Source organism: Nocardiopsis valliformis DSM 45023 (assembly GCF_000340985.1).
Classification (GTDB): Bacteria; Actinomycetota; Actinomycetes; order Streptosporangiales; family Streptosporangiaceae; genus Nocardiopsis; species Nocardiopsis exhalans.
The window spans coordinates 1-57,671 of sequence record NZ_ANAZ01000024.1; the positions used below are offsets into that span (position 1 = coordinate 1).

A 57,671-nucleotide genomic window follows, 5' to 3' on the forward strand; every position below is an offset into this window, starting at 1 on the left:
CAAAGCACTCAGAAGTGGACATAACCCCGAAAACCACGAAACCCGAGAGCGCCGAACTTGCCTCTGGTAGCAAGATCACCGGGGATGAGGGGGTTTCGGAAGCAGCGGACAGCCCTCAGTGCGGGTTACGGACACCCTGGCTTCCCCATAGCCCGCACCACAGCGCTGAACCCCATCCTCGCCACCGCTATTGCGTCGGCGCGAGTGACCGGCCGCGACACGTGGCCCTGTCCGCGCAGAGGTGGGGAGCCTGTTGCCCTCGCTGCCGCTTTTCCGTCCGGGCGAGTGACCGGCCGCGACACGGCTAGGCGTTGGGCTCCGACCAGTGGAGGGCTCCGGCCGAAGGCCGCGCAGTTGGCCGTTGCTGTTGCTGTTGCCGTTGGGCCCTTTGGGCCTGTCGGGCCCCCCTTCGGGGGCCGTCTGCCACCCCGACCACACCTCCCCCGTTTCCCGACAGCCGCCAACCGCCGTCGCAGCGAAGCGGGTCAAGGTGGAGCGCCCCGATCCGGCGAAGCCGCGACGGCGACGACCTTGACGCGCGCAGCGGAGACGGCCACCATCAAGCGGCGGGAAACGGGGGAACCCCACACAACACCAGGGGGCAGCCGAACCGGAGCCCAGGGAGCAGCCCAGCCGGGGACACGCGAACCGGTTCACGCCGGTCCGCTGGTCCGCTGGTCCGCTGGTCCGCTGGTCCGCTGGTCTACCAGGCCGCCGATCCGCTGGTCCGCTGGTCCGTGCCGAAGGGGAGAGCGGGAGCCCCGCTGTTGTTGGCTGCTGTGGTTTGTTTTTGGGCATGCCGAAGCGGGCGGAACATGAAGATCCCCCTAATCGAGAAGAACACGCCAACCAGGGGCAGCGCGACCTTGGCTGGGGCGGCCTGTGGATAACTCCTCACACCCTCGCTCTGCAGCGAATGACCAGCCGCAACGTACTCGCCCCAGCCCCGCCCCCGACCCCGGGCCCGCTCGCGGAAGCGAGATGGGTCAGGTCTTGCGGAGGCGGACACGGCTGACCCGGTGGTCGTCGCCCTTGAAGAGGACCAGGGTGGCGCGGCCGCGGGTGGGGCGGATGTTCTCCACCAGGTTGACCTCGTTGATGGTGCGCCAGGTGTTGGCGGCGAACTCCAGGGCGTCGTTCTCCTCGATGGTGGTCGCCATGTGGTGGAAGTAGGAGCGGGGGTCGGAGAAGGCGGTGCGGCGGAGTTCGCGGAAGCGGTCGAGGTACCAGCTGCGGATGTTCTCGACCTTGGCGTCCACGTAGATGGAGTAGTCGAAGAAGTCGGCGACGGCCAGGCGACCGGCGGTGGCGGGCTGGAGGACGTTGATGCCCTCGACGATGAGGATGTCCGGGCGATGCACGGTCTGGCGTTCGCCGGGAACGACGTCGTAGTGCAGGTGGGAGTAGACGGGGATGTCCAGGCGGTCCGCCCCGGCCTTCATCTCGGAGACGAAGCGGACGAGCGCGCGGCGGTCGTAGCTCTCCGGGAATCCCTTGCGGCGCATGAGGCCGCGGGACTGGAGCACCGCGTTCGGGTAGAGGAAGTTGTCCGTACTGACCAGCTCGACGTCCGGGTGGTTGGGCCACTGGGCGAGCAGGGAGCGCAGTAGACGGGCCGTGGTGGACTTACCCACGGCGACGCTGCCCGCCACACCGATGATGAACGGCGAGGGCCGGTCGGACTCGCCGAGGAAGGCGCGCACCGCGGCGTGCCGCTGCTGGGTGGCGCCCACGTGCAGGTTGAGCAGCCGGGACAGGGGCAGGTAGATGTCGCGCACCTCCTCAAGGGAGGTGGGGTCGTTGGTACCCCGCAGGTCGCTGAGGTCGGCCTCGGTCAAGGACAGGGGCGTGGAGGACCGGAGGGCGGCCCAGGCCGCGCGGTCCAGTTCCACGTACGGCGAGGAGAAGCCGTTCTTCGTCGCGTGAGACACGGTTGACCACACTAGACGAGCCACTCCCCCACTCCGGGCAGCTGGTCCCCCCTTGTCCGACCTGGGACTGGAACGTGCCCGAAACCACACGTTCACCCCGCCGACGTGAAAGGTTTTTTGGCCAGGTTCGGACGGCCGGAACCAGTTCCACTCAGAGACCGGTCCACCCCTCCCACCTGCGTGGTCTACCTCCAATACACCAAATGGTCTATACCGTTACCTGCGAAAACGACCAGTGGTATGCACCACTGGTTGGTCGATTCCGGACATCTTTTCGCTTACGCTGGCGGCCATGTGCGGAATCGTTGGCTACGTCGGGCCGCAACCGGCGCTTGAGGTTGTCGTGGACGGCCTCGCAAGGTTGGAGTACCGCGGATATGACTCCGCGGGTGTCGCGGTGCTGGGTGAGGGAACCCTGCGCTCCGAGAAACGAGCGGGCAAGCTCGCCAACCTGCGCCAGGCCCTGGAAGAGCGCCCCATCGAGGGTGACGGTGCGGGGATCGGCCACACTCGTTGGGCCACGCACGGTGCGCCCAACGACGTGAACGCCCACCCCCACGTCGACAACGACAACCGGGTGGCGATCGTCCACAACGGCATCATCGAGAACTTCGCCTCCCTCCGTCTGGAGCTGGAGGAGCAGGGCTGCAAGTTCCTGTCCGAGACCGACACCGAGGTCGCCTCCCACCTGCTCAACAAGGAGCTGGAGCGGCGCGGCGACGGTGACCTCCCCGGGGCCATGCGCTCCGTGTGCAAGCGTCTTGAGGGTGCCTTCACGCTGGTCGCCATCTCCAACGACGACCCCGAGCTGGTCGTCGCGGCCCGCCGCAACTCCCCGCTGGTCGTCGGCCGCGGCGAGGGCGAGAACTTCCTGGCCAGCGACGTGGCGGCGTTCATCGCCCACACCCGCGAAGCGGTCGAGCTGGGCCAGGACCAGGTCGTGGAGCTGCGCGCCGACTCCGTGGTCGTCACCGACTACGACGGCAACCCCGTGGACGTGCACGAGTACCACGTCGACTGGGACGCCTCCGCTGCGGAGAAGGACGGCTTCGACTACTTCATGCTCAAGGAGATCGTCGAGCAGCCCAAGGCTGTCGCCGACACCCTCCTGGGCCGAGTCTCCGTGGACGGCCAGCTCACCCTGGACGAGATGCGGCTGACCCCCGCCGAGCTGCGGTCGGTTGAGAAGATCGTGATCATCGCGTGCGGCACGTCCTACCACGCGGGCCTGATCGCCAAGTACGCGATCGAGCACTGGTGCCGGATCCCCTGCGAGGTGGAGGTCGCCAGCGAGTTCCGCTACCGCGACCCGATCCTGGACCAGCAGACCCTGGTCATCGCCATCTCCCAGTCCGGCGAGAGCATGGACACCCTGATGGCGGTCCGCTACGCCCGCGAGCAGCGCGCCCGTGTGCTGGCGATCTGCAACGTCAACGGGTCCACCATCCCGCGTGAGTCCGACGGCGTGCTGTACACGCACGCCGGCCCGGAGGTCGGGGTGGCCGCCACCAAGACCTTCCTCACCCAGCTGGCCGCCTGCTACCTGATCGGCCTGTACCTGGCCCAGGTGCGCGGGATGAAGTTCGGCGACGAGATCAACGCCGTGATCGCGCAGCTGGCCACCATGCCCGAGCAGATCGAGAAGGTCCTGGACACGGTGGAGCCGGTCCGGGAGCTGGCCCGCTCGCTGGCCGACGCCGACACCGTGCTGTTCCTCGGCCGCCACGTGGGTTACCCGGTGGCGATGGAGGGTGCGCTCAAGCTCAAGGAGCTGGCGTACATGCACGCCGAGGCGTTCGCCGCCGGTGAGCTCAAGCACGGCCCGATCGCGCTGATCGAGGACGGTCTGCCGGTGGTCGTCGTGGTGCCCTCGCCCAAGGGCCGCAGCGTGCTGCACGACAAGATCGTGTCGAACATCCAGGAGGTGCGCGCCCGCGGCGCCCGCACCATCGTGATCGCCGAGGAGGGCGACGAGTCGGTGCGCCCGTACTCGGACGTGCTCATCGAGATCCCGGCGGTGCCGACCCTGCTGCAGCCGATCGTCTCGACGATCCCCATGCAGGTGTTCGCGTGCGAGCTGGCCCTGGCCAAGGGCAATGACGTCGACCAACCCCGCAACCTCGCCAAGAGCGTGACCGTGGAGTAGGTCGGGACACGTTCCCTCGGTGAGCGGGGCGTGCTGTGCGGGAGTCGAACCCCGGACCGCACGCCCCGTTCGCGTTCACGGAGCGCGCGGCCCTCGGTGGTGTCTGGTCCCAGTCGGCTCAGTGCATCGCGTGGGCGGTGTGGCTGGCGCGGGCCGTCTCGGCGTCGGCGTGGGTGGGTAGTAACCCGTGCAGGTCGAGGACGTCCAGGATCCGGCACAGCTGCCGAGGCGGGCTCGCGATCAGGAGGTGGTGCTGGGCTCCGGCGGCGACCCGGAGCGCGCCCACCAGGGCGTTGACCCCCGAAGCGTCGATGAAGTCCACCGCGCTCAGGTCGACGACCGTACAGTTCTCGACCACGGCCGAAGCCAGGCTGGCGTACACGCCCTCGGCGGTGGCGATGTCGATCTCGCCCTTCAGGTACACGACGGACACACCGTCGCACCGGAAGCGCTCCTGGTCCGGATCCAGTACGGCCACGCCTTACTCCCGTGTTCGGGGCCGGTGGTTTCTTACCGCCGTCGGTCAAATACCGACATGCATTGACAGCCTACTCGGCTTGCCAGGCGGGACCACTCTCCCGAAGCACTGGTGCTGTCCGTTCTCTGCGGGGCACGGGCCGCCGTCAGAACAGATCAGAACCGCACATCGCCCAGACGACCTTTCCCTCCTCCTCCAGGGGGTTCCAGCCCCATTCACGGCTGAAAGCCGAGATCAGCCCGAGCCCACGTCCGGACTCAGCGAAATGGTGTGCGTCGACCTGCACCGGGCCGTGCGGGCTGGGGTCGGCGACCATGCACACCACGGCGTCGTGCTCGGGCAGCGACCTGAGCTGGAGGGCAACCCGGGTCAACGCGGGGAGGTCGTCGGCGACCGCGTGCCGGCAGGCGTTCCCGACCAGTTCGGAGATGATCAGCCGCAGGTTCTCCGCCATGTCCGGCATGCCCCAGGCGGACAGGCTCGCGACACCAAACTCACGCGCCGACCGGACCGAGTCCGGCACCGCCCCGTAGGCGGCAGCCGCAGCGCCGGGGGTGCGCGCGCTCTCGCCGATCCCGAGCCGACCGAGCGACGGGTCCCACCACCCGCACCGTGTCCTTTCCGGGGCCCGCACACGGGAAGGGCGGTCCCAGGATGCCCCGGTGTCCAGCTCCGAGGGCATCAGCTCTGCGTTCATCACGGTCCTCACGGGTGATGTCGGTTCGCGCGTCCGGCGTCCGCCGCGCCCTGCCCCACGCACGTGTTCCTTACATACGCAAGCCACAGATGCACGTGCAGATCGACTTTCGCGCAACACTATAGGACGCTGTGTACCTTTCGGTAGGCCCCATGACGAAGAATTCGGACCCGATCTCCGGAGTTTGCCGACATGTCACTCGCGAGGGACCGAAAATCCGCGATCCGCCCTCTGCCGCGGAACAGCGACATCGGTATACTGAGCGGTCGCTCGCGCCAAAACCACTCCCAGGGAGGCGAAGTGGCAGCCGACCCAATGCCGAACCACCAGGTCACACAGGATTTTCTGGCCAATTCCAGTGGTGGTCCCACCGTGCTGCGCATTCTGCTCGGCACCCAGCTGCGGCGCCTGCGCCAGGAGAAGGGCATTTCCCGGGAGGACGCCGGATACGCGATCCGCGCCTCCCACGCCAAGATCAGCCGAATGGAGCTCGGCCAGGTCAGTTTCAAACACCGCGACGTGGACGACCTGCTGAAACTGTACGGCGTGGAGGAGCCTGAGCAGCGTGAGGCGCTGGTCGGGATGATCTCCAGCGCCAACGCCCAGGGGTGGTGGCACAAGTACGGTGACGTGTTGCCGCAGTGGTTCGGCGTCTACGTGGGCCTGGAGGAGGCCGCGGCGGTGATCCGGACCTTCGAGGTGCAGTTCGTACCCGGCCTGCTCCAGACCGAGGGGTACGCCCGCTCGGTCATCCAGCTCTCCCGCACCGCGACCTCCGAGGAGGACGTGACCAGTCGTGTGAACATGCGCATGCATCGGCAACGGCGTTTCACCCGGCCCGAGAGTGAGCCGCCGCGCCTGTGGGCGGTCATCGACGAGGCGGTCCTGCACCGCCCCTACGGGGACGCCGAAGTGATGCGTGAGCAGATCGAGCACCTTCTGGAGATGTCGCGCCGGCCCAACATCACGATCCAGATCGCGACGTTCGCCATGGGCGGCCACCCGGCCGCGGGCGGCCCCTTCAGCATCCTGCGGTTCCCCACGCCCCAGCTGCCCGACGTGGTCTACCTGGAGCAGCTGAACAGCGCGCTGTACTTCGACAAGTACGACGACACGAGCCGCTACGCGCAGACGATGGACCACCTCGCCACCCAGGCGCCACTGCCGAGCGCCACCACGGAGATCCTCGAGCGCTTCCGCAAGCACTACGGCGGCTGAGCAACCCTCCGGCCCGCCCCGCCCCACTCCGTCCCCCACACGATCCCCCCGGTTCGGTCAGGCCCGGACCACGCCCCCACCGCATACCCTGAGCGGCCCCGCGAACGCCCTGCGTACCCGCCGGGTCATTCTCATGTCCGCCTTCGGCCACGAGTGGGCAACAATCCTGGAACACCGAACCATCGAGGGATCCGGCACGTTAGGCGTGACATGCGGTTCCACCATCGCCCCGGCCACAGGTGACGTAGAGGCACTTACCGATGCAATCACGTATGCACGTGCATGCACTACGCTTTGGGCTCGCACGGGGACGAACGGACTGCCCCCGAAAGCCCGTCCGTCCTGGGACAGGGCGGACGGCGGTCAGGGTGGTCCGACCCTACGAGCACGGCGTGCCGGAGCCGCTGTGGACACCCCGCTCACGAGTCCCCGATGTTCCAGGAGGTTGAGGATGCACCCGATCTACAACGGCGTCCCCGCGGACCGGTTGAAGGTCGTATGGACCAAGAGCAGTTGGAGTAACCCGGACGGGAACTGCGTGGAGGTGGCGGAGCTCCCCGGCGGCGACATCGCCGTCCGCAATTCCCGGGACCCCGAGGGCCCCGCACTGGTCTACACGCCCGCGGAGATCAGGGCGTTCGTCCGCGGCGCCAAGACCGGCGAATTCGACGCACTCATCGACTGACCCGGCTCCCCGGATCCGACACCCCGGGATCCGGAACACGGACCCCACACCCCAGACCCTCCCCGAAATCCCCCACCCTGGGCACCTCTTCCCCCACCGGCAGACCAGCCCAGGAAACGTGTCCGCGCCGTCAGCCGCGCGGTCGACCCCGTCCCGCGGCGGCTGTGTTTCCGTCCACGACGCGGACACGAACGGAGCCCGGCACCTCCCAGGTGCCGGGCTCCGTGTGTTACCGCCGCACAGCCTCATTACCGCCTGCGTAGCCTGACTGTTCGGCTACCCCGCCAGCGCGCTAGAGGCGAGTGGGGTCGACCAGGCCGTTGGTGCCGATCGGGGCCTGCTCCCACGGGAAGTGAGTGGCGCCGAAGGCGGGCTTGAGGTCGAACAACCAGGCGGCCTTCTCGTCGTACTTGGCGAAGAAGGGCTTGCCGACCAGCTCCGGGTCGCGCGCTTGGATGAAGTGCAGAACGAAGACCTTCTCTCCCAAGATCTCCGTCACACCGTCCACGCACACCTTGCCCGGTGTCGCCGACATCGACGGGCCGCGCACGGTCCGGGCCAGGCCCGAGACCTTCGTGTAGGCACCGCGGAAGATGTCGTACGCCTCGGCCAGCGGCACCGCGAAGTAGTCCTGCGGGCCGGTGTCACGCTCGACGAACATGTAGTAGGGCACCATGCCGTGGCGCAGGTGCGTCCGCCACATGTCCTCCCACGTGGCCGAGTCGTCGTTGATCGTGCGGATCAGCGGGGCCTGGGTGCGGATGACCGCCCCCGTGGCGCGGATCCGGCGCACGGCCTCCTGCACGAGCTCGGGCTTCATCTCGTTCGGGTGCGAGAAGTGGGCCATGAACGCGAGGTTCTTGCCCGAAGCCACAACCTTCTCGAACAGGCGGAGCGTGTCGTCCGCGTCCGGGTCGGTGGTGAAGCGCTGCGGCCAGTAGGCCAGCGCCTTGGTCCCGATCCGGATCGCCTCGAGGTGCTCGATCTCCAGCAGCGGCTCGATGTAGCGGGAGATGACCCCCTCACCCATGATCATCGGGTCGCCACCGGTGAACAGGACACTGGTGACCTCGGGGTGCGAGCGCACGTACTCGACCATCTGGTCGATCTCACCGGACGCGAACTTCAGGTCGGCGTCGCCGACGAACTGCGCCCAGCGGAAACAGTAGGTGCAGTACGCGTGACACGTCTGCCCCTGCTTCGGGAAGAAGAGCACCGTCTCCTTGTACTTGTGCTGGATCCCCGGGATGGGCTCCTCGTTGCCCGAGGTGGGCACGTTGAGGTCCATCTGGCCGGCCGGGTGCGGGTTGAGCTTGGCCCGGACCTGGTTGGCGGCCTCGTTAAGCTCCTTGCGCCCGGCGCCCGAGCTGATCAGGTCGGCGATCCTGGCGACGTCGTCCTGCGGCAGCATGTCGGCCTGCGGGAAGACGAGGCGGTAGATCGGATCGTCCGGAGCGGCATCCCAGTCGATCAGCTCGTCGATGACGTAGCTGTTGACGCGGAACGGAAGCACATTGGCGACCGCCTTGACCGCGAGCTGCTCGTCGGCGGCGAGACCGGCTCGCGCTGTGAGCTCGTCGAGGTGTTTCGTCGTGTAGGCACGAAACCGACGTCCGGCGGACGGGGACTGTGCCACGTCTGGCGTAACGCTCACGCCTCTCCTCTCCTGCGGTTGAACAGGGGCCCTCCCTGGTGAAGGAGGGCAGCCCTGAACCGGTGGTTCCGGCATACGGGTACCGGGGAGACCACCGTGGGATGAAATTCGGTTATCAGCTGTGCTCGGAGTGTTGCCAGTGACCGAGCCAGCGAGCGGGTATACCCCGACTAGGGGATTTGTACCCACTCTGCGCAATATCCAGCCCTGACCTGGACATACTGGAAGTATCCTCGCATGGGTGCGCGAAGGTGCCGTCCGCAGGCGGAGCGAGGACGACCCGATAGCGTGTCACCACACCACCCGCACAGCCCCTGAGGGCGTGCTCACCCCTGCCGCGAAGCCGTGCTGGCACCCGTGGCACCGACCCGTGTCGAGCTGCGCGAACGGCACACACTACCCGCCCGCCGAACACCAACCGACCGTGTGAGGAAGCTGTGACTGGCACATCCGACGCGGACTCCCCGGTCCCGCGTACGTCACCGCCGATCATCGCGGTGGACGCCATGGGCGGAGACAACGCGCCCCGCGAGATCGTGCGCGGCGCCGTCATGGCCGTGCGCGAACTGGGCCTGCGGGTCCTGCTCGTAGGACGGCGGACCGAGATCGCCGCCATGCTCGCCGAGGAAGGCGCCCTGCGCGACATCCCGGTGGTGCACGCCGAGGACGACATCGCGATGCACGAGGGGGCGCTGGCCAGCTGGCGGCGGCCCCGCTCCAGCGCCGCGGTGGCCTGCCGGCTGATCCGCCGGGGCGACGCCCACGCCCTGGTGTCGGCGGGCTCCACCGGCGGGATCGTGGCCACCTCCACGGTGCGGCTGCGCACCCAGCCGGGTGTACTGCGCCCGGCTCTGGCGGTGACCCTTCCCACCGGACCGGTACCGACGATCATGGTGGACGCGGGGGCCAATGCCGACGCCAAGCCGGAGATGCTGGTCCAGTTCGCGCACCTGGGCTGCGCCTACTCGCAGACCGCCTTCGGGGTCGAACGGCCGCGCGTGGGCGTGCTCAACATCGGTTCGGAGCCGGGCAAGGGCAACAAGCTCATCCGCAGGGCCAGCGAGATGCTGGCCGCCCTGGCGGAGGGCTCGGAGACCATGGACTTCCGCGGCAACATCGAGGGCCACGACCTGTTCCGGGGGAAGGTCGACGTGGTGGTCACCGACGGCCACAGCGGCAACGTGGCACTCAAGACCATCGAGGGGACCGCGGCCTTCACCCTGAACGCCGTGAAGGAGGCGCTCACCTCCTCCACCATGGCCAAGGCGGGGACGATGCTCCAGCGCGGCGCCCTGCGCAAGCTCCAGGAGCGCTTCGACAGTGAGACCTACGGTGGCGCGGCCCTGCTGGGCCTCAACGGCACAGTCGTCATCGCCCACGGCGACAGCCATCCCGAGGGCATCGCGCACGCCTGCCGACTCGCCCACGACCTGTCCGGCGGCCGGATAGGCGAACAGATCCGCCGCCGGGTTCCGCACCGCTCCCCCCACTGGCTGCACCGGCGCACCGAAGACCGCTGACCCGGACTCCGATCTCGCTGGGTCGTCGACACGCACGAAACCGGCCGGCGGAGTCCGAACAGCTCTGGCCCGCCCCTCGTCCTACGAGGCGGGACGGGCCAGAGCGCGGATGCTACGAGGTCACTTCAGAGCACCAGACGCGCAATCAGTCGGGCACTGGCGAACCTCATCGCGTTCGTTGTCAACGAAGCGCGTAACCGCCGTATCCGTTGTCGCCATTGCCGTTCCCGTTATCCCCGTTGTCTCCGTTCCCGTTGCCGTTGTCGCCGTTGTCTCCGTTGCCGTTGTCCCCGTTGCCGTTGTCTCCGTTGCCGTTGTCCCCGTTCCCGTTCCCGTTGTCGCCGTTGCCGTTGTCCCCGTTCCCGTTCCCGTTGTCGCCGTTGCCGTTGTCCCCGTTCCCGTTGTCGCCGTTCCCGTTGTCCCCGTTCCCGTTCCCGTTGTCCCCGTTCCCGTTGTCGCCGTTCCCGTTCCCGTTGTCTCCGTTCCCGTTGTCCCCGTTCCCGTTCCCGTTGTCGCCGTTGCCGTTGTCCCCGTTGTCGCCGTTGCCGTTGTCACAGTCAGCGCGCTGGATGGTGTTGTTGTCGAGGGTGACTTCGCCTTCCCGAGCGAGAAGCCTTCCGTCCACTGTGGTCCCCGACTGCGCGGCGATCGACGTCAGGGCGAGAACGTTGCCCACGAACGTCGAGTTGGTGCCCAGCGTCGCGGAGCTCCCGACCTGCCAGAAGACGTTGCATGCCTGAGCCCCATTGATCAGCGAGACCCTGCTACCCGACGCGGTGATGAACGCGGATCCGACCTGGAAGATGAAGACGGCGTCGGGGTCGCCCTGAGCGTCGAGGGTGACGGTCCCGGTCAGCTCAAGCTGGGATGCGTGCCGGTAGACACCTTCGATATACGTCTGCCCGCCGATGTCGTCTGGCAGAGCGGTCGCCGGGGTCCGCCCCGCGGCGTCGTTGTAAGCGGTGGTCAGGTCGTTCTGCGCCTGGAGCGCCACGGCGCCCCCTTCATGGATCTCGCCGTTGACCTGATCCTGGGTGAGGCCTGTGATCGCGGTTCCCGGACTCACGCCCACATCTCCGGAGATCTGGGTGGATCCGGTGTTGGTGACGGTCTGGCCCGCCAGGACCGCGAACGAGTCAGCGCTGCCGAGACCAACAGGGGCCACCTGGGCTCGCGCGCTGTCCGGAGTGAGGGCGAGCACGCTCAGAACGAGCAGGAAAGCGAGTCCGGCCGCTGCCCAGTGGATCGGCAGGGATCGGTTGAGAGTTCGAGTGAGAACAGGCGCCATAGATAACCACGTACTCCTGATTCGGATACCGAAAAACAAGGATCGCGTGCTAATGCGGACACGATTCCCAATCGTGCCCTGGAAGAGGATCTACACAACCCTCCGAACGAATTTTCGAAGAGCGTGCCACTGCCCTCTTAGCCACGCACGCTACCCACAAGAACTCATAATTTCCACACCAAAAACGCTCGCAGGACAGCGACAGAAAAAAATTCTCTTCAAGAAATCCCGAAACAGGACCCAATCGCCCGATATAAAATAGTTACACACACCCCGGGGTGACCACTGACCCAAGTCCCGAACGCCACAAATCGGATCACCAAGGGTGCCGAAAACCAGCCTTCGGCGCCAGCTGAAGCAGAGGCCGGGATCGAGATATCTGAATTCCAGGAAATCGACTTCGAATCGCAAGGTGCGGCGAAAGAAGCCATCCCCGGCTACCCTTTCGGCCTTTAGAGACTCCCTCACCAACCGTCCAGGGCGTTCCAGGATCCTCGGCTGCCAGAGCGCAGCGGACCACCCGGCGTGCGTGCACAGGCTCCAACCGGGTCAGCGCCCGAAACGCCGCACGTAGCGCTCCTGCTCAGGGGTCTCCACCGCGTGCGGAGAGTAGTGCTCGCGCACGTAGGCCACGGCCTTCTCCGCCGGGACTCCGTCCAGCACCGCCAGGCAGGACAGCGCGGTCCCGGTGCGTCCGCGCCCGCCCAGGCAGGCCAGTTCCACCCGTTCCCGACCCGCCCGTTCCAGGGCCTCCCGGAAGCGGGACAGAGCCTCCGCGTCATCGGAGGGCAGCCCGAAGTCCTCCCAGGACACCCAGTGGTTGGTCCAGGTGAAGGTCGGCGGCGCGTGGTCCAGCAGGTACAGCCCGAACTCCGGGCGCGGGCCCTCCGGCAGCGGATAGCCCAGGCCCCGGCCGCGGACCAGCCGCCCCGAGGGCAGGCGCAGCACACCCGGAGCCTCCGGGTCCCACAGACCGCCCCGCGGCTCCGCCCACGACTCACTCTTCGGGTCATTCGGTTCACTCGTCCGGTGGTTCATGCGGGGAGCGTATCCAGCCCCCCACGCTCCACAGGGCCCGTGTGGCCTGTTTGACAACTGGCGGGAAGGGCATGCCCGGTCGGTAGGCTTAGGGGTATGGCCGACCCGCAGGAAGTACTCTCGCGACGGGTCCAGTCCGCCCTCGGCGCCGCTTTCGGCCCCGAGTTCGCCGACACCGACCCCGTCATCCGCCCGTCCCAGTTCGCTGACTACCAGGCGAACGCCGCACTCGCGCTCGCCAAGCGCCTGGGCCGAAAGCCCCGCGAGGTCTCCGCGGCGATCATGGAGCACCTCGACGTGTCCGACGTCTGCCGCGACGTCGAGGTCAGCGGGCCGGGCTTCATCAACCTCACGCTCCGCGAGGACTGGATCGCCGAGCAGACCCGTCAGCTCCTCGACGACCCCCGCGTAGGTGTGCCGCTCCAGGAGCGCCTGAACATCCCGCTCGACTACTCCGCGCCCAACGTGGCCAAGGAGATGCACGTCGGGCACCTGCGCACCACCGTGGTCGGCGATTCCCTGGCGCGGACCCTGGAGTTCCTGGGCCACAACGTCATCCGGCAGAACCACATCGGTGACTGGGGCACCCCCTTCGGCATGCTCATCGAGCACCTGCTGGAGGTCGGTGAGGAGTCCCCCGACGCCGACCTGCTCACCACCGACCCCAACGCCTTCTACCAGGCGGCCCGGACCAAGTTCGACTCCTCCGATGAGGGCGAGGACGAGTTCGCCGCCCGCGCGCGCCGCCGAGTGGTCGCCCTCCAGGGCGGCGACGAGGAGACCCTGCGCCTGTGGCGCAAGCTGGTGGGCCTGTCGAAGGTCTACTTCAACAAGGTCTACACCAAGCTCGGCGTCACCCTCACCGATGACGACCTCGCCGGGGAGAGCAGCTACAACGCGGTGCTCGCCGACGTCTGCGACGAGCTCGAGGCCAAGGGCATCGCCGAGGTCAGCGACGGCGCGCTGTGCGTGTTCCTCGAGGGCTTCACCGGCCGCGAGGACAAGCCGGTGCCGCTGATCATCCGCAAGAGTGACGGCGGTTACGGCTACGCCACCACGGACCTGGCGACCGTGCGCTACCGGGTGGACGACCTCAAGGCCGACCGCGTCCTGTACGTGGTCGGCGCCCCGCAAGCCATGCACTTCAAGATGGTGTGGGCCACCGCCCGCAAGGCCGGCTGGCTGCAGGACAGCGTCGAGACCACGCACGTGCAGATCGGCAACGTGTTGGGCCCGGACGGCAAGATCCTGCGTACCCGCAGCGGCCAGCCGGTCCGGCTCATGCAACTGCTGGACGAGGCGATCGAGCGGGCCGCGGCCGTGGTCGCGCAGAACCGCCCCGACCTCGACGCCGAGCAGCAGGCCGAGATCGCCTACAAGGTCGGCATCGGCGCGGTGAAGTACGCGGACCTGTCGGTCTCGCACGACACCGAGTACGTGTTCGACTTCGACCGCATGCTGGCGCTGACCGGCAACACGGGCCCGTACCTGCAGTACGCGCAGGCCCGGATCCGCTCCATCTTCCGCAAGGGCGGGGTGGACCCGCAGGCGATCGACGGGCAGATCACCGTGGCCGAGGGCGCCGAGCGCGACCTCGCGCTCAAGCTGCTGGGCTTCGGCGCGGTGGTGGAGCAGGTCGGCGACCACCTCCAGCCGCACCGCCTGTCCACGTACCTGTTCGAGCTGGCGCAGAACCTCACGGCGTTCTACGAGCACTGCCCGGTGCTGACCGCCGGGACCGAGGCCGAACGCGAGTCGCGGCTGGCGCTGGTCTCCGTGGCACTGCGCGTGCTGGTCCAAGGACTGGAGCTGCTCGGCGTGGAGTCACCCGAGTACATGTAGCCGTAGGTAGCGGTATCCAGAGCACACGAAGGAGGGTCGGAGCCCAGCGCCCTGGCCCTCCTTTCGTATGCGCGACTCGTGTGCGCGGAGGGCGGCCGGAACCCCGCTCCCCCGATGGCCGGAACCGGCCGTGGGCGGGGTCACCGAAGCACCTCGAACAGCCCACATAAATAAGCCGATTCGCCTTGCCAGGGGCGGTTTGAGCACCTTCGCGAAAAGCCCGAGTCGAATGTCTCGCCGCAGGTCAGGCCGGAACCCGGGGTTCCGGTGGGGCATCAGACCTAAAGTGTGTGGACGTTTGCCGCATACGGGACATAAAGGGAGTTTTCGCCTATGACATCCACCCACGCGGAGTTCGGCCCGGGCCCCGGTACCTGGCACCTCGACCCGTTGCACTCCAGCCTGATCTTCGTCGCCCACTACCTGCGGTTCGGCCGGGTTCAGGGCACCTTCGGCCAGGCCGAGGGGCAGGTCCGGGTGGCCGAAGACCCCACCCGGTCCTCGGTATCCATCGCGATCGACGCCACCAGCGTCAACACCGGGGTCAACGCGCGCGATGCGCACCTGCGCTCCCCCGACTTCCTGGACGTGCAGCAGCACCCGCAGATCCGCTTCACCTCCACCGGTTTAGAGCAGACCAGACGGCACAACTCCTTCCGCCTGCACGGCGACCTCGAGATCCACGGCAAGCAGGTCCCGGTCAGCCTGAGTTCGGAGTGGGTGGGTGACGCCCCCGACCTCGGCTCCCCCGACGACACCCACGGACACTACTTCTCCGCCACCACCCGGATCAGCCTGTCCGACTTCGGAGTCGGCGACGGCGGATCGACGCCCTGGGGCGGGCGGATCGTGGGCGACACTGTGGACATCGTGCTGGAGGTGCGCCTGCAGAACCAGGATCCCGCGCCCTTCCTCAAACAGATCGGGCACACCTCCTGACCGCACGGGCCAGGGCATGTGCCCGATCCTCCGGTCCGTCGGCAGGGCCACTGACGGGGATCACCGGCACGGCCACCTCAACCGCTGAGTACAACCGCATCAGCCCTTGAGCAGAGCCTCGACCTCGTCCCGCGAGGCCATCGAGGAGCTGGCTCCGTGCCGTCCCACGGAGATCGCGGCCGCCGCCGCGGCGAACTCCATCGCCTCCCGCGCCGACCGGCCCTCCGCCCGGGCCACCGCGAACGAACCGCAGAACGTGTCCCCGGCCGCGGTCGTGTCCACCGCTTCTACCCGGAGCGCCGGAACATGCACCGGCTCCTCACCGCGGCGCCCGTACAACGAGCCGCCCTCGCCCAGTGTCAGCAGCACCTCGGGCACCCTCTCCAGCAGCGCCGCCAGGGCGGCGTACGGCTCGGTGTGCCCGGTGATCGCCGCGGCCTCGTGCTGGTTGGGCACCAGGACGTCCACGTTCTCCAGCAGCTCCTCCGGGAGCTCGCGCGCGGGGGCAGGCGTCAGGTAAACCGGGACGCCCAGCCCGCGGCCCAGGCGGGCCCCGGCGACCACCGCGTCCATGGGCAGCTCCAGCTGGAGCAGCAGCGCCGCGGACCCGGCCACCAGCGCCTCGTCGCCCTCGGAGACCCCGGCCTCGCCGTTCGCTCCGGGGACAACGATGATGCGGTTGCCGCCGTGGCCGTCCACGACGATGTGCGCGACCCCGGACACCCCGGGGACCGTGCGCAGCCCGGAGACGTCGATCCCGCCGGCCACCAGGTTGTCGCGCAGTTCGGTGCCGAAGGCGTCGTCGCCGACCGCGCCGAGGAAGGTCACGTCGGCCCCGGCCCGCGCGGCCGCCACCGCCTGGTTGGCGCCCTTGCCGCCGGGAACCTGCCGGAAGTCGGTGCCGGTGACGGTCTCGCCGCCGCCGGGCACCTCGTCCACGTAGGCCACCAGGTCCATGTTGACGCTGCCGAATACGGCGAGGCGCGGTGCTGCGGAGCTCACTTCGTTACTCACTTCGCTGTTCACTGCTCGGGGTTTCCCGGGTTTTCGACCGGGTCACGAGTCGGGTTCGCTCGGCCCTTGGGCCGGGTCACTTCTTAGGCCGGGTCACTTCTTGGTTTGGGGCCGGTCGACCGGCTGGCTGTCGGCACCGTCGAGGGCAACGATGACCGGGGCGTGGTCGGAGGCGCCCTTGCCCTTACGCTCCTCGCGGTCGATGCTCGCTCCGGTCACCCGGGCCCGCAGCGCGGGCGAGGCGAGCACGAAGTCGATGCGCATGCCCTTGCGCTTGGGGAAGGCCAGCCCCTTGTAGTCCCAGTACGTGTACACGCCGGGTCCGGGGGTGTAGTCGCGCACGACCTCGGAAAAGCCCGCGTCCACCAGCTCGGCGAAGGCGGCCCGCTCGGGTTCGGTGACGTGGGTCAGCCCTTCGAAGGCGGCCATGTCCCACACGTCGTCGTCCTGTGGAGCGATGTTGAAGTCGCCGACGTAGGCGATCTGCGCTTCGGGGACCTCGGCCAGGCGTGCGGCGCCCGCCTCGCGCAGGGCCTCCAGCCAGCGGAGCTTGTAGGCGTAGTGGGGGTGGTCGACCTCGCGGCCGTTGGGCACGTACAGGCTCCACACCTGGACGCCGCCGCAGGTGGCTGCGATGGCGCGGGCCTCGCGCTCCTCCGGGTCACCGAAGCCGGGCTGCCCGGGGAAGCCGATCCGGACGTCCTCCAGCCCCACCCGCGAGGCGATCGCGACCCCGTTCCACTGGGAGAGCCCGTGGTGGGCGACCTCGTACCCGCGGTCGGTGAAAACCGACTCGGGGAACTGGTGGTCGCGGGCCTTGGTCTCCTGCATGGCGAGGACGTCGACGTCGCTCCGGTCCAACCAGTCGCCGATCCGCTCGGCCCTGGCGCGGCTGCTGTTCACATTCCATGTCGCGATACGCACAGCCAAAGGCTAGAGGATCGCGGCGACGAGCTGGTCGGACCTGGAGCAACACACCGGTGGACCACCGAACACACGGGGTGAACAGGTGTGGACACATGAAGAAGCCCCGGTGCGGCCGTCCTCCGCACCGGGGCTTGGGCGACTCCCGGCACATGCTCGGTTGGTTTCCGTCGCGCCCCGTTGGACGGCCAACCCATGCAAACGGTTCGCATTGCGCGCAAGGTTTTTGCCCCAAAGCGGGCAGAAAGTTACCTCCAGGCCCATGAACTGGGACTTTGCCGCGCCGGGAGACCGCACCGACCAGGCAGGCAGGAGGCGCCAGGCACGAAGAGTCCACCAGCTCCTCGGCGCGCCCGAGAGTCAGATCCACCAACCCAGGGTAGGCCTGTGACTCAGACCACATCGACCTTTCCCTCAGTGAGGTGAGCACGCCCATGTCGACGGTCGAACCCCAATCCGGCGCCCGACCCGGGGCCAACCAACCCGAGGTCGACGAGCGCAAGGCTCGTCAGGTGGCCGAACAGGCCCGCGAGAGCGGTTGGAGCCAGCCCAGTTTCGCCAAGGAGCTGTACCTGGGCCGCCTGCGCCTGGACCTGGTCCACCCCTTCCCCCGTCCCGACGAACCCGCGCGCCAGCGCGGTGAGGCGTTCCTCGCCAAGCTCAGGGACGTGTGCGAGGACATCGACCCCCAGCGGATCGAACGCGAGGAACGTATCCCCGACGAGACCATCGCGGCCCTGCGCGACGTCGGCGCGTTCGGGATGAAGATCTCCAGCGAGTACGGCGGGCTCGGCCTCACGCAGGTGTACTACAACCGTGCACTGATGCTGGTCGGCTCCGTCTCCCCCGCGATCGGCGCCCTGCTCTCGGCACACCAGTCCATCGGCGTCCCGCAACCGGTCTCCATGTTCGGCACCGACGCGCAGAAGCGGGAGTTCCTGCCCCGCTGCGCCGGGGGTGCGATCAGCGCCTTCCTGCTCACCGAACCCGACGTCGGCAGCGACCCGGCGCGGCTGCACGCCACGGCCACGCCCACCGAGGACGGCTCGGAGTACGTGCTGGACGGGGTCAAGCTGTGGACCACCAACGGTGTGGTGGCCGAACTCCTCGTGGTGATGGCGCGCGTGCCCGAGAGCCCCGGCCACCGCGGCGGCATCACGGCGTTCGTCGTCGAGGGCGGTTCCCCCGGCATCACCGTGGAGCACCGCAACCGCTTCATGGGGCTCAAGGGGCTGGAGAACGGCGTCACCCGCCTGCACCAGGTGCGGGTGCCCGCCGCCAACCGGATCGGCAAGGAGGGACACGGGCTGCGCATCGCCCTGGCCACCCTCAATACCGGCCGCCTGTCCCTGCCCGCCATGTGCGCGAGCGCGGGCAAGTGGGCCACCAAGGTCGCCCGAGAGTGGGCGCGCGAACGCGTCCAGTGGGGCCGCCCGGTCGGCAAGCACGAGGAGGTGGCCAAGAAGCTGTCCTTCATCGCCGCCACCACCTACGCCATGGAGGCCATGCTGGACCTGTCCAGTCAGATGGCCGACGACAAGCGCCACGACATCCGCATCGAGGCGGCCATCGCCAAGCTGTGGGCCTCGGAGATGGCGTACACGATCGCCGACGAACTCGTCCAGGTCCGCGGCGGTCGCGGTTTCGAGACCGCCGACTCCCTGGCCGCGCGCGGTGAGCGCGGAGTGCCCGCCGAACAGATGCTCCGCGACCTACGCATCAACAGAATCTTCGAGGGAAGTTCGGAGATCATGCATCTCCTGATCGCCCGTGAGGCGGTGGACGCGCACCTGTCCGTGGCCGGAGACATCATCGACCCCGAAGCCGACCGCTCCGACAAGGCACGGGCGCTGGCCAGGGCGAGCGGGTTCTACGCCAAGTGGCTACCAACCCTGGTGGTCGGCCAGGGCCAGGTGCCGTCGGCCTTCGTGGAGTTCGGTCCGCTCGCCGCCCACCTGCGTTTCGTGGAGCGCACCTCGCGCAAGCTGGCCCGGTCCACGTTCTACGCGATGTCGCTCTGGCAGGGGAAGATGGAGGTCAAGCAGGGCTTCCTGGGGCGCGTGGTGGACATCGGCGCCGAACTGTTCGCGATGACCGCCGTCATCGTGCGCGCCCAGGCCGACGCGGACGCCCACCCCGATCGCGGCACCACCCCGCAGGAGCTGGCCGACGTGTTCTGCCACCAGGCCCGGCTGCGGATCCACACCCTCTTCGAAGGGCTGTGGTCCAATACCGACGACCTGGACGGCAAGCTCGCCCGCCGCCTGATGAACGACTCCTACACCTGGCTGGAGGAGGGCGTGCTCGACCCGTCCCTGCCGGGGCCGCTGATCGCCCCGGCCGCGCCCGGCCCGTCCAAGGAGGAGAACCAGCACCGCCGCATGGGCTGAGCCCTCACGACGGACGCGCTCCGAAAAATGTCGTCGGCGGGGGCTACGGTGGCCAGATGGCTGCACCGCACCCCCGCCGCGACGCGGAGTTCTCCCTGTCCCAGGCCCGCCGGATCGCCCTGGCCGCCCAGGGTTTCCAGGACCCCAGACCCACCGGCGAAGCCACCCTCACCCACCTGGCCCGGGTCGTGCGCCGGGTGGGGCTGCTCCAGATCGACAGCGTGAACGTGCTGGCCCGCAGCCAGTACCTCCCGGTGTTCGCCCGCCTGGGCGGCTATTCCCCCGCCCTGCTGGACCGGGCCACCACCACCGCCGCGGGCGCCAGCCCGGCCCGGCTGGTCGAGTGCTGGGCGCACGAGGCGAGCCTGGTTCCGCCCGCCACCCACCGCCTCATGCGGCACCGGATGGAGCGCAACCGCGCCCAGGAACGTGTGGGGTGGATGAACGGCGTCCGCGAGAACAGCCCCGAGCTGGTCAAGGCGGCGTACGAGGAGGTGGCCCGGATCGGCCCGGCCACCGCCCGCGAGGTGGAGGCCGCCCTGGCCCACGACCTGCCCCGGGCCAAGGACCACTGGGGCTGGAACTGGTCCGAGGTCAAGAAGTGCCTGGAGTACCTGTTCTGGATCGGCGACCTCACCTCCAATGGCCGCAACACCCAGTTCGAACGCCGCTACGACCTACCCGAACGCGTCCTGCCCGCCGATGTCCACGCTCTGCCCCACCCCTCACCGGAAGAGGCCCACCGGGAGCTGGTGGCCATCGCCGCCCGCGCCCACGGGATCGCCACCGAACCCGACCTGCGCGACTACTTCCGGCTCAAGGGCACCGAGTCCCGCGCCGCCATCGGTGACCTCGTGGACTCCGGCGAACTCGTTCCGGTCACCGTGCGCGGCTGGAACCACCCGGCCTACCTGCACAAGGACGCCCGCATCCCCCGCAAGGTGGACGCCCGCGCCCTACTGAGCCCTTTCGACTCCCTGGTCTGGACGCGCGACCGCGCCGAGGAGCTGTTCGGCTTCCGGTACCGCCTGGAGATCTACGTGCTCGCTGCCAAACGCGTGCACGGCTACTACGTGCTGCCGTTCCTGCTCGGCGAGGACCTGGTCGCCCGGGTCGACCTCAAGGCGGACCGCGCCTCGGGCACCCTGCTCGCCCGCCAGATCACCCTGGAGGAGGACGCTCCCACCGACACCATGCCCGAGTTGGTGGAACAGCTGAAGGAGATGGCTGCCTGGCTCGGCCTGGAGAACGGCATCGGCGGCGAGGGCCTCAGTCCCCCGGTACCGATTCGGTGACTGTCCGTGGCTTCTGGCAGGATCACTTGCCATGCCCAAAACCCCCGATTTGATGACAAAAACGGCAGCACTCGCCGGAGCTGCCACCCTGCTCGCAATTACTGGCTGCGCCCAGGACAACAGGGAGTACATCCAGTTCCCGGCCGACAGCGGCCTCGCCTGGTCCCTGCCCGAAGAGGCCCAGGACTGGGTAACCGACCCGGAGGAGTGGGAGAGGTGGGCCGACTTCACGAATGATTCCTGCCGAATCACCTTCCACTACAAGGAAGACGTGGCCACTTCACCCCGGTACATCACCCCGGAGAGCAGCTCTCGGGACCAGACCGCCCTCGCCGGCTCCCAGCTCGGCGACAGTGTCGCCGGGGCCGACATCAACACGATCGATCCGATCGAGATCGCAGTTGATGGCGAGGAAGAGGAGACCGTCGAGTTCCACACCACGGAAGTCGTCGGCGAGAAAAGCGACGTGGGGGTCCGGGCCGGCAGCTACTGGCACGGTGACGATGAGCTGCAGTTCCTGTACCGCTGTTCCTTCAGCGATTCCTGGAGCGAAGGCGAAGAGGACATGTACACCCTGCTGGAGGACATGCGGGTGATCCTCCCCTGACCCGGGCGCCTCACTCCCCTCGGGTGAGGTCCATGATCTCGTCGGTGGTCATCCCCGTGTTGCTCTTCCCCCGCAGCCGTTGCACCAGACGGCTTCCGTGCGAGGCGTCGCTGTCCGGCGAGTTCAACAGCCCGGCCTCGGCGAGGCGGGCGCGGAGCTCCTGGTCTTCGTCAGCGCTCGGCTCGGCTCCGACGGCCACCCGCACTACCCAGGTCACGTACTCGTTGAGGCTGAGGCCACGACGGTCGGCTGAGCACCGCATGCGTGACATCAGCTGGTCGTCGAGCTCCAGCGTGAGCTCTTCCATGGGGCCATCCTAGGTAAACCCGCTGGTCCGGGGGCGTGAAACGACGAATGGGCCGCGCACCTGGTCGGTGCGCGGCCCGTCGTTCGGCGACTGGGGTCAGACGCGTTCGATGATGGTGACGTTGGCCTGGCCGCCGCCCTCGCACATGGTCTGGAGGCCGTAGCGGCCGCCGGTGCGGTGGAGCTCGTTGACCAGCTTGGTCATCAGGATGGAGCCGGTCGCGCCCAGCGGGTGGCCCAGGGCGATGGCGCCACCGTTCGGGTTGACCTTGGCCGGGTCGGCGCCGAGCTCGTCGATCCACGACATCGGGACCGGGGCGAAGGCCTCGTTGATCTCGGTGACGTCGATGTCGTCGATGCTCAAGCCCGCCTTCTCCAGGGCGATCTTGGTCGCCGGGATGGGGGCGGTGAGCATGTAGACCGGGTCGTCGCCGACCAGCGACAGCTGGACGATGCGGGCGAGCGGGGTCAGGTTGTGCTGCTCCACGGCCTTCTCGGAGGCGATGAGCAGCGCACCAGCACCCACGGAGATCTGGCTGGCGATCGCGGCGGTGAGCTCCCAGCCCTCGCGCAGCGGCTTGAGCCCGGCCATCTTCTCCATGGTGGTGTCCGGGCGGATTCCCTCGTCCTTGCCGACCCCGGCGATCGGGGCGATCTGGGAGTCGAAGTAACCGGCCTCCTGCGCGGCGGCGGCGCGCTTGTGGCTCTCCAGCGCGAACTCCTCCAGCTGTTCGCGCTTGTAGCCCCACTTCTCACACATGAGCTGGGCGCCGCGGAACTGAGAGATCTCCTGGAAGCCGTAGCGCTCGATCCAGCCCTCGCCGTACAGCGGAAGGTTGTTGTCGATGGCGAACTGGACGTTGGCGCCCATGGGGACCATGCCCATGTTCTCCACTCCGGTCGCCACGACCAGGTCCTGGGTGCCAGACATGACGCCCTGGGCGGCGAAGTGGATGGACTGCTGCGAGGAGCCGCACTGGCGGTCGATGGTGACACCGGGGACGGTCTCGGGCAGACCGGCGGACAGCCACGCGGTGCGGGCCAGGTCAAGGGCCTGCGGACCGGCCTGGCTGACCACGCCCATGATGACGTCCTCGACCGCGGCTGGGTCGACACCGGTGCGCTCGACCAGCTCCTTGAGGACGTGCGCGCCCAGGTCCGCCGGGTGCACGGCGGCCAGGGCACCCTTCTTCGTGCCGACGGGGGTGCGTACCGCACCGACAATGTAGGCCTCAGCCACTGGATCCTCCAAGGGGCGTGAATGGTGACGTCCTGATGAACCGAACTGTATTCGGTTTTGGGTTCCTGGCAAGACCCCGCCCCCGTTTTCACATCTCCCCAGCAGGTCAGCGCCCTTCAGAACCACGCTCGTGGTCGCGCGCGTGGTCGTGCTCGTTGTCGTGCTCGTTGTCGTGCTCGTTGTCGTGCGGCCACCCGGCGTCGCTGTCGTCACCCAGGGTGATACCGGTGACCCGCTCCAGGACCTCGACGACGTCCGGGTGCTCGTCCGGCCCGAAGTCGGAGAGCAGCGAACGCAGTGCCGTCCGCTGCGACTCGTACAGGTCGCGCACGGCGTCCTCGCCCCGCCAGTTGAGCTCCCACGGATCGTCCTCGCCGGTCAGGTAACCCGCGTCCAGTAGCTCCCGGTGGACGTCCGACCAGCGGGAGGCGTCCAGCCCGGACATCGTGGACAGCTCGGCCACGCTCATCGGCCCCCGGACCCCGATGTGGCTGAGCGCCCAGCAGGCCTCCGTGGAGACCTCCAGCCCGGCCGCCTCGCGCAGCCGCCCGTACATCGTCTCGGCGCCCTCGGCCCCGCAGGCCTGGTAGACCTCGAGCTCCACCTGGGCCATGGCGCTGCGGCTGGGCGCGGCCACCGGGGCCACCGTCTCGTCCAGGTCCGGGGTTCGGATCGTGGTGCGCAGCCGTTCCTGGCGTAGGAACAGCGCCAGCACGAACCCGACGACGGCGATCGGGACCGCCCACAGGAACACCATGTCGATGGCGTCGGCGTAGGCCTCCAGGAAGCTCGCCTGGACCTGCGGGGGCAACCGGTCGATGACGCTCGGGTCGCTCTCCAGCGAGCTCGCGTCCACCCCCGCGGGCAGGTCGATCTGCCCGGCCCGGGCGGCCAGGTTCGAGGCGAGCTGCCCGGCGAAGACCGCGCCGAACACCGCCGTGCCAAAGGATCCGCCGATGGAGCGAAAGAAGGTCGCCGAGGAGGTCGCCACACCCAGGTCGTCGTAGGAGGCGGCATTCTGCACCACCAGGACCACCACCTGCATCACCAGGCCCAGACCGGCGCCCAACACGAAGAAGTAGACCCCCATTTCCACCAGCGAGCTGTCCGGGCCCATGCCCGACATCAGGAAGAGACCGATCGCGGTGAGCGCCATCCCCACCACCGGATAGATCTTGTAGCGGCCGGTCCGGGTGACCAGGCGGCCGCTGCTGATGGAGGTGATGAGCATGCCCAGCACCATCGGGAGCAGGTGCAGCCCCGAAGCGGTCGGCGAGAGCCCGTGGACGACCTGCAGGAACAGCGGCAGGAACGCCATCGACCCCATCATCGCGAAGCCCACACAGAAGCCGATGGACATGGCCACCACGATGGTCGGGTTGCGGAACAGGCTGAGCGGCATCACCGGGTCGCTCGCTCGGCGGGCGGTGAGCCACCAACTCACGCCCAGGCCCACACCGGCCACCGCCAGAACGATGATCTGCCAGGACAGCCAGGCGTAGACGCTGCCGCCCCAGGAGGCCACCAGGGTGAGGCAGACGGCAGTGGCGGCGAGCAGGACAATGCCCGCGTAGTCGATATTTTGGCGGCCGACCGGGGCGTTGCGGGGCAGCACGGCCAGGACGGTGACGAAGGCGAGCAGCCCCAGCGGAATGTTCACGTAGAACACCCACCGCCAGGACAGGTGGTCCACGAACAGCCCGCCCAGCAGCGGCCCGGCCACGCTGGAGACGCCGAAGACCGCGCCGAACAGCCCCTGGTACTTACCGCGTTCCCGGGGTGAGACGACGTCGCCGATGATCGCCGAGGCCAGCACCATGAGACCACCGCCGCCGATCCCCTGGAGCCCTCTGGCCAGGACCAGCTGAAGCATGTCCTGCGCCATCCCGCACAGCACCGACCCCAGCAGGAAGATCGCGATGCACCACAGGAACAGCTGCTTGCGGCCGAACTGGTCGCCGAGCTTGCCCCAGAGCGGGGTGCTGGCGGTGACGGCCAGCAGGTAGGCGGTGATCACCCAGGACAGGTGGTTCAGACCGCCGAGGTCGGAGACGATCGTCGGCAGGGCGGTGGAGACGATGGTCTGGTCCAGCGCCGAGAGCAGCACGGCAAGCATCAGGGCGGTCATGATCAGCGCGATCCGACCGCCGCCCTGTTCACTCCGTTCACGCTGTTCGGCGGTGCTCTGGGACATCGAATCGCCTCCCGGGGTGCGGGCCGCCCGACTCTGCGCAGCCCTCCTGCTTCCACGGCTGCTTCCACGACCCTGCTCCGGCCACCCTAGGAACCAGACTCCGCCAAACCAGCAGGAACCGCCCGAGCGGCCAGGAACTTTGCCCCGGCTTGCCCCCCGCTCTTCAAAACCGAATGTGGTTCGGTTACCGTGTGGGAACAACAGTGATCCCCGACACCTCCGGAGCAGAGCATGAAGCGGGAACTCTTCGACGCCGACCACGACCTCTTCCGCGAATCGGTGGCCGAGTTCCTCAAGAGGGACGTCGTCCCCTTCCACGACCAGTGGGAGAAGGACGGGATCGTGCCCCGCGAGGTGTGGGTGAAGGCCGGCGGGGTCGGCCTCCTCGGCCACGGTGTCCCCGAGGAGTACGGGGGCACCGGGCTGCACGACTACCGGTACAACCAGATCGTCAACGAGGAGATCTGCCGAGCGCACGCCAGCGGCCTGGGCATCACCCTGCAGAACGACGTCATAGCGCCCTACATGGTGGGGCTGACCAGCGACGAGCAGAAGAAACGATGGCTGCCCGGCTTCGCCAGTGGCGAGCTCATCACCGCAATCGCCATGACCGAGCCCGGCACCGGCAGCGACCTCCAGGGGATCAAGACCTCGGCCGTGCGCGACGGCGACGATTTCGTCATCAACGGCAGCAAGACCTTCATCACCAACGGCATCAACGCCGACCTGGTCATCGTGGTCTGCCAGACCGACCCCGAGGCCGGAGCGCAGGGCTTCTCCCTGGTCGCCGTGGAGCGCGGCGCCGCCGGCTTCGATCGGGGCCGCAACCTCGACAAGATCGGGATGAAGGCCCAGGACACCGCGGAGCTGTTCTTCGACAACGTACGCGTCCCGGTCGCCAACTTGATCGGCACCGAGGGCCAGGGCTTCATCCACCTGCTGCAGAACCTGCCCCAGGAGCGGCTGTCCATCGCCACCTGCGCGGTCGCCTCGGCCGACTACATGCTCCAGCACACCATCGAGTACTGCCGAGAGCGCACCGCCTTCGGCCGCTCGATTGGGCGATTCCAGAACACCCGTTTCGTCCTGGCCGAGTTGGCCACCGAGGTGGACATGGGCCGCACCTACGTGGATCGGGCGGTTGAGCTGCTCAACAAGGGTGAACTGACCGTCGAGGACGCGGCCATGGCCAAGTGGTGGACCACCGAGATGTGCAACCGGGTGATGGACCGGTGCCTTCAGCTTCACGGCGGGTACGGGTACATGATGGAATACCCGGTGGCGCGGGCCTGGCAGGACACCCGAGTCCAGACGATCTACGGTGGCACCACCGAGATCATGAAGGAGATCGTGGGCCGGGGCCTGGGCCTGTAGCCTCCGTTGGACCCCCGAACCCCGAAGGGACCGGTCGTGAGCGGATCGTGGGACGGCCTCATCGTGATGGGGCTGCTGGTGGCGCTGCTCGTCATCGCCGTGCGCAAGCTCCGACCCAAGATCCACATCCCCTGGGCGACCAGCGGCATCGTGGTGTTCTTCGTCTTCGTGTGCCTGCTGCTGTGGGCCAACTCCTACCGCTGAGCCCGCACCCGGGCCCGTGACCGAAGCCGTGCCCGAACCCGTCTCCGAAGCCACACCGAGGGCCCGCCGCTCCAGCACCTCAACTGGAGTGGCGGGCCCTGCGGTGTCCGGGGGAAAGCCGGGTCCGCCGGACGGCCCAAAGGCGGGTGAGGACCGTACGAGCGAGCCCGACCGTGGTGGTTTGACAGCGGTCAGGTGGGTGTTACCAAAGGACACGTTCGACTATCGACAAAGGAATTGTTCGCTATCCGAACCGCCGCCGTGCGTGAAATTGTCACCGTCCGTGGCCAAACCGAAATCCTGGCACCTTTTCGGCGCACCTCGGAAGCCATTAACCAACGGGTTCGGTGCGGCCCCGGGGAAATCGAACCCCGCGGCCCGGGCGGACGGATCCCCGTCCCCGCGGACGCCCTGGCGGTACGCGGCATGCCCCTCAACGGGCCGCGATCGGCCTCGGGGACCTCTTGGGACTTTGTTCCATGATGCACCCCGGGAAGCCCGGAACAGCTTTCACTCTCCTGACAGACAATGCGCACACCACCATTCCTGGCGCCAGACAGACCCTTTACCAACAGATAAAGTAACCAGACGACTACAGACAAACAAGGAGGGCAGGGGGCATTTTTTTCACCGGCCGGAACAGGTTTGAGGCGATACTGTCCCCGACCAGCGCAGAAGGACCCCAACCGCAGATCAGGCAGGTGTGAATCTGACCGTGTGATCGGGGGCGTGCGGATCAGAGCCGTCCGGCTTCGATGATCCGCTGGAGGAGCTCCCGGGGCGCGCGGCGCGCCCCGGAGTGCGCACGGGTAAGAGGTGACACATACCGCGGTGCGAAGCACCCCTACCGTGCCGGGCTACTCCTCGTCGTCCTTCTCCGCCTCTTCGACCTCGATCTCGGCCTCTTCGTCGGCGTGCATCGGCATCTCGAACCAGACGGCCTTGCCGTCCGGGGTGGGCCGCGATCCCCAACGGCTGGCCAGCTGCTCGACCAGGTACAGCCCGCGGCCGCCCTCGTCATCCGCGGCGGCGCTGCGGATCCGCGGCAGGCGCAGATCGTGGTCGAAGACCTCCACCCACACCGCGTTGGCGCCGCGGCGCAGTCGGAGCAGGAACTCCTTCTCACCGGGGTTGTCGGTGGACTCGTCCTCCTCGGCGACCGCCTCCAGCAGATCGCTCCAGTCCTCGTCGAACTCGTCGACCATCCCGCCCGAGTCGAGCGGGGTCTCCGAGTCCAGGACGCCGCTTCCGGTGAACTCGCGGTGCACCGGGTGCGGGGTGGCGTGGATGACCACGTTGGTGACGATCTCCGAGACCAGCAGGCAAGCGAGTTCGGCCTGGTCTCGGTCGACCCCCCACTCCTTGAAGGTATCGGCCGCCAGGTGGCGGGCGGCGCCTACGGTGGAGGCCTCAGAGGGGAACCAGCCCTCGCGCAGCGCCAGTTCCTCGGAGTGGGTGCGCACGACTAGCAGAGCGGTGTCGTCGTCCAGCTCGCCGGGCACGCTGTGCACGGCGGCCTCGGCGATCTGCTCCACGTCCTTGTCCGCGACCTCGGCGACGCGCTCGGTCATTCGCTCCAGGGCGCGCTCCGGGTCGGCCTTGCCGCCGACCGGACGCCGGTCCACCAGGCCGTCGGTGTACATGACCAGGGTGGCGCCCAGCGGCAGGCGCAGGTTGGCCTGGTGGTAGACGATGTCCTCGCCGGAGCCGCCCTTGGCGCGCACGCCCAGCATGCGGTCGGTGACCTCCAGGTCGAGGGCCTCGACCGAGTCGGAGGTGATCAGCAGCGGGGAGGCGTGCCCGGCGTTGGCGTAGGAGAGCTCGCGCGACCAGGCGTCGTAGACCATGTACAGGCAGCTCACGCTGGGGATCCAGACGCCGCCGTTGCCGTCGGGAGTACCGAGCTGGCGCACCCATTCGTCGAGTTCGCGCAGGATGTCCGCGGGTTCCCGGTCGGCCTGGGCGAAGGCGCGCAGCGCGGCACGCAGCTGGCCCATGACAGCGGCGGCGTGCGGGCCCCGGCCCTCGACGTCGCCGATGACCAGACCGACGCGCCCGGCCGAGAGCGGGATGGCGTCGTAGAAGTCGCCGCCGACCTGGGTCTGGATGCCGTGCCCGTGCGCCTGGAGCGGCCCGGCGGGCAGGTAGCGGTGGGCGACGGTCAGTCCGTCCAGCGGCGGGAAGTGGCTGGGCAGCAGGCTGTTCTGGAACGCGAGCGCGGTGCTGCGCTCCTCCTCGAACAGCCGGGCGTTGTCGATGGCCAGCGCGACCCGGGAGGCGATGGCGCCGACCAGGTCCCGGTCGAAGCCGCCGTAGCTGCTCTTCTGGCGCGGGGAGAGCCCGGAGAGGGCGAGGGTGAGCACCCCGAGGACCTCGCCGCGGGCCCGCAGCGGGGCGGCGATGGCGGAGGTGACGCCGACCTGGCGGGAGACCCGGTCGGAGCGGTCGTTGGGTGAGTTCTCGAAGAGGTAGTCGCTACTGACCACGGTCTCCAGTCGGCGCATCGCCTGGGTGACGAAGTGGCGTTCGGGGTAGCGGACCTCGTCGCCGACGTCGAACCAGCTGTCCGCGGGCGGGCTCCAGCCCTCGGCGTGCACGGAGACCTGTCTGACCAGGCGGTCGTGGTCGTAGAGGTCGATGAAACAGTGGTCGGCGAACTGCGGCACCAGGATCCCGGCCACGCCCTTGACCGTGGAGTCGAACTCCAGCGAGCTGGCCAGGCGGCTGCCGATGCGTTCGAGCAGGCCGTACTGCTCCTCGACCCGCCCGCTGCGCAGGGCCTCACGGGCGATCAGGGTGATGCCGTCGATCTCACCGGAGTCGTCGCGTATGGGCACGGCTTGGGCCCGCACGTGGATCCAGGTGGAGTCGCCCTTGAGCACAGCGAACGTGCCCTCCCACGGCTCGCCGCGCAGGACGCGGCGGGCCAGTTGGGAGGCGTGTTCGCGGTCGGACTCGTGGATGCCGATGTCCAGCAGGGACAGGCCGACGTAGTCACGCCCGCCGACGAACCCGAACAGCTCGCGGGCGTACGGGTTCCAGTAGCGAAGGAGGCTGAACCGGTCGATGACGACGATGGCGATCTGGGCCTGGTCTACGACCTCGGCCGTGGCGAGCGCGTCGCTCTCCCGGAAGGGCTCACCCCACCGTGTCATCTAGCCGCCACCTCGCCGTCATGAGCTGCACACATGCCCGCTCCGGGTCCCCCGAACGACCGCACCTTGGGGCGAGCGTAGCAACACCGTCAACGTTCCCGCAGCGCAATGAGACAATCCCGATGAGCAACCAATCAACGTGTATGGACGTTTCACGGCTTGGCGACGAAGATGTGCCCGGCGACGCCAGCGGGGAGCTCGGTGTCCTCGCCCTCGCCGATGACGCGCACTCCGTCGTCCGAAGCCCGGAGTACTACTTCCTGCCCCGGTTGTACCCCGGATTTGCGCAAGGTGAGCATGATGTCGGCATCCGGCTGGAGTTGTTCACTGATGCGGCGCACGGTGACCGTGGTCTCCGTGCTGGAGGCCGCGTCGATCATCGGGACGATGGAGTCGTCGGTGAACGGCTCAGGGGCGTACCCCTCCAGGCCGAGCTCCTCCAGGCCGGGGATCGGGTTGCCGTGCGGGCACACCGAGGGGGCGTTGAGCAGCGTCACCAGACGCTCCTCCACGGCCTCGGAGATGACGTGCTCCCAGCGGCAGGCCTCGATGTGGACGTCCTCCCACGGCAGCCCGATGACGTCGACGAGCAGGCGCTCGGCGAGCCGGTGCTTGCGCATGACGTGGGTGGCCAGCCTGCGACCCTCGGCGGTCATCACCAGGTGGCGGTCGTTCTCGACCTTCAGCAGGCCGTCGCGCTCCATGCGGGCGACGGTCTGGCTCACCGTGGGCCCGCTCTGGTGCAGGCGCTCGGCGATCCTGGCCCGAAGCGGGACGATGCCCTCCTCTTCGAGCTCGAAGACCGTACGGAGGTACATCTCCGTGGTGTCGATCAGCCCGTGTGCGGTCAAGACTCCCCTCCCAAGGCTCTGCGCCCGACGCGCGGTCACGTGCGGGCACGGCAGGTCTCTCACAACACAGGCCGGGACCACGTGATTCCCTGGGGCCGAGTGGGGACCGGGGCGTCCGCAGGACCGCGGGAGCGACCACCGATTGGTCAAGCATATCGTGGCGCGCCGGGCATGGATTTCGGCACTGTCTCACTATACGGACACAACCGGCCCGCACGCCCCGGAGCCGTCAAGGGTCCGAGGTCACAGGCCTACAGGCTAGCTGGTTGAAACGTGAAGTATCCGAAAGACCCTTGCGGGAGCCCCCGGAGGCCCCATCATCTCCCGAACTCACGTACGACGCGACCAACATCACCCTCGGCCGGGGGTCCGGATTCATCGGATCGTCCCTTGACGGCCCTCCCGGGCGGCGCTCAGCAGCGCCCTCGGGGAGCGAGGCCTCTCAAGGTGCGAGGCGTTCGATCTCCCACTCACCTTCTGCGTCGAGCCACAGGTAGCGGAAGCGGTCGTGCATGCGGTCCTCGCCGCCCTGCCAGAACTCCACCTCCTGCGGGACCAGCCGGAAACCGCCCCAGTAGGCGGGCCTGGGAATGGGCTCGTCCGCGCGCCACACCGAGTCGAACTCGTGGAAGAGGCGGTCCAGCTCGGTCCGGTCCGCCACCGGCTGGGACTGCCGCTCACTGGCCCAGGCACCCAGCTGCGAGCCGCGCGGGCGGGAGGCGAAGTAGAGGTCGTTCTCCTCGTCGCTGAGCCGCTCCACCCGGCCGGCGATCAGGACCTGCCGCCGGATCGCGTGCCAGGGGAAGACCAGGCAGGCGCGCGGGTCGGCGTCCAGGGCCTGCCCCTTGCGCGAGGTGTAGTTCGTGAAGAAGCGCAGGCCGGAACGGTCGTAGCCCTTCATCAGCACCGTGCGCGAACGGGGCATGCCGGAGGGCTCCACCGACGACAGCACCATGGCGTTGGGTTCGGCGAGGCCGGAGTCGTAGGCCTCGCCGAACCACAGATGGAACTGCGTCATCGGGTGCTCGGCCAGGGCCGAGCGGCGCAGAGGTTCGCCCATGTACGGTTTCCGCAGTTCGGCAGGGTTCTGGTGGTCCACAGGACGCATACTCTCACGCGGGCCCTCACCGGTCTCCGGAGACCACGGGCAGACACTGCTCCCCGGGTTCCACGGTGTTGGCGTTGCGCATTCCGCACCTTTGGATGACGTGCTGGCGCTGCCGGTCGTCGGTCTCGGGGTTGACCACCTCCGGGCCCACCAGCACCAGCTGCACCATGCGGCCCTCGAACCAGTTGCCGTCGTTCTCGGCGTCGAAGGCGATGTAGCCGGAGACCCCGGTGAGGTTGCGGGTGCCCTTGACCCTGCCGTGCAGCAGGTCGCGCTGCTCCTCGTACTGCTCCTGGGTACGCAGGTAGGGGTGCCGGTCCAGGCCGATCCAGCGCAGCGGGTTCCTGGCCGAGAGCTCCTCCCTGCTCATCCCGGTGGTGGGCAGGGCCTCGGAGACCACCAGGAGGGCATCGCTGGCCACGGCGGCGTGCGCGATGGAGGGCAGGTCCTTCTTGGGCGCCAAGCTCACGTCGCCGTCCTCGTCCTCCTGCGCGTACAGGTCCCGCAGCAGGGCGTTGACGTCGTCGTAGAACCCCTGGTCGCTGCCGCCCGCGTCGCCACCGGTGCCGCCCTGTGCGCCCCAGGGGCCGCTGGGCGCCAGCGGCGTGTAGAACACCGAGTGGTGCGCGGCGTTGCTGCCGATGAGACCCTCCTCGTCGGAGACGAACTTGGAGATGTCATCACCGCCGAGGATGGTCATGTGCCCGCCGACGCAGTCCTCGCCGCCGGTCCGGATGAACCGGCGGTAGAACTCGGTGAAGTCGGCGGAGCGGCCAGCGTAGTAGAGCAGGTCCGGCGGGTCCTCGTGGGTGCACAGGCGTTCCAGCTGCTCGGCGTAGGTGGTGTCGGTCTCCAGGTCGCCGCTCTGGTAGAGCAGCACCCCCTGGCCGTCGTACTCCCCGCGGTGGAGCTCCCCGGCTCCCTCCCACACCTGTCCGCCGCGCGCCTGGAAGGCCGCGATGAACTCCCGGGCCAGGTGCGGGCCGTACTGCTCGTGCTCCCCGCCCTCGGCATCGGTCTGGCCGCTGGCGATGGCCACGGCGGTCTCGTGCGCCTCCAGCCCGTGCTCGACCCCGTCGGCGCCACTCCAGGCCACCCCGTGCCGGGCCCAGTGAGCGGCCTGCACGGCGATCCGGCTGTTGGGCGGGGAGATCGGGAAGTAGAACTCGCTGTGTTCGCGGGCGCCGTACTGGGCGACGTCGTCGAAGGTGGCGGTGGTGCCCACCATGGCGAGCGAGGCCTCGCCGACCCTCTGGATGGCGCGGCTGTTGGGCACGACGCTGTGGCCGAACCCGACCGCGGCGATCGGCCGGTCCATCCCGAGCTTCTCGTCACCCGCGCGGTCCACGATCTCCTGCGCGGCGACCAGGGAGTGCTCCCATCCCCGGCCGGCGTTGCCGATGAGCAGCTTGATCCTGGGGTGCCTGGCGTCCTTGATCCGGTTGTGCTCGCGCTGCTGGTAGGCGAGCCCCAGGAGTTCGCCCTGGGCACCGGCGATGGAGGGGTCCTCGGGGTCGGCGACGTCCATCTCGGCGAGGTGGGCGATGGTGACGTAGGGGTCTCCGCTCGCGTCGACTGCCCGGTTCTGTTCGTGGATGAGCTCGGTGACCTCGGTCAGGCGTTCGTGGAACACGAAGTCGCCGAAGGTGACGCCGACGCACTGGTCGCCGACCCTGGTGATGCCCTCGTGTTTGGTGATCCCCTGCTGGATGCAGGGGTTGATCGACTGCACCGCGGCGGGCACGAAGAACACCCCGGGCGCGATCAGGGCCAGGGACACGACCACGGCGCCGGCGCCCCACACCCCGGCCAGGGTCGGGCCGTTCAGGACCCATTCGGGGGTCCCGTCCTCGTCGTACTCCTTGTCGCCCCCGGACAGAGGGCCGACGTGCTGGGTGATGACGCGCTCGGCGCCGAGCACCCCGGCCAGGTAACGCCGCCGAGTCCAGGACCGCACCGGCTGGGATACCCGGCGCTTGCCCTCCTCACCCCCGTCCCCGGTGAACTCGGGCAGGTCGGCGTCGTGGTCGGCGTCGAAGGAGCCGCCCACCAGCGGGTCGAGGGCGGCGTCGCGCACCTGGACCAGCAGCAGGGGGTCGGGGAAGGCCCTGCGCAGGCGTTCGGACTCGATCAGCCGGACCAGGTAGCGGCCGACCGGGTCCAGGCGCCGCTGGTCGTAGACGAGCACCGGCCGGGGGCCGAGAGCGCGGCGGAAACGGCGGCGGCCCGACCCGTAGGCCTCGTGGAGGTCGTCCAGTAGTGCGTTGACCATGATCTGGTGGGTGCCGGGCGGCTTGCCGCCTCCGCCTGCCCGGCCCCTGTCCCGCGCGGCTTTGTTGAGCTGGTTGAGCAGCTGCACGGCGTGTGCGCGGTGCCGCCCCAGGGCGCCGTGTTCGAAGTTCTGTACTCCGCCCTGCTCGACGCCGTCGTCGGGATCGCTCTCGTCCCCCAGGTCCATCACGTAGCGGTGGTGGGACAGCCACCGGTAGGGGCGCCAGGGGAGGAAGAAGAAGAACACGGTGAACACGTAGGCGACGGCCAGGAGCACCCCGACCAGGACCGTGACGAGCTCGTTGACCTGCTGGGCGGCCAGCCCCAGGAAGGCGAAGGTGAAGGGGGCCGCGGCGACCGCCAGGGAGGCCACGAAAGCCAGCGGGGTGAGGATCTTCTCGTCGAAGGAGCCGAAGCGGGCGTTGCCGATGGCCGGGGTGACCATGCGGGAGATCCGGGCGGCGAGCCGGGCGAGGGTGCGCCAGTACACGACGTAGCGGCTGCGGAGCAGCTCCCAGCGGCCGGGTGCCGCCACGGACACCGGTTTCGCCGCGGAAACCGGGTCCGCCGCGGAAACCGGTTCCGCCGCGGCCTTCCGAGCGCGCTCCTGGAGCTTCTTCCGGTTTCTGGTGGCGCTGTCCAGGCGCACCTGGCACAGCGCGTTGATCACCTCCACCTGCGCCTTGCTGTTGTTCGGGAGGGCGCCAGCTCCCTTGGGGTTGCAGCGCCGCAGCCACAGCAGGGAGCGGACCCGGGAGAAGCGGGGCGGGGGCGGGGGTTTGTGTCCGCCCGGCGGTTTGGGCGGGGCGTCCGCCCACGCGAACCCGTTGTCCACCAGGTGTTCCAGGAGGCTGTACAGCTCCTTGGTGGTGACCTCGGTGTTCACGCCCTCGGCTGGCCGCGCCATGTCCGGCCCGGTGTCCGTGGTGCGGGTCGACCTGGGCCAGCGCGCGCCCCTGCCAGCGGTGAGGCCCTTCCGTTTGGGCCGCTCCCGCTGCTCCGACACCTCTGGGTGCTCGGGTTCCGCGGGCTGCTCGGCCCGCGCCGCTTCCTGGGTCCTCTCGGGAGTCCCTTCCGGCAGCAGCCACACGGGTCCCACCGCGCTCGCGCGCACCAGCATGCGCTGGACCGCGGCCCGGTCGGCGCGGCGTTCGGTGACCACGTCCAGGACCGGCGGGGGCTCGGCGATGTCGCCTCGCTGGAGCTTGCCCTTCGCGGCGGGGCGGCGCCGGGCCACCCTACGCTCCATCCTGTGGAGCCTGGCGTAACTGGAGCGCGAGCGGCGTCGGCGCAGGTCCTCGAAGACCCGGAGGAACGCGGGTTTGCCCGTCTGCTCGTCCTGGGCCTCGGGTGTCTGGTCGGACACTCGGAACTTCCCTCCACACTCGTGTTGTGCTCGCCCCCCGACAGCTGGCCCATTAGACAGCAAAAGACACCCGGGTTACATCCCTTTCGCCGGAATTAACACTGGCCTATACCGGCCATAACACCGCGAATGTGACAAATTTTTGGTTCGGTCACGTGATTTCACGACGCCAATTGCCGCCCTGACCGGCGGCGTCGCGATGCCCACCACTACGCTGGTCGACGTGACCGAGATTCAGATTCCCGCGAACCTGCTGCCCGCCGACGGCCGTTTCGGGAGCGGCCCCTCCAAAGTCCGCGCGGCCCAGCTCGACGCCCTCGCCGCGTCCGGTTCCCACTACCTGGGGACCTCCCACCGGCAGAAGCCGGTCAAATCCCTGGTGGGCCGGGTCCGCTCCGGGGTGAGCGAGCTCTTCTCCCTGCCCGAGGGCTACGAGGTGGTTCTGGGCAACGGCGGAACCACCGCCTTCTGGGACATCGCCGCCCACGGCCTGCTGCGCTCCAAGTCGCAGCACCTGGCCTTCGGTGAGTTCTCCAGCAAGTTCGCCAAGGTCGCCAAGGGTGCCCCCTGGCTGGACGAACCCACGGTCATCACCACCGACCCCGGCACCCACGGCGAGGCCGTTGCCGAGGCCGGGGTGGACGTGTACGCGCTCACCCACAACGAGACCTCCACCGGCGTGGCCGCGCCCATCAAGCGGGTCGCGGGCGCCGACGAGGACGCGCTCGTGCTCGTGGACGCCACCAGCGGCGCGGGCGGCCTGCCGGTCGACATCGCCGAGACCGACGTCTACTACTTCGCCCCGCAGAAGAGCTTCGCCGCGGACGGCGGCCTGTGGCTCGCGGTCATGTCGCCCAAGGCCCTGGCCCGGGTCGAGGAGATCGCGGCGAGCGGCCGCTACATCCCCGAGTTCTTCTCGCTGACCACGGCGGTGGCCAACTCCGCCAAGGACCAGACCTACAACACCCCGGCCGTGGCCACGCTGCTGCTCCTCGCCGAGCAGCTGGAGTGGATGAACAGCCAGGGCGGGCTCAAGTGGACCGTGGCGCGCACCCACGAGTCCTCCTCGATCCTCTACAACTGGGCGGACCGCTCCCCGGTCGCGACTCCGTTCGTCACCGACCCGGCCCAGCGCTCCCAGGTGGTCGGCACCATCGACTTCACCGACGACGTCGACGCCGCCCAGATCGCCAAGGTGTTGCGCGCCAACGGCATCGTGGACACCGAGCCCTACCGCAAGCTGGGCCGCAACCAGCTGCGCGTGGCGATGTTCCCGGCCGTGGAGCCCAGCGACGTCAACGCGCTCACCGAGTGCATCGACTACGTGCTCGGCAAGCTCTCGTAAGCGAGCCCACCGCAAGGCCGTCCTGAATCGGTCCGCGGACGTTGGAGAATGGAGGCCGACCCGCCGCGCGTGGGTCGGCCTCCTTCTCCTTCTTCCGATCATCGTTTCCCAGGACGGTTCCACTGTGCGCAGGAACAAGAAGACCGAACTCCCCATCACGATCATTTCCCACCGGGGGGCTTCCGGTCACCGGCCCGAGCACACCCTGGCCTCGTACGAGCTGGGCGCCCGCCACGGCGGCGACTTCATCGAGATGGACCTGGTCGCCACCAAGGACGGCCAGCTGATCTGCCGCCACGAACAGGAGATCGGCGAGACCACGGACGTGGCCGACCGCCCCGAGTTCGCGGACCGGCGCACCACGCGGACCATCGACGGCCGCGAGGTCGAGGGGTTCTACGCTCAGGACTTCACCCTCGCCGAGATCAAGACCCTGCGCGCCCGGGAGCGGATGGCCGAGGTCCGCCCGGAGAACGCGGTGATGGACGGGACCTACGAGATCCCGACCCTGCAGGAGGTCATCGAGTTGGCCTTCTCCCTCACCAAGGAGCTGGGCCGCCCGATCGGGATCTACCCCGAGACCAAGCACCCGGCCCACCACGTGGAGCAGGGTCTGGACCTCGAACCCCCGCTGATCGCCGCGCTGCGCGAGGCCGAGCTGGTCGGCGAGGAGCCCAAGGTCCCCGTCTTCCTCCAGTCCTTCGAGGCCGAGAGCCTGCGCAAGCTCGCCGAGACCGGCCTTCCGCTGGTGTACCTGATGGGCACCGAGGACGAGTGGCTGCACTACACGACCCCGGACGGTCTGGCCGAGGTGGCGGCGTTCGCGCACGCCATCGGCCCGCACAAGAGCCTGGTCATCCCCACCAACGAGGACGGCTCCCTGGGCGAGCCCACCGACCTGGTCAAGGACGCCCACGAGGCCGGCCTGGTCGTGCACCCCTACACGTTCCGCAGCGAGAACCACTTCCTGCCCACCGACCTGCGCTCGGACGGCGACCCCAAGGACTACGGGGGCTTCGCCGCCGAGTACGAGGCCTTCTTCGACGCGGGCGTGGACGGCGTCTTCAGCGACTTCTCCCGGCACGCCTTCCTGTGCCGCGAGCACTACCTGGACCCCCAGCCGGTCGAGTGACCACACCGTGTGCTCTCTCGGTGAAGCGTGTGTCGTGCTGGTTCCGCGCAGAACACCTCTCCGGGAGGGACTCTATGCGGAACCCGGCACCGAATCTCCAGTGCCCAGACCGGTTGTTACACCGGCCCTAGCCGTCTCCGACAGTCACAGAGAGAGCACACAGCGCCAAAGGCGAAGGAATCTGCATTTTACTCGCCACGTCGTATCACGTAGAGTAGTGATACATACGGGAGAGTCTCTCGTACAGTCGCCGAACGTTCTGCCAGTTCACATGGTGTATTCTGATGGGAATGGGGGGAAAGTCTGCGGGGTCTTCCCTCCGAGGCGCTTCAATCCTCACGGTGCGTTCGCGAAAGCTTTCGGGCGACACTCAGGGACCACACCGCCTTGGCTGAAGGGAGGCTCTTTCAGTGAGCACACTGAAGAAGTGCGTCGTGAGCATCAAGTTCTACGACGACAGTGAAGAACACGAAGACAACGTGGGCCAGGTGAACGCCACGGTGCACTTCATGCAGGACGGCGCACCCCAACTGCGTGAACTGAACATCCAGCTACCCGGGGAATCCGACATCCCCTTCGAAGCGGTGCGCAACGCCAACTTCGAGACCTTCGTTCGCTCGCTGAGCGGCGACGGCCCGCCGACCGACCCCGCCCCGCGGAAGGGTCTGACCGAAGGGTCGGCGAAGGCCAAGTCCCCCGACGGGGAGTCACGCCGCCCCTACCGGCGCATGCCCGACGCGGAAGAGGTGAAGAAGATCTTCCTCCGCACCGAGAGCGTGGGCAAGCTGGCCCTGCACTTCGAAGTCCCCCGGTACACCGCCCAGGCATGGGTGGATCGGCTGCGCCGCAAGGGGGCCCTGGAAGCCAAGGGCAGCTGACTCCACGCACCGCCCCTGCATCTCCCCCGACTTGGCATCCTCGAATATCGCCTTCCGCGATCGAATCAATACCGAAAGTGATAATGTGGGTGGCCGAGGATGCCGACCGAACCGCACTCGAGGGGGAGAGATGCCGGTCCGCTGGTACAGCAATGTCATCGACTGCCACGATCCCGTGTCTCAGGGCCGGTGGTGGGCCGACGTACTCAGTTGGCGCATCATCCACCAGTCAGACGAGGAGACGGTGGTCATCCCGCCGTGGATCAGCACTGAACCCGTGCCGCACGACGAGTGGACGCGCTACCCGCCGGGAATGGTGTTCGTCCGGGTCCCGGAGGACAAGAAGGTCAAGAACCGGCTGCACATGGACCTGGCCCCGCACGCGGACGACGACTGGGACGCCGAGGTCGGCCGACTGCTCCACATGGGCGCTCGCGAAACCTCCGTGGGACAGAAGGACGAGGCCTGGACGGTACTCGTCGACCCGGAGGGAAACGAGTTCTGCGTGTTGAGGTCCCGCGACCGCTGAGGCGTGCCTCCGAACGCACCCGGCTACGCGCCCAACAGCTCGCGCAGGCGGGCGGCGAAGCCGACGGGGTGGGTGACGAAACCCGCGTGGCCCCCGGGGAAGGCGACCGGGCTTGTGCCCAGGCGGTCGGCCAGCGCCAGGCCGGTGTCGTGGGCGAACTGGTTCCGCGACGTACCGCCGACACCCACCACGATCCGCGTTCCCGATGCCTCCAGCGCGTCGATGTCCGGTTGGTAGTCGACGACAAACGACAGGACGCGTGACAGGAAGTGGTCTAGGTTCCCGCGCATCCGGACGGCCCTCTCCTGGGCCAGGAGCGTGGCTCGGGGGCTTTCCGGAGCGTGCCGGACCGGATCCAGGACGTCGGTCAGCCCTGATCCGGACACGAAGGCCTCCATCGCCCTGTCTGCCCCTTGCCGGCGGTAGATCTCGCACACGCCGGGAACCACGTCCCGGCGGGTGTCCCACTCCGGCAGAAACCGGGCCACCGGCGGCTCGTGCGTCACGAGCGTGGTCACCGCACCGGGGTAACGGGCCGCGAGTTCCAGCCCGGTCTGCCCGCCGCCGCTCGTTCCGAAAACGTGCGCGGGTCCCCCGCCGACCTGGCTCAGCAGATCCCAGGCGTCCTCGGCCTGGGTCTCCACGGGAACTCCCGTCGGGGTCCCGATCAGTCTGCTGCGCGAGACCCCCCGGCAGTCGTAGGTGAGCACGGTGAAGTAGGTCTCCAGCAGGGGAACGAGCCCCCGGAAGTCACGCGAGTCGTCCGTGCCTCCGGGAATCAGCAGCAACAGCGGTCCCGAACCGGAGAGTTCGTAGTACAGCTCAGCACCGGGCACGGTGAGAAAACCCAATTCCACTCCTGATCGTTCGGTTCGGGGCCGCGGGACCCCGGGTACTGCGGAGCCGGTGGCCCGGCCCCGCAGTACCCGGTCGCGCGGTCGCGTCACACGGCCGCGCCGGCCTCCGCCTCGACGGCTTCGGTTTCGTCGTCCGCGCCGTCCTCTCCCAGTTCACCGGTGAGCAGCTCACCGATGGAACGGATCGTCGGGTTGCTCCAGAGGATGGTCGGCGGCAGGTCCACACCGAACCGGCGGTGCAGCCGGACCCGGAGCCCGACCGTCATCACCGAGTCCACGCCCAGCTCGACCAGGGGCCGGTCGATCTCCACGTCATCGGTGGACAGGTTGAGCTCGGCCGCGACCTGCTCATGCGTCTCGCCCAGCACCGCCGCGGCCAACTCCTCCGCCGGCAGGGCCGACCAGTCCACCGCTCCGGACCCGCTCTCGGCACCGTCAGCGCCAGCCACGTCCTCCAGCTCGGAGAAGACCCGCAGGGAGCGGTCCGGCATCACGCGCAGGATCGCGTAGTACGGCAGTCCGAAGCGGTCGGAGAACGTCCAGGACCGGAACGCCTCGGTCAGGGAGATACCGCCCAGGCCGCGTGCCTCGGCTTCCACGATCGTGGAGCTCGCAGTGCTCTCACCCATGCCCACGCCGCGCCACTGCGTCCACGCGAGACTGGTGGTCTCCGTGGAGCCCCCGGAGTTGCGAAGGGCCGCGAGCCCGTCCAGGAACGAGTTGGCCGCCGCGTAGCTCGCCTGCCCGGTCAGGCGAGCGAACTGGCCACAGGACGAGAACATGGTGAAGAAGTCCAGCGTCCCGGGCGGGAAGAGCCGGTGCAGCACCATGGCCCCGCCGGCCTTCGGGCCGAGGGTGGTCCGCAGGTTCTGGGGATCGGTCTTGTCCACCAGGGCGTCCGACACCACACCGGCCGCGTGGACCACTCCCCGGATGGGCGGCAGACCAAGCTCGGAAGGGTCGAGGGCAGCGGCGACCTCCTCCTCGTTCGAGATGTCCAGGGAGAGGGGCCGCACGGTCACCCCCACGCCTTCCAGCGCGAGCACCGCGTCGATACCGGCGCGGAGCCCCGGGTCGTCCACCAGCCCCCATTCGGAGCGGGGCGGCAGTCCTCGGCGGCCCACCAGGACGAGGCGGCGCGCACCGCGCTCGACCAGGTACCGGGCGGTCTCCAGCCCGAGCCCGCCCAGACCACCGGTGATCAGGTACGTCCCATCGGGCTGGCATTCCAGTGGCTGTTCCGATAGCTGCCGTTCCACCGACGTCAGGCGTACGGCGTAGGCACCGTCGGAGGTGAGCGAGACGACGTCCTCCGAGGGTTCCACCCGTTCGAGGAGATCGACCAGCAGGTCCGCGGTCCCGTCGGCGGTCGGGTCCAGCCCGTTCTCGATGTCGATCGCCCCGCCCCACAGGTCCGAACGCTCACCAGCGATGATCCTGGAGACCCCCCACAACGGAGCCTGGGGCAGGGAGGATTCGTTCACCAGGTCACGCACCCCCTGGCTGAGGCACCAGAGCCGAAGCGGGGAAGCGGTGGAGCTGACGGGCCCCGACCCGCGTCGCGCGAGGCACTGGGCCGCGTCGATGAGCGACCATGCGCACCGTTCAGAGGCTCTCTCGACCGTCTCACCGTCGCGCAGCGGCTCGGGTGCCACCAGGACCGCGCCCTGGTGATCGTCGGGAAGGTCCATCAGGTCGCCGGGCTCGCCCAGTCGTGTGACGTCGATCCCCCGGGAACTCAGGGCCCTCTCCAGGCCGGACGTGACCGCCGGATCGCCCAGGAGCACGGCGGCGCGCAACGGCCGCCGTTCCCCGGGCAGCTCGATCGGCCGCCACACGGTCTCGTGAACGAGCTGACGCGGGGAGAGCACGCTCCCGGGCCGGTCGTGGACCTGGGTGAAGCGCAGGCCCTTCGCCTCACACAGGATGTTGCCGTCCTCGTCAGCGACCAGCACGTCGATGGTGGTCGCCGGGGACTGGGGCGAGCGCGTGGTGTGCACCACCACACGGCCGGGCGGGTCGCCGCGGAACACGATCGACTCCAGGTGGGAGGACGTGCGCAGTGTTCGTGAGTCCTCCTGGGTCACCAGCACGCCGCTGACGGTCAGGGCACCGTCGATGACCGCCGTCCAACTGCTCGGGTGCAGCTTGGGGGTGTGGTCGATGGTGACGACGGCCAGTTGTTCGACCTCGTTGCGCCGCAACTCCTCCACCACCCAGGGGAACGTATAGCCTTCCACCCCCATGTTGCGAAAGACGTCGTCGACCCGCTTCCAGGACCACTCCTGGGTGCAGCGCGCACGGATGTCCTCGATCGGCTCCAACCGCCGTGCGCCCACCGTCATGGAGCGGTCCACGGAGGCGGTGGAGTGGGTGATCCACTCGTCGCCCTGGTCGGCTTCGTCGGTGCCGTCGTCCTCGCGCCGCAGACGGCTCGCCAGGCGGATCTGGTTCTGGTCGAGGACGACCTGGACCACCCGGGGAGGGGTCGCCGCGAGGGGGATGCGCAGGACGAGGTCGGTCAGGCCCGGCGGGTCCTCGCCCTCGTGGGCGGCTGCCGCCGCGAACGAGTTGATGACGACCGATGCCGGGACCGTCTCCACTCCGACCACCTTGTGGTCCTGCGCGTAGGGCCGGTTGGACATGTCCAGGTGGGTCTGCCACACCTTCTGGTAGGGCGCGCTGGCGACCGTGCCCAGGCCTCCCAGCAGGGTGTGGGTGTCGGGGTCGTGCCCCCTCCCCCGGTGCTCCTCCGGCCCGTCCGGGAAGATCCAGTAGGGACGGTGCTGCCAGACCACGGCGGGCAGCGGGAGCAGGGTCCCCTCGTACCGCCAGTCCACCTGGACACCGGCGCAGAAGAGGCGGCCGAGGTTGGCTGTCAGTGTCTCGGCCTCGGGCTGGTCACGCCGGAGGCTCACCGCGACGGTCACGTCCTCGATCCCCGCGTCGATCGCGCACTCGGTGATCGAGTGGGCGACGACCGGATGGGACGACACTTCCAGGAAGGTGCGGGCGCCGTCCTCCAGCACCGCCAGGATCCCTTCGGCGAAGCGCACCGGTTCCCGCAGGTTGGTCTCCCAGTAGCCGCCCTCTCTCGGGACCGCCGATCGCGGGTCTTCGTGCGCAGTGCTGTACAGGGGTATGTTCGGCGGCCCCGCCGAGAGCCGGGCCGCGGCCTCGGCGACCTCCGGGAGCACCGTGTCCACGTGCGAGCTGTGGAAGGCCACGTCGGTGTTGACCGGACGAACCTCCAGCCCTTCGGCACGCAGTTCCTCCGACAGCGCCGCCACGACGCCGACGTCACCCGAGACCACGGTGGAGCGGGTACTGGCCGCGATGGCGGCGTCGGCCCCCTCGTGGTCGGCCAACCGTGCCCTGGTCTCCTCGAAGCCGAGCCCCACGAGGGCCATGGCGCCCGCACCCGCGACGGACTCCAGCGCGGCGGCGCGGCGGCAGGCGAAGCGGGCGGCCGACTCGCGGTCCAGGGCACCGGCGATGACGGATGCCGCTATCTCGCCCACCGAATGGCCGAGGACGGCGCCGGGGCGCAGCCCCTTCGCGTACCAGACGTCGGCGAGGGCGACCTGCATGGCGAAGGTCATGGCCTGCACGCGTGAGACGGTCCAGGGACCGCCCTCCTCGATGGCCTCCCTGGGTGTCCAGCCGACCTCGTCCCGGTACACGTCCGCCAGGTCGTCGATCGCCGAGGCGAACACCGGGTCGTCCCGGAGCAGCTCACGTCCCATGCCGGTCCACTGCGACCCGTGCCCGGAGAAGACCCAGACCGCCTGGGTCCCCTCGGCGGCCCCGGCCCGGCCGACCAGGATCCCGGGGGACCTGTGGTCGTCGGCGAGGTTCGCCAGGAGGCCGGTCGCCTCCTCCACCGAGGACGCGACGACGGCCGCTCGAGCGGTCAGGTGGGAGCGCCTCTGGGCCAGCGTGTGAGCCACCGATTCAAGCGGGGTGTCGGGGTGGTCGCGCAGCCAGTCCGCCTGGGCCCCGGCCAGCGCCCTCAGCCCCCTGTCCGATTCCGCGGACACGGGCAGCAGGACGGGTGTGCCGCCCTCCCCCGACGTGGTTGCGCCCTTCTCGGCGGCCAAGTCGGCCGGAGCCTCCTTGAGGACCAGGTGGGCGATGGTGCCGCCGACCCCGTAGCTGGAGACACCAGCGAAGCGGGGGCGATCGCCCCGGGGCCACTCCTGCTGCTCCGCCACCAGGCGCAGGCCGGCGCTGTCGAGTTCCAGGTCGGGGTTGACCTCCTCGTGCGGGCTGACCGGGATGCTCTCGTGTTTCAGGGCCAGCACGGCCTTCATGACGCCCGCGATCCCGGACGCGGCCTCGACGTGGCCAATGGTGGGTTTGAGGGTTCCGAAGAGCAGGGGCCGGCCCTGCGGGCGCGCCACTCCGAACACCTTGGACATGGCCTGGGTCTCGGCCCGGTCCCCGAGGGGGGTGCCCGTTCCATGCGCCTCCACGTAGTCCACCGACGCGGGGTCGATCCCCGAGGAGCCGTAGACACCCCGCAGCATGTTCTCCTGCGCGTCCCCGTCAGGGGCCATCATGCCGTCGGACCTGCCGTCCTGGTAGACACCGCTGCCCGCGATCAGGGCATGGACGGTGTCGCCGTCGCGCCGCGCGTCGGAGAGGCGCTTGAGCACCATGACCGCCGCGCCCTCGCCTCGGCCGTATCCGTCGGCCCTGCGGTCGAACGCCTTGCTGCGACCGTCCGGCGCCGTGGCCCCCGCCGCGTCCAGCGCGACGACCAGGGCCGGTGAGGCCATGATGTTGATACCGCCGACGATCGCAAGGGAAGTCTCCCCCGAGCGCAGGCTCAGTCCCGCGGTGTGCAGGGCGGTGAGCGATCCGGCGCAGGCGGTGTCCACAGCGATGCTGGGGCCGCGCAGATCCAGGAAGTAGGAGATCCGGTTGGCCATCCCGTAGTAGGTGGTGCCGTTGACCGCCCAGGCTCCGGTGCGGGGGATGTCCTCCAGGAGGCGTCGGCCGTAGTCGTTGGAGTTCGCCGAGACGTACACGGCGGTGTCCGACTTGCCGAGGGAGAGCGGCGGTATCCCCGCGTCGCCCAGCGCCTCCCACGACAGCTCCAGGAGTATGCGCTGCTGGGGGTCGAGGTATTCGGACTCGCGCGGGGTGATCTTGAAGAACTCCGCGTCGAAGCCCTCGATGTCGTCGAGGAAGAGTCCTTTGCGGGTGGTCTTCCTCAGGATGGCGGTCGCCTCGGGACTACCCGCGATATAGGGGTCCCAGCGTTTGGCCGGCATCTCGCCCACCGGCGGCGGGTCGTCCTGCAGTGCTGACCACAGCTTGTCGGGGGTATCGAGATCCGGTGCGAACCTGCAGCTCATGCCGACGATCGCGATGGCGTCGTCCTGGTTGTGGGTCATCTCTTCAAACACCCTCTCCCTGTTCACTGCGCAGACGGTTACGCAGGCTCAGCGGTCGCAGGTCGGTCCAGACCTGCGCGATGTGCTCGAGACAGGCGTCCTTGTCGCCTTGGAAGCCCGTCGTGTCCCAACCGGCGGGAACGTCCCGGTCGGCGAGCCAGATGGAGTACTGCTCCTCGTGGTTTCGGACAACTTCGTAGGTGCGGTCGTCGGAGCTCAACGGTTTCCTTTCGCTGGCGTGACGCTTGAGGAAGGTGGGGGCTCAGCGGCGACGGAACGGTGTTCCACCGCGTGCCGTCGAAGGCGTTCTCGGGTCGGGGGCGTTCTAGGGGGCTTCTTCGTCGGAGCCCATCAGGGTTCGCACGTAGCCCGCGATGTCCGAGGGGGCGGCGATGGCCTGTTCCTCGACGAAACGCGAGACGCTCGGTTCCTCGTCTGACCGAAACCGGCGCAACTGCAGCCGCACGACGGAGGCGTCGGGGAGTTCGGAGAGTTCGGTGGCGATACCGGCGACCCAGATCTTCTGGGGGTCGAGTCGGCCGACGCGCGCGTACCAGAGTCGGTCGGTCATGGGTTCGAGGCGGTGGCCGGCCTCTCGTAGACCGTCCAGGAGGTCGTGCGTGTGGCCGACGGTGTTCGGGATGGCGTTGACGTAACGGCATCCGGAGCGGTCCTCCGGGTGTCCCAGGTCGGCAAGGAGCTTGGCCACCGCGTCAGCCGGCAGGGCCTGGAAGAGCCGGTTGCCGGGGGTGTCGAATTCGGCCGGGTAGTGCCCGGTCGCGACGATGGCCCTGCTCCAGCTCCAGATGTAGTCCGCTTCGTTGACCTGGTACCGCCCCCGGGCTCCGTAGACGCTGGGGCACCGGACGATGGTGACCGGGACGTCCAGTTCGCGGGAGTGGGCCAGGTAGATCTCACCGACGGCCTTGGACCGCGCGTAGCCGTTGCGTTCGGACGGCAGGGCCTGCAGGGGGCCGTTGGCGACCTCGACGCCTCCTCCGTAGGAGGGTGATTCCAGGACGGCGCTGGTGGAGACGGCCGTGACGCTCTTGCGCCGTCCGGTGGACGCGAACTCCAGGAGCGCGGGCACGCTGTGCGCGTTGACCTCGGCGAGTTCGCGGTAGGGATAGAGGTGGTTGACCCACGCCGCGACGTGGACGACGCGGCCCACCCGTTCGGAAAGGTCGGCGTATCGTTCGGCGCTGAGGCCGAGCCGGGGCGAGACGATGTCCCCCGCCACCAGCTCCAGGCGGGACCGAACGTCCTCCCAGCGCGCTCCGAGGGCGCTCAGGCTCCGGCGGAGCTCGTCCTCGCGGGAGTCGGCGTCGCGGACGAGGCAGACGACCCGCAGGCCTCTGGAGAGCAGTTCCGCGAGGGTGAAGCGGCCAACGAAGCCGGTGGCCCCGGTCAGGAGGACGACCTGGTCGTCGCCGACCGGCAGAGGGCTCTGCGGAACAGGCACGGAGGCCATCCTGGCGCCGACGTCGGCCCGCATCCTCGCGAGGTCCGCGGCCTCCGCCCCGGTGACGGCCGGTGTTCCCGCGACCTCTTCGGCTTCCGGTTCCGGGCCCTCTTCCGCCGGTGCCCGTTCCAGCCGGTCGACCACCGTCGCCAGCGCCTCCAGCTCGGAGTTCTGGAACAGCGTCTCCATCGGCAGGTGGACCCCCAGGCGATGCCGAATCGACGACACGAGTCGGACCACCATGAGGGAGTGCCCGCCCAGCTCGAAGAAGTCGTCCTGCGCGCCGATCCCGTCGCGGCCGAGGATTTCCGACCAGATCGCGGCGAGGGCCGTCTCGGTCCCACCCGACGGGGGCCGGGACCCGCGGACAGCGACCTCGGTGTCCCGCTGCCGGAGGGCGGCCAGGGCACCGCGGTCGAGTTTGCCGTTCGGGGTGAGCGGCAGCGCCTCCACCACGACCACGGTCGAGGGCACCGCCCATTCGGGCAGGGAGGCCAGCAGGGCGCGCCGCACACGTGTGGGCGTGAGCGTCGCCCCGGGTGCGGCCACCACGTAGGCGACCAAGATCTTGTCGCCCGTCGGCCCCTCCTCGGCGGCCACCGCTCCCTCGGCCACACCGTCGAGGCGGTTGACCGCGGACAGCACCTCTCCGAGCTCCACGCGGTGGCCGCGGATCTTGTGCTGCTGGTCGGCCCGGCCCAGGTAGGCGACCTCACCCTGTGCCAGGCGGATCGCGATGTCCCCGGTGCGGTACATGCGGCCGCCGGGGCTTCGGCTAAAGGGGTCGGGCAGCATCCGCTCGGCGGTCAGCTCGGGCGAGTTCTGGTATCCCAGGGCCACCCCGGCGCCACCGACGTGGATCTCGCCGGGGACACCGTCCGGGACCGGCCGCAGATCATCGTCGAGGATGTAGAGAGACAGGTCCGGCAAGGGGTCTCCGATGAGGGAACGCGTCTGTGCGATGTCGGCCGCGGTGACCCTGCGGTAGGTGACGTGGACGGTGGTCTCGGTGATGCCGTACATGTTGGACAGTTGGGGGTGCTCGTCCCCGAAGGCGTCGAACCACGGGCTCAGCGCGGAGTGGTCGAGCGCCTCCCCTCCGAACACCACGTGGCGCAGGGCCAGCGGGCGCCGCTCGGCCAGGGCGACGGCGGAGAACTGGGCGAAGGCGGAGGGTGTCTGGTTGAGCACGGTGACCTTCTCCCTCGCCACCAGGTCGAGGAACACGTCCGGTGCACGGGTCATCCACTGGGGGACCACCACCAGCCGTCCTCCGTGGGCCAGGCACCCCCACAGCTCCCACACCGAGAAGTCGAAGGAGGCGGAGTGGAACAGGGTCCAGACGTCCTCGGGCCCCGGTGCGAAGAACCGTTCGGAGGCCGAGAGGAGCCGGAGGACGTTCTCATGCGAGACCAGGACCCCCTTGGGCTCTCCGGTCGACCCCGACGTGTGGATGACGTAGGCGGGTGCGGAGGGCGGGACCCGCACATGAACGGCCCCGGGCGCGGGGGCGTCCGTCCCGGCTGGATTCTCGTCCAGCCACAGGATGCTGAATCCGCCTTCGGGGAGCCGCCCCCGTGCGGCCCCGTCGGCCAGGACGGTTCTGACGGAGTAGTCGGCGAACTGGCCAGCCGTCCTCGACGCGGGGTTGTTCGGGTCCACCGGCATGTAGGCCGCGCCGCAGGAGAGGACTCCGATGATCCCGGCCACGAGGTCCGCCGTGCGGTCGAGCACGACCCCCACGACGGAGCCCGGTCCGACCCCGTGGTCCCGGAGCGAACACGCGATGCGGTCAACCCGTTCACGCAGTTCCCGGTAGGTGAGGTGGCGGTCGGCGTCGGTCACCGCGATCGCCTCGGGCCTGAGCCGCGCCTGTTCGGCGAACAGGTCGTGCAGGGTGCCGGTGACCGGCACCGCCTCGGCCGGGCCGGTGCCCGCGGCTCTGCTCTCCTCCTCCGGTGAGAGGAGCGGGAGCGCCGCGAACGGCCGGTCCGGGTCGGCGGAGCCCTCACCGGCCAGGCGGCCGAGCCAGTCGGCGTACCTCTGGACGGTTGACCTGTCGAACAGCTCGTCGTCGAACGGCAGGTACCCGATAACGCGATCGTCCTCGCGCCAGAGCTCGGCCATCAGATCGAAGTGCGTCGCGCCGCCCTCCAGGTCCAAAAACGAGGTCTCGACCCCGCCCAGCCGAGGGGGTTCGGGTGCGCCGTCGCGCAGGCTGAACGAGGTCTGGAAGATCGGTGTCGTCCCGGGCCGGCGCGTGTGGCGGAGTTCGCGCACCAGCACGTCGAACGGGAGGTCCTGGTGCGCCATGGCCTCGGTGAGCGCCCGCCCCGCGCGACGGACGAGTTCGCGCAGCGACGGTCTGCCGGCGAGGTCCACGCGCAGGGGCAGCCAGTTGAGGAAGTACCCGACCATGCGCTGGGTCTCGGGTCGGCTCCGGGCGGCGACCGGTACCCCCACCACCACCGAGTCCGTCCGGGCCACCCTGCCGAGGAAACCGGAGTACAGGGCGAGGAAGACCCCGAGGAGCGTGGTGGACTCCTCCTTGGCCAGGGCGCTGAGGAGTCGAACGGTCTCGGCGGGGAACTCGATGTGCTGGAAGGCGCCCTGACTGCTGCGGATCGCCGGACGGGGCCGGTCCGTGGGCAGTTCCAGCGCGTCCTGGGCGTCGGACAGCCGCTCGAGCCAGTAGGCGAGTCCCTGTTCGAAGGCCTCCGCGTTGTCTTCGCTCCGCTGCCAGTGGGCGAAGTCCGCATAGTGCAGGTCCAGCGGTTCGAGCGCATCCGCCCCGCCGGTCTCGGCGTCGTAGAGGCTGCCGAGGTCCGCCAGGAGGATCCCGAGCGACCAGTAGTCGGAGATGATGTGGTGCTGGACCAGGGCCAGGACGTGGTCCTGGTCGCCCAGCTCGTACAGGCGGCACCGGAACAGGGGGCCGCAACCGAGGTCGAAGGGTTCGGACACCGATTCCGAGGCCCGGTGCCGGGCCTCGGCCAGGGGATCGGCCGCGCCGCTGCAGTCCTCGACGACGAGGGGGACCCGCATCCGGTCGAGCACCACCTGGCACGGTCCGGTGCGGCCCTCCCGGAAGACCGTCCGCAGCGCCTCGTGCCGATCGACCAAACCGGCCAGAGCGCGTTCGAGAGCCCGGGGCCGGAGCGGACCGCGCAGGCGCAGGGCGATCGGGACGTGGAAGATCTGCCGGTAGGACACCAGCGCGTTCATGAACCACAGGCGTTCCTGCTCGAAGGAGACGGGTATCTCCGTCTCCCCCAGCGGACGCCTGGGCAGACCGTCCCGTCCGGTGCCCTCCAGGGCGAGGACACGCTCGAACAGGCGTCGTTGGGCGGGCGTCAGCGCGGCGATACGACGTTCCAGGGCGTCGTGATCGGCTGCCGTCCGAGGGCTCTCGGCCACGGCTCCTCCTTCTCGGATCCCGGGTTCTTCGGTCATCTCGCGGTGAAACCCCCGTCGACCAGCAGGTCCGTCCCCGTAGCGCCCCCCGACTCCGGACTCGCCAGCCACAGGCAGGCCGCGGAGACCTCCTGTGCCGAGACCAACCGGCCGAGCGCGTGGTACGAGGACGATCCGCGTTCGTAGTCCTCCAGGGAGGCGCCCATCCGCCGGGCCACGTCGGCCGTGCTCCCGGTGCCCAGCGCCGGATCCGCCGCGACGGTGCTCGGGCTCACCGAGTTCACCCGGATCCCGTAGCGCCCGTACTCCAGGGCCAACGCCTTGGTCAGGCCCACCACCGCGTGCTTTGAGGCCACGTAGTTGGAGAACATCTCGAAGGCGACCCGGCCCCCGGTGGAGGCGGTGTTCACGATGGCCCCGGAGCGGCGCTCGACCATGTGGGGCAGCACGGCGCGGCAGCACCGCCACGTGCCGGTGAGGTTGACGTCCAGCACCCTGGTCCAGTCGTCCTCGCTCAGCTCGTGCGACAGGACCCCGCCGGGGGCGAGCAGTCCGGCGTTGTTCACCAGGACGTCGATGCGCTCGAACTCCCTCATCCCCGCGGCCACCGCCGCCTCGACCTGCCCGGAGTCCCGTACGTCGGCGACGGCGGTCACGACCCGGCTGCCAAGCCCGCGGCAGGCCTGGGCTGTCTCCTCCAGCTGCTTCCGCTCGGCGAGCGGGTAGGGCCCGTCCGCGCCGCAGCTGTCAACCAACAGCAGGTCGGCCCCTTCCCTGGCGAACAACAGGGAGTGCGAGCGGCCCAGGGCGCGGGCCGCGCCCGTGATCATGACGATCCGGTCCTCGAGTCGCATCAGTCGGTCCCCTTCTCGCTCGTGACCGCCAGTGCCCGTCCCGGCGGGCGGGTGATCCGCCCGGCCGACACCAGGTCCGCGAGCCTCGGCAGGGCCCGGTTCAGCACCCTGACCGACCGGAGCAGTTCACCGATCGAGATGTGCTCGTCCCTGGTGTGGTCCAGGTGTGCGTCGCCCGGCCCATAGGCCACCATCGGCAACCCCCTCCACGTCTCTTCCAGGACGTTCATGTCGGAGGTCCCGGCCTTGCGCTTCATGACCGGTTCGCCTCCTTCGGCGACGATCTCCGAACGCAGCGTGCTCGCGACCGCGTCGCTGCGCCTGCGGTGGACGGCGGACACCCGCTCGTCGAACCAGACCCGGCCGGTCGCGTGACCGCGGACGTACTCCTCGAACCGGTCGAAGTCGAACCCCGGCGGCACACGACAGGTGATGAAGGCCTCGGCCCTGCTCAGACCGCCCTCCAGCCGGACCAGGGTCGCGCTGGCCGAGCCGAACGCGATGGGGTCGGCGGACGATGACACCCCGAGCACGTACTCCTGGATCCGCCGGAACAGGCGGACGGCGTCCTCGACGGCGGTGGGCACCGGGCTGCTCGTGTGCATGGGAGGTTGGCTGACCGAGTAGCGGACCCCGATCCTGCCCTTGTACCCGAGGCAGACCCCGTTCCATCCGCTGGGCTCGCCGATCACCACGGCGTCGGGGCGCAGCGCCGTGCTCAGCACGTGCCGCGCGCCCACGGACCCGGGCACCTCCTCCCCGACCGCGCCCACCACGTGCACCCGGGCCCCTGAGGAGGCGGCCGCCGCGCAGATCATGGCGGCCATGGGGCCCTTGGCGTCCACCGCCCCCCTCCCGTACACCAGGTCGCCCACCCGGCACACCGGGATATTCCCGGGCACGGTGTCGATGTGGCCGAGAAGCATCACCGTCGGCCGGTCCGGGGGTCCGATCACGCCGTGGACGTTCCCCGCCTCGTCGATGCGGGAATCCATGCCGAACTCGGACATCCTCTCGGCGAGGTAGGAAGCGAGTCTGCCCTCGTTGCCCGAGACGGAGGGGATGTGCAGCATGTTCCAGAGCAACCGGGCGGGACGCGTGTCGAAGGCGCTCACTCGCGGGCCTCCCCGGTGACCGGGAACTCGGTGCCCGCTCCCCGCAGAGCCGCCTGGACCGGCCGGTCCGCGGAGGCCGAGGAGACGATTGCGCGCACGCCCGCCCGCTGTGCGCGCAGAGCCGCCCGGACCTTGTGGCGCATCCGGCCGGAAACGTAGTCGGGGAGTTCCGCGAGCGTGCGTACCAAAGTCTCGGCGTCCCGGCGGTCCGTCAGAACGCCCGGCGTGTCCGTCAGCATCACCAGGGCCCGTGCGCCCAGGGCGACCGCGACGCATGAGGCCAGCTGATCGGCGTCGACGTTGAGCAGGCGGCCGTCGTCGCCCACTGCCGGCGGTGAGACCACCGGTACCGTCCCGGCTTCGAGCAGGCCGCGGAGGAACCCGGGTGAGACTCCGGTGATGCGGCCGGAGAGGTCGTCGCGCACCAACCGGACCCGGCCGTCTTCCACCGAGCGCAGGGCGGTCCTGCGTTCGGCCCGGACGAGCGCCCCGTCGGCACCGCTGAGACCGAACGCCTTGACGCCGCGTGTGTGCAGGCCCTGGACCAGTTGCGGCTTCACCCTGCCCAGCAACGCCATGGCCAGCACGTCGAGCGCGGCGTCATCGGTACGCCTGCTGTGCGTGCCGTCCGGTGAGACCAGCACCCCGAGGGGTACTCCGAGGCGCTCCGCCAAACGGTCCGCCTCGGCTCCGCCCCCGTGCACCAGGATGATCTCCGCACCCTCGGCGGTGTGGGCGGCCACGTCGTCCAGGGCCCGCTCCGGAGTGACGAAGCCGCCGAGTTTGACCACGATCAGGTTCGGTGCCACTAGCCCTCCTCACCCCACCCGAAGTCCCGTGAAACCGAGACCGGCCCGCTCGTCGAAACCGGCCGCCACATTCAGGCTCTGCACGGCCCCTCCGGCGGCCCCCTTGACCAGGTTGTCCAGGGCCACCACCACGACCACCCGTCCACCGTCCCCGTCCACGTCGAAGCCGATGTCAGTGAAGTTGCCGCCCGTGAGAAACTGCGGGTCGGGCAGGCGGTGCACACCCGACCGGTGCGCCACCAACCGGACGAACGGCTCCCTGCCGTAGCACTGCCGGTAGACAGACCACACGTCGGACCGTGACACCGGGCGGGTCGGGCGCACGTGGAGGACGACCTGTACGCCGCGCACCAGCGGTACGGCGGTCACCGTCATCCGGACCGGTGAGCCGCACAGCCGGGCGATCTCGTGTTCGTGGCGGTGTCCGGTCGCCTTGTAGACGCGCATGGCGTTTCCGCGCTCAGGGTGGTGCGTGGCGGGGCCGGGCGAGGCACCGGCACCGCTGGAACCGGTGCGCGCGTCGACGAGTGTCTCCCCCGCTACCAGTCCCGCGTCGACCAACGGCCGCAGCCCCAGCACCGCCGCGGTCGCCATGCACCCCGGCACGCTGATCCTCTCGCTGCCGACGATCGCGTCTCGGAACAGCTCGGGAAGGCCGGTGGTGTACCCCTCCTTCGCGGCCTGTTCCGGGGCGCGGAAGTCCGGGCTGAGGTCGACGATGACGCGGGCGGCCTCGGCCACCCGGGAATGGACGCGAAAGAGCTCCCCGCGGGGCAGCGCGGAGAAGACGACGTCGGCCGGGAGCAGTTCATCGAACGCGGAGAACTTCAGATCGACGTGGCTCAGGTTCGGGTGCCCGCGGCCCACGGGGGCACCGGCCTGACTGCGGGAGACGGCCTGGACCAGGCGAAGTTCCGGGTGGGCCAGGATCAGGGCCATCAGCTCCCCGCCCGCGTAGCCTCGCGCGCCGATCACCGCCGCCTTCATGAGACGGTCTCCCGCAGCAGGTGGTCGACGATGGCGTCCGCGACCGAAACTCCGGGGTTGGCCTCGCCGAGACCACGGAACTCCACAGCGCTGTTGACCTCCAACACGAACAGCCTGCCGTCGTCGGTTTCCAGCAGGTCGACGCCGAGTACCCCGCCGCCGACCGCCGCCGCGGAGCGCTCCGCCAGCTCCACCAGGGAGTCGTCCAGTCGGCGCGGTACCGCGGTGGAACCCAACGCGACGTTCCGTACCCAGTCGTCGGACTCGCGTGCCATCGCCGCGACCGCGCTTCCACCGACGACCAGGACCCGTAGGTCCCGCCCGGGGACGAACTCCTGGACACACGTGAGTTTCTGCGAGGGAGAGGCCAGTTGGTCGCGGAGGCCGAAGAGCGTCTCCGCGGTCTCCCTGTCGCCGACGCGGGCCAGCCCCCTGCCCCACGAACCGTTGACCGGTTTGACCACGGCGGGATAGCCGACCTCATCGGCCGCCCGGCCCCCGGAGGACGGGGCCAGGGAGACGACCGTATCGGGCGTGGGAACCCTGGCCCGGTCCAGTGCGAACGCGGTGGCGATCTTGTTGTCGCACAGGGCCACCGTCTCCGGTGTGTTCAGGACCGGAACGCCCACCGCGGCGCACCACCTGCTGACCTCCAGCCTCCGGGTCGCGGAAAGCGACCGGTTCAGCACCGCGCGCCAGCGAGGCCGCGGGGCGCCCACCCTGTAGACGATCGAACGGTCGTCGACGACCTCGCTGTCGACCGCGCGACGGCTCAGCGCATCCAGAAGCGCCTTCTCCTCCAGGCGGATCCTGGAGGCGACCACGGCGACCGTTCCCGCAGCCGTCCCGGGATGTCCCGCGATCGGGTTCACTCGCCCCAGTCCTCTTCCACCTCGGGGGCGAGGGCCAAGAGCAACGGGGACACCGCGACGACCTCGAGCTCGCTGGAGCACGCGGGGCAGTCCACGATCTCGGATGCCCTCGTATCCTCCGGCAGCTCCAGCGACCCTTGGCATTCTGGACACAGCGCCATATGTTGTCTCCAACTCTCTGGGCCGATAGTCTGCAAAAAGTCACACAGAGGCTAGCATAAATCTAAAAAGATACTACACACCCTGAGAGCAGGCGAATTGACTGAATTCTCCGCGGCGCAGGTTGTACACACGCATGCGACATTCGCCGTCGACCTGTCCACCCACCGCAACAACATCGCTCTGACCACGCCCGAAACCCTGCGGAACGGCATGCTGAACGTGTGGGGCAACAGTCTTCCCGCGGAGACACTCCGTACAGACTGCCTCCGGGTGGGGCGGGTCCGCTTCGCCGGAGTGCGGGCGAACGGCACGGAACCCGACAACGTACGGTGCGCCGGCCAGTACGTGGACCTGCCCGAGATAGAGGCGGACTGGATCCACCTCCTCGCCACATCCGAGCGCCGGTGCGAGGAGGAAGTGGGCGTTCACTACGCCTCGGGGGCGGCCACCACCGAGTGGGTCCGGGTATCCGACTTCCTCCCTGCCCGGGCCCGCTTCGGAGAGCTGGCGGCGGCCCGTTCGTCGGCCCTGCACTATCCGCACCACCGCCAGGAGGACCTCAGCGGACAGGTGTGGGCCGTACGGGTCCCGGTGACCAGGTGGGAGGCCGTCCGCGGCCTCCGGCTGCCGGACAACCCGGCACTGCACGTCTTCGCTATCTCCGTCGAGGGAGTCCGATGACCGCCACGGATCCAGTGCTCCCCTGGTACGACGACCTATCCAGTTGCCTGCAGACCGATATCGGCCACGTCCTGGAACTGCGTGGTTGGGACCCTGTCCAGGCCCTCGGGGCGGGTTGGCGGTTCCGACCGCCCGGCGGTCCGGTCGAGCCGGTGGAGTACTTCCACCCGGCCGGGGAGAGCCTTCAGGAAGAGTTCTGCCTCTACCACCCGGTGCGCCTGACATGGCACCAACCGCCAGGCCCCGACACCGCGCACGACGACCTGGTCGAGGCGCTGGCACGCGGCGCATCGGTGATCGTCGCCGTCAACAACTTCCACATGCCCTTCCGCCCCGCCTACCGCGACGTGCACGCCGCGCACCTGGTCATCGTCACCGGATGGGACGAGCAGCGCGGGCTCTACGAGGTGGTCGACCCGATGCCGCCAGCCTTCTCCGGCACGCTGCCCAGGACCGTCCTGGAGAAGGCCCGGGAGGACCTCAGCGTCGAGGACGAGAGCGATCCGTTCTTCGCCGGGAGCAGACCCTCGTGGCGGTGGCTGGAGGTGACGGCGACCGGCCCCCAGCCCCGGGCCGACGGCCCCTGGGTGGACGACGCGGTCCGCCGCAACATCGCCGCGTTGGACGCCCCCGACCGCGGGCCCCGGGCACTGGCCGACCTCGTGTCCGGCCTGCCCGAACGCGTCCGGAGCCGGGGCCCCCGAGCACTGCGGGAGATCTACGTCCTGGGCTGGCCCGCGCAGGCGGAGGCGGCCTTGCACAGCACCTTTTTGTTCCAGGCGGCGAACAGGCTCCGGCGCCCCGACCTGGCCGACGCCGCAGACGCTGTGGGGAGGGTGGCCCACGCCTGGACCGGTTTCCGGGTCTCCGCGGCCCACGGCGCGACCGGGCGGGAGCCGGACCGGGACCGGGCGGTCGCCCTGACCACCGCTCTCGGCGAACGGCTCCTCATGACCTGGGAGCAGTCCATGCACCGACTGCGGCGGACCGCGGGGACGGCGCCATGAACGCGCTCGCGATGCTCGGCGGGCCCCGGACGGTACCGCCGGAGATGAACGGCGGCCCCTGGCCCGTGGTGACCGAACAGGACGAGAACGCCGTCCTGCGCGTCCTGCGCAGCGGCAGACTGACCGCGGCGTCGGCGGACGAGGCGGAGGTCCCCGCCTTGGAGGACGCCTGGGCCCGGCAAGTTGGCACGGAGAACTGCACAGCCGTCGCCTCGGGCACCGCGGCCCTCCAGGCAGCGCTGACCGCGCTCGGCATCGGTCCGGGCGACGAGGTCGTCCTACCCGCACTGACCATGAACGCGACCGCCCACGCCGTGTGCCGGACGGGCGCGGATCCGGTGTTCGCCGATATCGAGCCGGACACCTTCACCCTGTCCGCGGACCGCGCCCGCGACGCCACCACGTCGAGGACGGGAGCGCTGCTCCCGGT

General features: G+C 69.2%; 43 protein-coding genes (1 of these 43 running past the window's edge). 18 read left to right on the top strand and 25 right to left on the bottom strand.

The genetic code is table 11. The features are described from left to right. Positions 1–986 precede the first annotated feature (986 nt). Positions 987–1,892, bottom strand: coding sequence for a type I pantothenate kinase (gene coaA, locus D457_RS0121185; RefSeq protein WP_017582680.1), 906 nt, complete (start codon positions 1,890–1,892; stop codon positions 987–989). Between the two features lie 331 nt (positions 1,893–2,223). On the opposite strand from coaA, the gene glmS reads away from it, so the two are divergent. Then, positions 2,224–4,077 carry a glutamine--fructose-6-phosphate transaminase (isomerizing) gene (gene glmS / locus D457_RS0121190; RefSeq protein ID WP_083926823.1) on the top strand — a complete coding sequence of 618 codons (1,854 nt, stop codon included), beginning with the start codon at positions 2,224–2,226 and terminating at the stop codon, positions 4,075–4,077. A gap of 118 nt (positions 4,078–4,195) precedes the next feature. Here the strand turns inward: glmS and D457_RS0121195 are convergent, their stop codons facing one another. Both D457_RS0121195 and D457_RS0121200 read right to left on the bottom strand, forming a co-directional pair. Continuing rightward, on the bottom strand, positions 4,196–4,555 hold the full coding sequence (locus D457_RS0121195) for an STAS domain-containing protein (protein ID WP_017582682.1): 360 nt from the start codon (positions 4,553–4,555) through the stop codon (positions 4,196–4,198). Positions 4,556–4,700: 145 nt separating this feature from the next. Beyond that, a complete protein-coding gene (locus tag D457_RS0121200) occupies positions 4,701–5,252 on the bottom strand; it encodes an ATP-binding protein (RefSeq protein WP_017582683.1) in 552 nt (183 codons plus the stop codon). 315 nt (positions 5,253–5,567) lie between these two features. On the opposite strand from D457_RS0121200, the gene D457_RS0121205 reads away from it, so the two are divergent. Together D457_RS0121205 and D457_RS0121210 are read left to right on the top strand one after the other, a co-directional pair. After that, complete coding sequence (locus tag D457_RS0121205; RefSeq protein ID WP_017582684.1) at positions 5,568–6,470, top strand: helix-turn-helix domain-containing protein; 903 nt, start codon at positions 5,568–5,570, stop codon at positions 6,468–6,470. Positions 6,471–6,921: 451 nt separating this feature from the next. Beyond that, positions 6,922–7,155, top strand: coding sequence for a DUF397 domain-containing protein (locus D457_RS0121210; protein WP_017582685.1), 234 nt, complete (start codon positions 6,922–6,924; stop codon positions 7,153–7,155). A gap of 292 nt (positions 7,156–7,447) precedes the next feature. Here the strand turns inward: D457_RS0121210 and D457_RS0121215 are convergent, their stop codons facing one another. Next, complete coding sequence (locus D457_RS0121215) at positions 7,448–8,791, bottom strand: KamA family radical SAM protein (protein WP_017582686.1); 1,344 nt, start codon at positions 8,789–8,791, stop codon at positions 7,448–7,450. A gap of 455 nt (positions 8,792–9,246) precedes the next feature. Between D457_RS0121215 and plsX the strand changes: the two genes are divergently transcribed. Next, a complete protein-coding gene (gene plsX / locus D457_RS0121220) occupies positions 9,247–10,329 on the top strand; it encodes a phosphate acyltransferase PlsX (protein ID WP_017582687.1) in 1,083 nt (360 codons plus the stop codon). A gap of 181 nt (positions 10,330–10,510) precedes the next feature. Here plsX and D457_RS35410 read toward each other — a convergent pair whose 3' ends face one another. Together D457_RS35410 and D457_RS0121230 are read right to left on the bottom strand one after the other, a co-directional pair. Beyond that, positions 10,511–11,617 carry an ice-binding family protein gene (locus D457_RS35410; protein ID WP_051072992.1) on the bottom strand — a complete coding sequence of 369 codons (1,107 nt, stop codon included), beginning with the start codon at positions 11,615–11,617 and terminating at the stop codon, positions 10,511–10,513. Positions 11,618–12,166: 549 nt separating this feature from the next. Continuing rightward, the gene (locus tag D457_RS0121230) at positions 12,167–12,655 is read right to left on the bottom strand and encodes a protein-tyrosine phosphatase family protein (protein ID WP_017582688.1); all 489 of its coding nucleotides are present in this window, start codon (positions 12,653–12,655) and stop codon (positions 12,167–12,169) included. A gap of 96 nt (positions 12,656–12,751) precedes the next feature. On the opposite strand from D457_RS0121230, the gene argS reads away from it, so the two are divergent. Both argS and D457_RS0121240 read left to right on the top strand, forming a co-directional pair. After that, positions 12,752–14,497, top strand: a complete 1,746-nt coding sequence (argS, locus tag D457_RS0121235; RefSeq protein WP_017582689.1) for an arginine--tRNA ligase — start codon at positions 12,752–12,754, stop codon at positions 14,495–14,497. 333 nt (positions 14,498–14,830) lie between these two features. Then, a complete protein-coding gene (locus D457_RS0121240) occupies positions 14,831–15,436 on the top strand; it encodes a YceI family protein (RefSeq protein ID WP_017582690.1) in 606 nt (201 codons plus the stop codon). 99 nt (positions 15,437–15,535) lie between these two features. On the opposite strand, the gene D457_RS0121245 is transcribed toward D457_RS0121240, so the two are convergent. Together D457_RS0121245 and D457_RS0121250 are read right to left on the bottom strand one after the other, a co-directional pair. After that, complete coding sequence (locus D457_RS0121245) at positions 15,536–16,438, bottom strand: ribokinase (RefSeq protein WP_026116876.1); 903 nt, start codon at positions 16,436–16,438, stop codon at positions 15,536–15,538. Positions 16,439–16,543: 105 nt separating this feature from the next. Next, positions 16,544–17,374, bottom strand: coding sequence for an exodeoxyribonuclease III (locus D457_RS0121250; RefSeq protein ID WP_193374528.1), 831 nt, complete (start codon positions 17,372–17,374; stop codon positions 16,544–16,546). A gap of 434 nt (positions 17,375–17,808) precedes the next feature. Here D457_RS0121250 and D457_RS0121255 point away from each other — a divergent pair, with 434 nt between their 5' ends. The 3 genes from D457_RS0121255 to D457_RS0121265 are packed head-to-tail and all read left to right on the top strand — an operon-like array spanning position 17,809 to position 21,666. Continuing rightward, positions 17,809–19,764 carry an acyl-CoA dehydrogenase family protein gene (locus D457_RS0121255; protein WP_017582693.1) on the top strand — a complete coding sequence of 652 codons (1,956 nt, stop codon included), beginning with the start codon at positions 17,809–17,811 and terminating at the stop codon, positions 19,762–19,764. Positions 19,765–19,820: 56 nt separating this feature from the next. Further along, positions 19,821–21,059: a winged helix-turn-helix domain-containing protein gene (locus D457_RS0121260; protein ID WP_017582694.1), complete on the top strand. Its 1,239-nt coding sequence runs from the start codon at positions 19,821–19,823 to the stop codon at positions 21,057–21,059. Positions 21,060–21,111: 52 nt separating this feature from the next. Then, positions 21,112–21,666 carry a hypothetical protein gene (locus tag D457_RS0121265; RefSeq protein WP_152514312.1) on the top strand — a complete coding sequence of 185 codons (555 nt, stop codon included), beginning with the start codon at positions 21,112–21,114 and terminating at the stop codon, positions 21,664–21,666. Between the two features lie 10 nt (positions 21,667–21,676). On the opposite strand, the gene D457_RS36700 is transcribed toward D457_RS0121265, so the two are convergent. The 3 genes from D457_RS36700 to D457_RS0121280 form a co-directional block, all read right to left on the bottom strand. Continuing rightward, entirely contained in the window at positions 21,677–21,973 is a 297-nt protein-coding gene (locus tag D457_RS36700) for a hypothetical protein (RefSeq protein ID WP_017582696.1), read from the bottom strand. 96 nt (positions 21,974–22,069) lie between these two features. Then, complete coding sequence (locus tag D457_RS0121275; protein ID WP_017582697.1) at positions 22,070–23,212, bottom strand: acetyl-CoA C-acetyltransferase; 1,143 nt, start codon at positions 23,210–23,212, stop codon at positions 22,070–22,072. 106 nt (positions 23,213–23,318) lie between these two features. Next, positions 23,319–25,406, bottom strand: coding sequence for an MDR family MFS transporter (locus D457_RS0121280; protein WP_017582698.1), 2,088 nt, complete (start codon positions 25,404–25,406; stop codon positions 23,319–23,321). Between the two features lie 231 nt (positions 25,407–25,637). Here D457_RS0121280 and D457_RS0121285 point away from each other — a divergent pair, with 231 nt between their 5' ends. Both D457_RS0121285 and D457_RS36505 read left to right on the top strand, forming a co-directional pair. Then, complete coding sequence (locus D457_RS0121285) at positions 25,638–26,780, top strand: acyl-CoA dehydrogenase family protein (protein WP_017582699.1); 1,143 nt, start codon at positions 25,638–25,640, stop codon at positions 26,778–26,780. Positions 26,781–26,816: 36 nt separating this feature from the next. Continuing rightward, entirely contained in the window at positions 26,817–26,984 is a 168-nt protein-coding gene (locus D457_RS36505) for a hypothetical protein (RefSeq protein WP_017582700.1), read from the top strand. 857 nt (positions 26,985–27,841) lie between these two features. Here D457_RS36505 and D457_RS0121295 read toward each other — a convergent pair. The 4 genes from D457_RS0121295 to D457_RS0121310 all read right to left on the bottom strand — a co-directional run bounded on the left by D457_RS0121295 (position 27,842) and on the right by D457_RS0121310 (position 35,735). Further along, the gene (locus tag D457_RS0121295; RefSeq protein WP_017582701.1) at positions 27,842–30,139 is read right to left on the bottom strand and encodes a SpoIIE family protein phosphatase; all 2,298 of its coding nucleotides are present in this window, start codon (positions 30,137–30,139) and stop codon (positions 27,842–27,844) included. Between the two features lie 152 nt (positions 30,140–30,291). Then, the gene (locus D457_RS0121300; protein ID WP_017582702.1) at positions 30,292–30,990 is read right to left on the bottom strand and encodes a metal-dependent transcriptional regulator; all 699 of its coding nucleotides are present in this window, start codon (positions 30,988–30,990) and stop codon (positions 30,292–30,294) included. A gap of 442 nt (positions 30,991–31,432) precedes the next feature. Beyond that, a complete protein-coding gene (gene pdxH, locus D457_RS0121305; protein WP_017582703.1) occupies positions 31,433–32,089 on the bottom strand; it encodes a pyridoxamine 5'-phosphate oxidase in 657 nt (218 codons plus the stop codon). A 25-nt stretch (positions 32,090–32,114) separates the two neighbouring features. Then, on the bottom strand, positions 32,115–35,735 hold the full coding sequence (locus D457_RS0121310) for a hypothetical protein (protein WP_017582704.1): 3,621 nt from the start codon (positions 35,733–35,735) through the stop codon (positions 32,115–32,117). 199 nt (positions 35,736–35,934) lie between these two features. Between D457_RS0121310 and serC the strand changes: the two genes are divergently transcribed. From serC to D457_RS0121330, 4 genes are all read left to right on the top strand, one after another. Then, positions 35,935–37,080 (top strand): phosphoserine transaminase, encoded by a 1,146-nt coding sequence (gene serC / locus D457_RS0121315; RefSeq protein WP_017582705.1) that lies wholly within the window; start codon positions 35,935–35,937, stop codon positions 37,078–37,080. Between the two features lie 124 nt (positions 37,081–37,204). Then, positions 37,205–38,212 carry a glycerophosphodiester phosphodiesterase family protein gene (locus D457_RS0121320; protein WP_017582706.1) on the top strand — a complete coding sequence of 336 codons (1,008 nt, stop codon included), beginning with the start codon at positions 37,205–37,207 and terminating at the stop codon, positions 38,210–38,212. 434 nt (positions 38,213–38,646) lie between these two features. Then, positions 38,647–39,090, top strand: coding sequence for a hypothetical protein (locus tag D457_RS0121325; protein WP_239646174.1), 444 nt, complete (start codon positions 38,647–38,649; stop codon positions 39,088–39,090). Positions 39,091–39,220: 130 nt separating this feature from the next. Further along, positions 39,221–39,619, top strand: a complete 399-nt coding sequence (locus D457_RS0121330) for a VOC family protein (RefSeq protein WP_017582708.1) — start codon at positions 39,221–39,223, stop codon at positions 39,617–39,619. Between the two features lie 23 nt (positions 39,620–39,642). Here the strand turns inward: D457_RS0121330 and D457_RS0121335 are convergent, their stop codons facing one another. From D457_RS0121335 to D457_RS37720, 10 genes are all read right to left on the bottom strand, one after another. Next, on the bottom strand, positions 39,643–40,476 hold the full coding sequence (locus D457_RS0121335) for an alpha/beta fold hydrolase (protein WP_239646175.1): 834 nt from the start codon (positions 40,474–40,476) through the stop codon (positions 39,643–39,645). Positions 40,477–40,562: 86 nt separating this feature from the next. After that, the gene (locus D457_RS0121340; RefSeq protein ID WP_017582710.1) at positions 40,563–45,878 is read right to left on the bottom strand and encodes a type I polyketide synthase; all 5,316 of its coding nucleotides are present in this window, start codon (positions 45,876–45,878) and stop codon (positions 40,563–40,565) included. 4 nt (positions 45,879–45,882) lie between these two features. Then, entirely contained in the window at positions 45,883–46,098 is a 216-nt protein-coding gene (locus D457_RS0121345; RefSeq protein WP_017582711.1) for an MbtH family protein, read from the bottom strand. 105 nt (positions 46,099–46,203) lie between these two features. After that, entirely contained in the window at positions 46,204–50,757 is a 4,554-nt protein-coding gene (locus D457_RS33100; protein WP_017582712.1) for a non-ribosomal peptide synthetase, read from the bottom strand. A gap of 32 nt (positions 50,758–50,789) precedes the next feature. Beyond that, positions 50,790–51,608, bottom strand: coding sequence for an SDR family oxidoreductase (locus D457_RS0121355; RefSeq protein ID WP_017582713.1), 819 nt, complete (start codon positions 51,606–51,608; stop codon positions 50,790–50,792). Beyond that, a complete protein-coding gene (locus D457_RS0121360) occupies positions 51,608–52,723 on the bottom strand; it encodes a M20/M25/M40 family metallo-hydrolase (protein ID WP_017582714.1) in 1,116 nt (371 codons plus the stop codon). The genes D457_RS0121355 and D457_RS0121360 overlap by 1 nt, the downstream gene beginning before the upstream one ends. Beyond that, the gene (locus tag D457_RS0121365; RefSeq protein WP_017582715.1) at positions 52,720–53,532 is read right to left on the bottom strand and encodes a [LysW]-aminoadipate kinase; all 813 of its coding nucleotides are present in this window, start codon (positions 53,530–53,532) and stop codon (positions 52,720–52,722) included. The genes D457_RS0121360 and D457_RS0121365 overlap by 4 nt, the downstream gene beginning before the upstream one ends. 9 nt (positions 53,533–53,541) lie before the next feature. Then, positions 53,542–54,507, bottom strand: a complete 966-nt coding sequence (argC, locus tag D457_RS0121370; protein WP_239646176.1) for an N-acetyl-gamma-glutamyl-phosphate reductase — start codon at positions 54,505–54,507, stop codon at positions 53,542–53,544. Positions 54,508–54,515: 8 nt separating this feature from the next. After that, the gene (locus D457_RS0121375; protein ID WP_017582717.1) at positions 54,516–55,391 is read right to left on the bottom strand and encodes a RimK family alpha-L-glutamate ligase; all 876 of its coding nucleotides are present in this window, start codon (positions 55,389–55,391) and stop codon (positions 54,516–54,518) included. Continuing rightward, entirely contained in the window at positions 55,388–55,552 is a 165-nt protein-coding gene (locus D457_RS37720; protein ID WP_017582718.1) for a hypothetical protein, read from the bottom strand. Before D457_RS37720 ends, D457_RS0121375 begins: the two co-directional genes overlap by 4 nt. Before the next feature lie 97 nt (positions 55,553–55,649). Here D457_RS37720 and D457_RS0121385 point away from each other — a divergent pair, with 97 nt between their 5' ends. The 3 genes in view from D457_RS0121385 to D457_RS0121395 are tightly spaced (each overlapping or abutting the next) and all read left to right on the top strand, a layout consistent with a single transcriptional unit that may run on beyond the window. After that, the gene (locus D457_RS0121385) at positions 55,650–56,234 is read left to right on the top strand and encodes a hypothetical protein (protein WP_017582719.1); all 585 of its coding nucleotides are present in this window, start codon (positions 55,650–55,652) and stop codon (positions 56,232–56,234) included. Continuing rightward, the gene (locus D457_RS0121390) at positions 56,231–57,241 is read left to right on the top strand and encodes a BtrH N-terminal domain-containing protein (protein WP_017582720.1); all 1,011 of its coding nucleotides are present in this window, start codon (positions 56,231–56,233) and stop codon (positions 57,239–57,241) included. The genes D457_RS0121385 and D457_RS0121390 overlap by 4 nt, the downstream gene beginning before the upstream one ends. Next, on the top strand, positions 57,238–57,671 hold the start of the coding sequence (locus D457_RS0121395; protein ID WP_017582721.1) for a DegT/DnrJ/EryC1/StrS family aminotransferase. The gene runs 859 nt beyond the window's last position; only the first 434 of its 1,293 coding nucleotides appear in the window; it begins with the start codon at positions 57,238–57,240; its stop codon lies off the right edge, out of view. Before D457_RS0121390 ends, D457_RS0121395 begins: the two co-directional genes overlap by 4 nt.

What these genes read in the sequence shown, in the direction of transcription:
- glmS (WP_083926823.1), top strand. Translation starts at nt 2,224, where the DNA reads ATGTGCGGAATCGTTGGCTACGTCGGGCCGCAACCGGCGCTTGAGGTT.
- D457_RS0121200 (WP_017582683.1), bottom strand. Translation starts at nt 5,252, where the DNA reads ATGAACGCAGAGCTGATGCCCTCGGAGCTGGACACCGGGGCATCCTGG.
- D457_RS0121205 (WP_017582684.1), top strand. Translation starts at nt 5,568, where the DNA reads ATGCCGAACCACCAGGTCACACAGGATTTTCTGGCCAATTCCAGTGGT.
- D457_RS0121210 (WP_017582685.1), top strand. Translation starts at nt 6,922, where the DNA reads ATGCACCCGATCTACAACGGCGTCCCCGCGGACCGGTTGAAGGTCGTA.
- D457_RS35410 (WP_051072992.1), bottom strand. Translation starts at nt 11,617, where the DNA reads ATGGCGCCTGTTCTCACTCGAACTCTCAACCGATCCCTGCCGATCCAC.
- D457_RS0121230 (WP_017582688.1), bottom strand. Translation starts at nt 12,655, where the DNA reads ATGAACCACCGGACGAGTGAACCGAATGACCCGAAGAGTGAGTCGTGG.
- argS (WP_017582689.1), top strand. Translation starts at nt 12,752, where the DNA reads ATGGCCGACCCGCAGGAAGTACTCTCGCGACGGGTCCAGTCCGCCCTC.
- D457_RS0121240 (WP_017582690.1), top strand. Translation starts at nt 14,831, where the DNA reads ATGACATCCACCCACGCGGAGTTCGGCCCGGGCCCCGGTACCTGGCAC.
- D457_RS0121255 (WP_017582693.1), top strand. Translation starts at nt 17,809, where the DNA reads ATGTCGACGGTCGAACCCCAATCCGGCGCCCGACCCGGGGCCAACCAA.
- D457_RS0121260 (WP_017582694.1), top strand. Translation starts at nt 19,821, where the DNA reads ATGGCTGCACCGCACCCCCGCCGCGACGCGGAGTTCTCCCTGTCCCAG.
- D457_RS0121265 (WP_152514312.1), top strand. Translation starts at nt 21,112, where the DNA reads ATGACAAAAACGGCAGCACTCGCCGGAGCTGCCACCCTGCTCGCAATT.
- D457_RS36700 (WP_017582696.1), bottom strand. Translation starts at nt 21,973, where the DNA reads ATGGAAGAGCTCACGCTGGAGCTCGACGACCAGCTGATGTCACGCATG.
- D457_RS0121280 (WP_017582698.1), bottom strand. Translation starts at nt 25,406, where the DNA reads ATGTCCCAGAGCACCGCCGAACAGCGTGAACGGAGTGAACAGGGCGGC.
- D457_RS0121285 (WP_017582699.1), top strand. Translation starts at nt 25,638, where the DNA reads ATGAAGCGGGAACTCTTCGACGCCGACCACGACCTCTTCCGCGAATCG.
- D457_RS0121295 (WP_017582701.1), bottom strand. Translation starts at nt 30,139, where the DNA reads ATGACACGGTGGGGTGAGCCCTTCCGGGAGAGCGACGCGCTCGCCACG.
- serC (WP_017582705.1), top strand. Translation starts at nt 35,935, where the DNA reads ATGCCCACCACTACGCTGGTCGACGTGACCGAGATTCAGATTCCCGCG.
- D457_RS0121330 (WP_017582708.1), top strand. Translation starts at nt 39,221, where the DNA reads ATGCCGGTCCGCTGGTACAGCAATGTCATCGACTGCCACGATCCCGTG.
- D457_RS0121340 (WP_017582710.1), bottom strand. Translation starts at nt 45,878, where the DNA reads ATGACCCACAACCAGGACGACGCCATCGCGATCGTCGGCATGAGCTGC.
- D457_RS0121355 (WP_017582713.1), bottom strand. Translation starts at nt 51,608, where the DNA reads ATGCGACTCGAGGACCGGATCGTCATGATCACGGGCGCGGCCCGCGCC.
- D457_RS37720 (WP_017582718.1), bottom strand. Translation starts at nt 55,552, where the DNA reads ATGGCGCTGTGTCCAGAATGCCAAGGGTCGCTGGAGCTGCCGGAGGAT.
- D457_RS0121390 (WP_017582720.1), top strand. Translation starts at nt 56,231, where the DNA reads ATGACCGCCACGGATCCAGTGCTCCCCTGGTACGACGACCTATCCAGT.